This window comes from Pseudarthrobacter sulfonivorans (assembly GCF_024391045.1).
GTDB lineage: Bacteria > Actinomycetota > Actinomycetes > Actinomycetales > Micrococcaceae > Arthrobacter > Arthrobacter sulfonivorans_B.
On record NZ_JANFCZ010000001.1, the window covers coordinates 113,641 to 170,329 of the forward strand.

56 protein-coding genes, 1 tRNA gene and 1 riboswitch (2 of these 58 running past the window's edge) are annotated in these 56,689 nt (G+C 65.2%); of the genes, 39 read left to right on the forward strand and 18 right to left on the reverse strand.

Going from position 1 to position 56,689, the window contains the following annotated elements; translation table 11 throughout:
- The 12 genes from NQJ30_RS00510 to purU all read right to left on the reverse strand — a co-directional run.
- On the reverse strand, window positions 1-385 hold the start of the coding sequence (locus NQJ30_RS00510; protein ID WP_255767776.1) for a hypothetical protein. It extends 545 nt beyond the left edge of the window; the window shows 385 of its 930 coding nt (coding positions 1-385); its start codon is at window positions 383-385; the stop codon falls past the left edge of the window.
- 87 nt (window positions 386-472) lie between these two features.
- Window positions 473-1,387, reverse strand: a complete 915-nt coding sequence (locus NQJ30_RS00515) for a hypothetical protein (protein ID WP_255767777.1) — start codon at window positions 1,385-1,387, stop codon at window positions 473-475.
- A gap of 135 nt (window positions 1,388-1,522) precedes the next feature.
- Window positions 1,523-2,593 carry a Gfo/Idh/MocA family protein gene (locus NQJ30_RS00520; RefSeq protein WP_255767778.1) on the reverse strand — a complete coding sequence of 357 codons (1,071 nt, stop codon included), beginning with the start codon at window positions 2,591-2,593 and terminating at the stop codon, window positions 1,523-1,525.
- A 122-nt stretch (window positions 2,594-2,715) separates the two neighbouring features.
- On the reverse strand, window positions 2,716-3,417 hold the full coding sequence (locus NQJ30_RS00525) for an ABC transporter ATP-binding protein (protein WP_255767779.1): 702 nt from the start codon (window positions 3,415-3,417) through the stop codon (window positions 2,716-2,718).
- A gap of 2 nt (window positions 3,418-3,419) precedes the next feature.
- Window positions 3,420-4,895, reverse strand: coding sequence for an ABC transporter permease (locus NQJ30_RS00530; protein ID WP_255767780.1), 1,476 nt, complete (start codon window positions 4,893-4,895; stop codon window positions 3,420-3,422).
- 270 nt (window positions 4,896-5,165) lie between these two features.
- Window positions 5,166-6,269, reverse strand: coding sequence for a substrate-binding domain-containing protein (locus tag NQJ30_RS00535; protein ID WP_255767781.1), 1,104 nt, complete (start codon window positions 6,267-6,269; stop codon window positions 5,166-5,168).
- A 49-nt stretch (window positions 6,270-6,318) separates the two neighbouring features.
- Window positions 6,319-7,602 carry a multiple monosaccharide ABC transporter permease gene (gene mmsB, locus NQJ30_RS00540; RefSeq protein ID WP_255767782.1) on the reverse strand — a complete coding sequence of 428 codons (1,284 nt, stop codon included), beginning with the start codon at window positions 7,600-7,602 and terminating at the stop codon, window positions 6,319-6,321.
- A gap of 46 nt (window positions 7,603-7,648) precedes the next feature.
- A complete protein-coding gene (mmsA, locus tag NQJ30_RS00545) occupies window positions 7,649-9,205 on the reverse strand; it encodes a multiple monosaccharide ABC transporter ATP-binding protein (RefSeq protein WP_255767783.1) in 1,557 nt (518 codons plus the stop codon).
- A 132-nt stretch (window positions 9,206-9,337) separates the two neighbouring features.
- The gene (locus NQJ30_RS00550) at window positions 9,338-10,528 is read right to left on the reverse strand and encodes an ROK family transcriptional regulator (RefSeq protein ID WP_255767784.1); all 1,191 of its coding nucleotides are present in this window, start codon (window positions 10,526-10,528) and stop codon (window positions 9,338-9,340) included.
- A gap of 61 nt (window positions 10,529-10,589) precedes the next feature.
- Window positions 10,590-11,108 (reverse strand): gamma carbonic anhydrase family protein, encoded by a 519-nt coding sequence (locus NQJ30_RS00555; protein ID WP_255767785.1) that lies wholly within the window; start codon window positions 11,106-11,108, stop codon window positions 10,590-10,592.
- Between the two features lie 83 nt (window positions 11,109-11,191).
- Window positions 11,192-11,647 carry a class I SAM-dependent methyltransferase gene (locus tag NQJ30_RS00560; protein WP_255767786.1) on the reverse strand — a complete coding sequence of 152 codons (456 nt, stop codon included), beginning with the start codon at window positions 11,645-11,647 and terminating at the stop codon, window positions 11,192-11,194.
- 27 nt (window positions 11,648-11,674) lie between these two features.
- Window positions 11,675-12,535 carry a formyltetrahydrofolate deformylase gene (purU, locus tag NQJ30_RS00565; protein WP_255767787.1) on the reverse strand — a complete coding sequence of 287 codons (861 nt, stop codon included), beginning with the start codon at window positions 12,533-12,535 and terminating at the stop codon, window positions 11,675-11,677.
- A 42-nt stretch (window positions 12,536-12,577) separates the two neighbouring features.
- Window positions 12,578-12,664, forward strand: a riboswitch (ZMP/ZTP riboswitch).
- A 156-nt stretch (window positions 12,665-12,820) separates the two neighbouring features.
- Between purU and glyA the strand changes: the two genes are divergently transcribed.
- From glyA to NQJ30_RS00615, 10 genes are all read left to right on the forward strand, one after another.
- Window positions 12,821-14,119: a serine hydroxymethyltransferase gene (glyA, locus tag NQJ30_RS00570; protein WP_255767788.1), complete on the forward strand. Its 1,299-nt coding sequence runs from the start codon at window positions 12,821-12,823 to the stop codon at window positions 14,117-14,119.
- 3 nt (window positions 14,120-14,122) lie between these two features.
- Window positions 14,123-15,022 (forward strand): bifunctional methylenetetrahydrofolate dehydrogenase/methenyltetrahydrofolate cyclohydrolase, encoded by a 900-nt coding sequence (locus NQJ30_RS00575; RefSeq protein WP_255767789.1) that lies wholly within the window; start codon window positions 14,123-14,125, stop codon window positions 15,020-15,022.
- A gap of 111 nt (window positions 15,023-15,133) precedes the next feature.
- Window positions 15,134-16,288, forward strand: a complete 1,155-nt coding sequence (locus NQJ30_RS00580; RefSeq protein ID WP_255767790.1) for a sensor histidine kinase — start codon at window positions 15,134-15,136, stop codon at window positions 16,286-16,288.
- A complete protein-coding gene (locus NQJ30_RS00585; protein ID WP_255767791.1) occupies window positions 16,285-16,950 on the forward strand; it encodes a response regulator in 666 nt (221 codons plus the stop codon). Before NQJ30_RS00580 ends, NQJ30_RS00585 begins: the two co-directional genes overlap by 4 nt.
- A 148-nt stretch (window positions 16,951-17,098) precedes the next feature.
- Complete coding sequence (locus NQJ30_RS00590) at window positions 17,099-17,404, forward strand: SHOCT domain-containing protein (protein WP_255767792.1); 306 nt, start codon at window positions 17,099-17,101, stop codon at window positions 17,402-17,404.
- Between the two features lie 77 nt (window positions 17,405-17,481).
- Window positions 17,482-18,045 carry a hypothetical protein gene (locus tag NQJ30_RS00595; protein ID WP_255767793.1) on the forward strand — a complete coding sequence of 188 codons (564 nt, stop codon included), beginning with the start codon at window positions 17,482-17,484 and terminating at the stop codon, window positions 18,043-18,045.
- 10 nt (window positions 18,046-18,055) lie between these two features.
- A complete protein-coding gene (locus tag NQJ30_RS00600) occupies window positions 18,056-18,889 on the forward strand; it encodes an exodeoxyribonuclease III (RefSeq protein WP_255767794.1) in 834 nt (277 codons plus the stop codon).
- A gap of 18 nt (window positions 18,890-18,907) precedes the next feature.
- Complete coding sequence (gene trpS / locus NQJ30_RS00605) at window positions 18,908-19,948, forward strand: tryptophan--tRNA ligase (RefSeq protein WP_255767795.1); 1,041 nt, start codon at window positions 18,908-18,910, stop codon at window positions 19,946-19,948.
- Between the two features lie 4 nt (window positions 19,949-19,952).
- Complete coding sequence (locus NQJ30_RS00610; protein ID WP_255767796.1) at window positions 19,953-20,558, forward strand: 2'-5' RNA ligase family protein; 606 nt, start codon at window positions 19,953-19,955, stop codon at window positions 20,556-20,558.
- Between the two features lie 37 nt (window positions 20,559-20,595).
- Window positions 20,596-21,636, forward strand: coding sequence for a YihY/virulence factor BrkB family protein (locus tag NQJ30_RS00615; RefSeq protein WP_255767924.1), 1,041 nt, complete (start codon window positions 20,596-20,598; stop codon window positions 21,634-21,636).
- Here the strand turns inward: NQJ30_RS00615 and NQJ30_RS00620 are convergent.
- The 5 genes from NQJ30_RS00620 to sdhC form a co-directional block, all read right to left on the reverse strand.
- Window positions 21,593-22,363: an alpha/beta hydrolase family protein gene (locus NQJ30_RS00620; protein ID WP_255767797.1), complete on the reverse strand. Its 771-nt coding sequence runs from the start codon at window positions 22,361-22,363 to the stop codon at window positions 21,593-21,595. The genes NQJ30_RS00615 and NQJ30_RS00620 overlap by 44 nt on opposite strands.
- Window positions 22,364-22,462: 99 nt before the next feature.
- Window positions 22,463-23,245, reverse strand: a complete 783-nt coding sequence (locus tag NQJ30_RS00625) for a succinate dehydrogenase iron-sulfur subunit (protein ID WP_255767798.1) — start codon at window positions 23,243-23,245, stop codon at window positions 22,463-22,465.
- 1 nt (window position 23,246) lies between these two features.
- Window positions 23,247-25,046, reverse strand: a complete 1,800-nt coding sequence (gene sdhA, locus NQJ30_RS00630; RefSeq protein ID WP_255767799.1) for a succinate dehydrogenase flavoprotein subunit — start codon at window positions 25,044-25,046, stop codon at window positions 23,247-23,249.
- A gap of 104 nt (window positions 25,047-25,150) precedes the next feature.
- Complete coding sequence (locus NQJ30_RS00635; protein WP_255767800.1) at window positions 25,151-25,612, reverse strand: succinate dehydrogenase hydrophobic membrane anchor subunit; 462 nt, start codon at window positions 25,610-25,612, stop codon at window positions 25,151-25,153.
- 3 nt (window positions 25,613-25,615) lie between these two features.
- The gene (gene sdhC, locus NQJ30_RS00640) at window positions 25,616-25,996 is read right to left on the reverse strand and encodes a succinate dehydrogenase, cytochrome b556 subunit (RefSeq protein WP_082576094.1); all 381 of its coding nucleotides are present in this window, start codon (window positions 25,994-25,996) and stop codon (window positions 25,616-25,618) included.
- 257 nt (window positions 25,997-26,253) lie between these two features.
- On the opposite strand from sdhC, the gene NQJ30_RS00645 reads away from it, so the two are divergent.
- The 29 genes from NQJ30_RS00645 (at window position 26,254) to NQJ30_RS00785 (ending at window position 56,289) form a co-directional block, all read left to right on the forward strand.
- On the forward strand, window positions 26,254-27,387 hold the full coding sequence (locus tag NQJ30_RS00645; protein ID WP_255767801.1) for a mannose-1-phosphate guanylyltransferase: 1,134 nt from the start codon (window positions 26,254-26,256) through the stop codon (window positions 27,385-27,387).
- Window positions 27,388-27,437: 50 nt separating this feature from the next.
- Window positions 27,438-28,637: an amidohydrolase gene (locus NQJ30_RS00650; protein WP_255767802.1), complete on the forward strand. Its 1,200-nt coding sequence runs from the start codon at window positions 27,438-27,440 to the stop codon at window positions 28,635-28,637.
- A gap of 144 nt (window positions 28,638-28,781) precedes the next feature.
- The gene (locus tag NQJ30_RS00655; protein ID WP_255767803.1) at window positions 28,782-29,216 is read left to right on the forward strand and encodes a MarR family winged helix-turn-helix transcriptional regulator; all 435 of its coding nucleotides are present in this window, start codon (window positions 28,782-28,784) and stop codon (window positions 29,214-29,216) included.
- A gap of 50 nt (window positions 29,217-29,266) precedes the next feature.
- Window positions 29,267-29,698: an organic hydroperoxide resistance protein gene (locus NQJ30_RS00660; RefSeq protein WP_255767804.1), complete on the forward strand. Its 432-nt coding sequence runs from the start codon at window positions 29,267-29,269 to the stop codon at window positions 29,696-29,698.
- Window positions 29,695-30,717: an NADP-dependent oxidoreductase gene (locus NQJ30_RS00665; protein WP_255767805.1), complete on the forward strand. Its 1,023-nt coding sequence runs from the start codon at window positions 29,695-29,697 to the stop codon at window positions 30,715-30,717. Before NQJ30_RS00660 ends, NQJ30_RS00665 begins: the two co-directional genes overlap by 4 nt.
- A gap of 257 nt (window positions 30,718-30,974) precedes the next feature.
- Complete coding sequence (locus NQJ30_RS00670; RefSeq protein WP_255767925.1) at window positions 30,975-32,045, forward strand: BMP family lipoprotein; 1,071 nt, start codon at window positions 30,975-30,977, stop codon at window positions 32,043-32,045.
- A 176-nt stretch (window positions 32,046-32,221) separates the two neighbouring features.
- The gene (locus tag NQJ30_RS00675; RefSeq protein WP_255767806.1) at window positions 32,222-33,886 is read left to right on the forward strand and encodes an ABC transporter ATP-binding protein; all 1,665 of its coding nucleotides are present in this window, start codon (window positions 32,222-32,224) and stop codon (window positions 33,884-33,886) included.
- Complete coding sequence (locus NQJ30_RS00680; protein ID WP_255767807.1) at window positions 33,879-35,246, forward strand: ABC transporter permease; 1,368 nt, start codon at window positions 33,879-33,881, stop codon at window positions 35,244-35,246. The genes NQJ30_RS00675 and NQJ30_RS00680 overlap by 8 nt, the downstream gene beginning before the upstream one ends.
- Entirely contained in the window at window positions 35,243-36,568 is a 1,326-nt protein-coding gene (locus NQJ30_RS00685; RefSeq protein ID WP_255767808.1) for an ABC transporter permease, read from the forward strand. The genes NQJ30_RS00680 and NQJ30_RS00685 overlap by 4 nt, the downstream gene beginning before the upstream one ends.
- 5 nt (window positions 36,569-36,573) lie before the next feature.
- Window positions 36,574-36,990 carry a cytidine deaminase gene (locus NQJ30_RS00690; protein WP_255767809.1) on the forward strand — a complete coding sequence of 139 codons (417 nt, stop codon included), beginning with the start codon at window positions 36,574-36,576 and terminating at the stop codon, window positions 36,988-36,990.
- Window positions 36,974-38,287 carry a thymidine phosphorylase gene (locus NQJ30_RS00695; protein WP_255767810.1) on the forward strand — a complete coding sequence of 438 codons (1,314 nt, stop codon included), beginning with the start codon at window positions 36,974-36,976 and terminating at the stop codon, window positions 38,285-38,287. Before NQJ30_RS00690 ends, NQJ30_RS00695 begins: the two co-directional genes overlap by 17 nt.
- 5 nt (window positions 38,288-38,292) lie before the next feature.
- The gene (locus tag NQJ30_RS00700; RefSeq protein WP_255767811.1) at window positions 38,293-38,928 is read left to right on the forward strand and encodes a DedA family protein; all 636 of its coding nucleotides are present in this window, start codon (window positions 38,293-38,295) and stop codon (window positions 38,926-38,928) included.
- Between the two features lie 100 nt (window positions 38,929-39,028).
- On the forward strand, window positions 39,029-39,754 hold the full coding sequence (locus NQJ30_RS00705; RefSeq protein ID WP_255767812.1) for a DedA family protein: 726 nt from the start codon (window positions 39,029-39,031) through the stop codon (window positions 39,752-39,754).
- A gap of 39 nt (window positions 39,755-39,793) precedes the next feature.
- Window positions 39,794-40,948: an adenosine deaminase gene (locus tag NQJ30_RS00710; protein WP_255767813.1), complete on the forward strand. Its 1,155-nt coding sequence runs from the start codon at window positions 39,794-39,796 to the stop codon at window positions 40,946-40,948.
- 115 nt (window positions 40,949-41,063) lie between these two features.
- Window positions 41,064-41,657: a MazG nucleotide pyrophosphohydrolase domain-containing protein gene (locus NQJ30_RS00715; RefSeq protein ID WP_255767926.1), complete on the forward strand. Its 594-nt coding sequence runs from the start codon at window positions 41,064-41,066 to the stop codon at window positions 41,655-41,657.
- Between the two features lie 133 nt (window positions 41,658-41,790).
- Window positions 41,791-43,071, forward strand: coding sequence for a phosphopyruvate hydratase (gene eno, locus NQJ30_RS00720; RefSeq protein ID WP_255767814.1), 1,281 nt, complete (start codon window positions 41,791-41,793; stop codon window positions 43,069-43,071).
- 141 nt (window positions 43,072-43,212) lie between these two features.
- Window positions 43,213-43,959 (forward strand): FtsB family cell division protein, encoded by a 747-nt coding sequence (locus NQJ30_RS00725; RefSeq protein WP_255767815.1) that lies wholly within the window; start codon window positions 43,213-43,215, stop codon window positions 43,957-43,959.
- Window positions 43,960-43,974: 15 nt separating this feature from the next.
- On the forward strand, window positions 43,975-44,658 hold the full coding sequence (locus NQJ30_RS00730) for a DUF501 domain-containing protein (protein ID WP_304663687.1): 684 nt from the start codon (window positions 43,975-43,977) through the stop codon (window positions 44,656-44,658).
- Complete coding sequence (locus NQJ30_RS00735; protein ID WP_255767817.1) at window positions 44,655-45,602, forward strand: Ppx/GppA phosphatase family protein; 948 nt, start codon at window positions 44,655-44,657, stop codon at window positions 45,600-45,602. The genes NQJ30_RS00730 and NQJ30_RS00735 overlap by 4 nt, the downstream gene beginning before the upstream one ends.
- Window positions 45,603-45,637: 35 nt before the next feature.
- Complete coding sequence (locus NQJ30_RS00740) at window positions 45,638-47,014, forward strand: S8 family serine peptidase (protein ID WP_255767818.1); 1,377 nt, start codon at window positions 45,638-45,640, stop codon at window positions 47,012-47,014.
- A 34-nt stretch (window positions 47,015-47,048) separates the two neighbouring features.
- Complete coding sequence (locus NQJ30_RS00745; RefSeq protein WP_255767819.1) at window positions 47,049-48,527, forward strand: NAD(P)/FAD-dependent oxidoreductase; 1,479 nt, start codon at window positions 47,049-47,051, stop codon at window positions 48,525-48,527.
- 134 nt (window positions 48,528-48,661) lie between these two features.
- On the forward strand, window positions 48,662-49,603 hold the full coding sequence (locus NQJ30_RS00750) for an N-acetyltransferase (RefSeq protein WP_255767820.1): 942 nt from the start codon (window positions 48,662-48,664) through the stop codon (window positions 49,601-49,603).
- Between the two features lie 23 nt (window positions 49,604-49,626).
- A tRNA-Leu gene (locus NQJ30_RS00755) sits at window positions 49,627-49,700 on the forward strand.
- Between the two features lie 324 nt (window positions 49,701-50,024).
- A complete protein-coding gene (locus tag NQJ30_RS00760; RefSeq protein WP_255767821.1) occupies window positions 50,025-51,257 on the forward strand; it encodes a branched-chain amino acid ABC transporter substrate-binding protein in 1,233 nt (410 codons plus the stop codon).
- Between the two features lie 85 nt (window positions 51,258-51,342).
- Window positions 51,343-52,347: a branched-chain amino acid ABC transporter permease gene (locus tag NQJ30_RS00765; RefSeq protein ID WP_255767822.1), complete on the forward strand. Its 1,005-nt coding sequence runs from the start codon at window positions 51,343-51,345 to the stop codon at window positions 52,345-52,347.
- A complete protein-coding gene (locus tag NQJ30_RS00770; RefSeq protein ID WP_255767823.1) occupies window positions 52,344-53,615 on the forward strand; it encodes a branched-chain amino acid ABC transporter permease in 1,272 nt (423 codons plus the stop codon). The genes NQJ30_RS00765 and NQJ30_RS00770 overlap by 4 nt, the downstream gene beginning before the upstream one ends.
- Before the next feature lie 110 nt (window positions 53,616-53,725).
- Window positions 53,726-54,538 (forward strand): ABC transporter ATP-binding protein, encoded by an 813-nt coding sequence (locus NQJ30_RS00775; protein ID WP_255767927.1) that lies wholly within the window; start codon window positions 53,726-53,728, stop codon window positions 54,536-54,538.
- Window positions 54,525-55,238, forward strand: a complete 714-nt coding sequence (locus tag NQJ30_RS00780; RefSeq protein WP_255767824.1) for an ABC transporter ATP-binding protein — start codon at window positions 54,525-54,527, stop codon at window positions 55,236-55,238. Before NQJ30_RS00775 ends, NQJ30_RS00780 begins: the two co-directional genes overlap by 14 nt.
- A 142-nt stretch (window positions 55,239-55,380) precedes the next feature.
- The gene (locus NQJ30_RS00785) at window positions 55,381-56,289 is read left to right on the forward strand and encodes a Bax inhibitor-1/YccA family protein (protein ID WP_255767825.1); all 909 of its coding nucleotides are present in this window, start codon (window positions 55,381-55,383) and stop codon (window positions 56,287-56,289) included.
- A 126-nt stretch (window positions 56,290-56,415) separates the two neighbouring features.
- Here the strand turns inward: NQJ30_RS00785 and galK are convergent, their stop codons facing one another.
- On the reverse strand, window positions 56,416-56,689 hold the 3' end of the coding sequence (gene galK / locus NQJ30_RS00790; protein WP_255767826.1) for a galactokinase. It continues 947 nt past the right edge of the window; only the last 274 of its 1,221 coding nucleotides appear in the window; the start codon falls outside the window, past its right edge; it ends in the stop codon at window positions 56,416-56,418.

The window sequence follows — 56,689 nt, forward strand, 5'->3', positions numbered from 1 at the left end:
CGACGTCGGCGGTTACTGCAGGTGCCGTTCCTAAGCTTCCGGTGGTGGCGCCGAGCAGGCCGTCGCCGAGGCCCAGGTTGGCTGCGGCGGTGACGTCGGCGGTGGTTCCCCCGTCAGCGGCGCTGGTGGTGCTGCCAACGAGGCCATTGCCGAGGCCAAGATTGACGTCGAGGGCAGCGGCGACATCCGTCGTGTCCGTCTGCGTTGAGCCACCCAGCAGGCCCAACGTCGTCGAGTTTGCGGATGTCGCCGCTGAGACCAGTGCGGAGGCCGTAAGGTCCGGTCCGCTGGTTGTGTCTGCGGCATGGGCCGCGGTGGCGCCGAAGGCTAGGAGGCCGCCGGCGAAGAGGGTGCCAAGCAGCCCTTTGCGAAGATTGGAATGCATGATGAGTGTCTCCTGACAGGTTGATTGGGCCGCAATGCAGCAACCCGATGGCCGTGTTCTGCCATGAAAAAGGCAGAGGGGGCCCAACTAGTCAGGTGAGGAACCGGGATCGAATGACACCGGTGAAGGGGAATGCTCGGATGCTCCGCTGACCGGGTAGGTGCCCGACAGTGGCAGGTCAAGATCGAAGTCATCAAGCCACGCGGCAGCGCCTGAGCTGCCGGCGGGCGAGGCGCCACCTCCTGCAGCAGAACCGGGAGCCGCAGGTGCCGGAACCGGTGCGGGCGCCGGATCTTCGGTCAGCTCTGGTTCAGAGGCTGCCTGATAAGCGGGCGCAGCGGAGGCCGCAGGATGAGCAGATGCGTAAGGGATGCCTGCGGCTGACGTCGGTGCATCGGCGGGCGGGTTTCCTGACGTTGGGGCAGCTACCTCAACCGCCGGTTGCAGCACTGCGGTCTCCGGCCCCAACGACTCGGAGAGGTCGTCTGACGGAACCAAAACACCAGGCAGAACCTCAGGCAACGGCGTTTCGCCCGTTATCAGGTCAGTAACGGGCTGAACAACAGGCTGGAGAACGGGAACTGCCTCAACGAGCGGAGGAACGGCAGCATCGACCAGTCCGGCTCCAACAGCATCGGCTATGGCGGCAACGGGAACGGTCACTGCAGAAACGGTCCCCGAAGGAACAACGGTGTTCACCACGGGGACCGCGGCCATGAGCTCATCAGCGATGTGCGACAGATTGCCGGTCACCGGCCGCAGCATCCCCGCCGATGAAGCAGCGGGGGCTGGGACGGTGGCCTCCACACGTGGAATGGCTACGTCCGTGAGAGGCGCAGCGAGCGACGAAACCGATGATGAGACCCCGCCAAGCAATGAACCGGATTCATTGGGGGAGTCGGCCGAGGCCGCGGACGCGGACAGGGTCAGCCAGGCGGCGGTGACCGCACCTGCGAGGAAGAGTGGGCGGAGCAGATGCCATGGCGAACGAACCTTTGCCACGCGTACCACCCCCAGTACGTATCGTTGAGACCGACGATGTCTACAGAGTAAGACTGTTGCAGGCAGCTCGTCTAGGGAAATCCCCAAATAATCAAGCAAGCTTACTAATCTCTTGGTTGCCCGCCTGGCGATCAGTCAGTGGGAGTCGTTCGGATAGCTGAGGCCCAGCTGCCCGCGAACCCCGTCAAAGAGGCGCATGGTCTTGATGGAATCGTCCAGCGGCATGACGGGACTTTCGGTGACTTCCTGCTGGATGCAGCGCGTCACCTCCCGGAGCTCGTACGTGTAGCCCAGGCCAACCGTGTCGAACGGCTCCGTGCGAAGCTCACCCAGGCCGATGCCGATCACCAGTTCGCGCGGATTATTGATGGAGCCCACGCTCTGCAGGTAGCCGAGGCTTCCGGCCACCGTGGCGGTCCGGGGGCCGAACGCCAGCAGCGACGACGTCAGCTGGGCCTGCGCGCCGTGGTTGTAGCCGAGCGTCAACGCATTCTGGGCGTCCACGCCGTCGTCATTGATGAAGCCGGTGGCGCTGACGGTCTGCGGGAATCCCAGCGTCCCCACGGCCCAGAGCAGCGGGTACACCGAGATGTCCAGGAGGGCCCCGCCACCGTCCTGCCGTGCCCACAGCCGTGAGGTCGGGGAGTAGGGGGCGGGGAAGCCCAGATCGGCGGTCACCCAATGCACCTCACCCAATTCGCCGGACGCGGCAATCTCGAAAGCCCGCTGCATCCCCGGCAGGAACCGGCTCCAGATCGCCTCCATCAGGAAGAGCTTCCGTTCACGCGCCACGGCCACCAGCTCGCTGGCCTCCCGCGCGTTGATGGTGAAGGCCTTCTCACACAGGACGTGCTTGCCGGCATTCAGCGCCGCAAGCACAATCCGGTGGTGCTGCGCGTGCGGCGTGGCCACGTAGACAACGTCCACCGCGTCATCGGCGAGCAAATGCTGGTACCCGGGAACGCCGCCGTCGTCCCAGTAGCTCCGGGTGAAATCGTAGGCGGTAGCGAAGCTTTCCGCCGTGTCCCGGCCGCGGGAACTGACGGCGTACAGCTCCGCGTCCGCGAGGAGCGCCAGGTCCCGCGACACGGACCGGGCAATCCCGCCGGTGGCAATGACGCCCCAGCGCAGCGGCCTTCCCGTGGCGGACCGCGGGTCCTGATCAGGCTGGCTGGACAACCACGGCTTGGCAATTAGCGCGCTCATGCTGCCCATCCTCTCACCCTGGGTGCCGGAGCGCTTCCGTGGGTTTCGGAGGCCTGCGGGAAACATGCAGAAAATGACGGCATCCGGGGCAGGAACTCCCGCCCCGGACGCCGCCCCCAAAATCAGGCCGACGCAGTGGCGTGCGCCCGGACCGTTTCCTCCGTCAACCTCCCTTGCTGGAGCCTGAAGCGGCGGTCCGTCTTATTAGCCAGTGCCCTGTCGTGGGTCACCACCAGGATGGTGGTGTTGTGGTCACGGCTGAGTGCGCTGAGGAGCTCGATGATGTGGTCACCGGTCTGCTCGTCCAGGTTGCCGGTGGGCTCATCCGCGAGGATCAGCTTGGGCTCGTTGGCCAGCGCGCGGGCAATTGCCACCCGCTGCTGCTCGCCGCCCGAGAGCCGGTTGATGCGCCGCTCCTGCTTGTCCGGGTCCAGCTGGACCTGCTCCAGCAGTTCCTTCGCGCGGGCAGACCGCACTGACTTCCGGACGCCGGCGAACTCCATGGGGAGCATCACGTTGTCCACCGCAGAGAGGTTGGGAATGAGGTTGAACTGCTGGAACACAAAACCGATGTCCCGCCGGCGGTACTCCGTCAGCTTGCCGTCGGGCATCGCGGCGAGACTTACGCCGTTCACGACGACGTCTCCGCTGGTGGGTTTGTCGAGCGCACCGAGGAGGGACAACAGGGTGCTCTTGCCGCTGCCGCTCTTGCCCACGATGGATGCCAGCGTGCCCTGCTCCAACACAAAGCTCACATCGTTGACGGGTTTGATGGTGCGGTCGCCGGAGTTGAACGTGCGGACCAGATTCTTGACTTCAATCATGATTACTCTCCTCGCAGGACTTCGATGGGACGGATGCGCGCCGTGAGCAGCGCCGGGACCAGTGCGCCGATGATGGCCACGCCGAACACCGCAGCGATGCCGGCGGCGATGACACCGGGGGAAGCGCTCGCCGTGACCGAGGTCAGCAACTGGGAGGCGCCGCCGAACGGCCCGCCCTGGCCACCCTGGAAACCGCCGGGGAACCCGGCCCCGCCCGGCCCGCCGGCCGCGCGACCGGCGGCGCCTGCCGCCGTCGTACTCGTATTGCTGCTGATCAGCGCGGAAGCGATGCCCCCGCTCGCAAATGATGCGACGGCGGCACCCACCGCGCTGCCCAGGGCCACGAGTACGAGCGCCTCAAGCACAAACTGCAGGCCGATGGTACGGTTCGGTGCACCGATAGCTTTCAGGACGCCGATTTCCCGCCGGCGCTCCCGGACCAGCATCACCATGATCAGCAGGATGATCAGCCCGGCCGTGCCGAGGGCCGCGACGAACGCGATAAACGAGATGTTCTTGACGCTGCCGAGGGAGCTGACCGCTGATTGGAGGTTCTGGCCCTGGGTGACGTCGGCCTTGTCCGTTCCGAGCGCCGACTGCAGCGCTGTTTTGGTCGATTCGACGTTGTCCAGGCTGTTCACCGTGACGATCATGGACGACAGTTCGCCGGGGAGTTCAGCGAGGCTCTGCGCGGTGGGGAGGGTCATGTAGAGAGAGTTGTTGCCGAAGGCCGTTCCGGCATCGAAGAGGCCGGCGACCGTGAAGGTCCGGTCATTGATGGTGAAAGTGGAACCGACCGTGAGGTTATTCTTCGCTGCCAGGGTGGTGCCCAGCAGGGCGTTGGCGGATTCCACCGTGTAGTCGCCGAGGCCGGCGCCCTCGGTGATGGTTAGGGCCTTGCCGGTGCTGTCAACCCCGTCCCCGGTGCCGGTGGCGGTGATGGGAAGCGAGCGGGCCGGCTGCGTTGTGGTTGTGCCGTTGGTGCCGGTGGCACCGTTGGCGGCCTGGTTGCGTCCGCCGAGAGTACCGGCGTCGATGGCGGCGGTGAGGCTGGTGGTGAGGGTTGCGGCGGACGCGCCGCCCGGACCGCCCTGCCCGGCACCGGGGCCGGTTTGGGTGCTGCCCGACGCCTGGGCGGCTGCCTGCGCCGCCACTTGCGCCGCCGCTTCGGTGGCGTTGCGGAGCCGGAGGGAACTGGTTCCGACGACGGAGCTTACGTTGGGGACGGCGGCCGCCGTTGCGGCCTGCCCGGCAGTCAGCGGCTCGCCGCCGCCTTCGAAGCCCTGGCCGCCTGCAGGGTTGACGGTCAGGACAGTTCCCACGGAGTCGTTGAGCTCCTGGACTTTCGCGCCGACAGCCTGGTTTGCCACCAGCATGGCAAGTGCCAGCCCGATTGCGACCGCAAGGACCGCCACCACTGCCGCTGTTCGGACTTTGTTTCTGAAGGCGTTGCCAATACTCCGGGCAAGGACGCTCACTGTACTCCTCGGGACACGGCCCGCCTGGTGCGGGCTTCTGCTCCAACAGTGCTGAGTGCTGCTGTGCACGTGCGGTGGCATTCCTATGCGGAGGCTGTGAATCCCGGCTGCCCCCGTTATTCCGCGGATCCGGTGCGAGAGGGTTGCCCGGAAACGTGCAGTAAGTGAGAGAGCGTCCCGGGTGGGGGCAGCAGAAGGCCCCGGTCCGCCGTTGCCGGCGGGCCGGGGCCCGGTGATGCAGGTTATTCGGTGAGTCTTACTGGGTGAGCGTTACTTGGTGAGCGGGCCGAGTACCGGATCGTCCACGTAGGCCGTCTTCACGTTGGCTGCGGTGACGATGACCGGCGGAAGCAGGTAGGCCGGAACCACCTTCGTGCCGTTGTTGTAGGACTTGTCATCGTTGATTTCAGGGGTCTTGCCGGCCTGCAGGTCCTTCACCATGACGATCGCGTGCTCCACGAGCTTGCGGGTGTCCTTGTTGATGGTGGAGTACTGCTCGCCGGCCAGGATGGACTTGACCGATTCCTCTTCGGAGTCCTGTCCGGTGATGACCGGAATAGGCTTGCCGGCCGCCTTGACGGATGTGATGACGGCGCGGGCGAGGGTGTCGTTGGGGGAGAGGACACCGTCCAGCGAGGCCGTCCCGTAGGAACCGGTCAGGAGGGTATCCATGCGGCGCTGGGCGTTCTCAGCCTTCCAGTCCTGGGTGACGGCCTTTTCAAAGGTGGTCTGACCGGAAAGCACCTTCAGGGTGCCGTCGTCGATTTTCGGCTTGAGGACCGACATGGCGCCGTCGAAGAAGACCTTCGCGTTGGCGTCATCCGGCGAACCGGCCAGCAGCTCGATGTTGTAGGGACCCGCGGCCTTCTTGGCCTTCATGCCGTCCAGCAGGGCCTGGCCCTGGAGTACGCCGACCTTGAAGTTGTCATAAGCCACGTAGTAATCCACGTTGGCGGTGTTCAGCAGGAGACGGTCGTAAGCGATGATGGTGGCGCCTGCGTCCTTGGCCTGCTGGAGCTGGGTCCCCAGCTGGGAGCCGTCGAGGGCGCCCACAATAATCACCTTGGCGCCCTTGGCGATCATGGCGCTGATCTGGTTTTGCTGCTCCGCCACACCGTTATTGGCGAACTGGACGGTCGGCTTGAATCCGGCGCCGTTGAGGCCGTCGTTGAACAGCTTTTCGGCCAGCACCCAGTTTTCGCTGGTCTTCTTGGGAAGTGCGACGCCGATCGCGGAGTCCTGCGGGAAACCGGCGGTTCCGCCGCTGGCACCGCCGCCCGAGTTGCTTGGTTCGGATCGTCCGCAGCCTGTCAGCGCCAACGCTGCGATCGCAGCTACCGCTGCTGCCTTTCCTGCTTTGCCAAACATTCGCATTTCTGTGTCCACTTTCTTTTGGGGGTGTTGGGTCAGGAAGCTGAAATGCTCAGGCTTCCCGGGAAATGGTTTCTCTGGTGGAGGTGACTTCGTCCGGCTGCAGCGGTGTGCCGGGGCCGCCCGACGGGCGGTTGAAGTTCTTCATCATCAGCCCGATGATCGAGGCACGTCCCTGGGACTTGTTGTAGACGTCGATGGCTACGGCCACCAGCAGCACCAGGCCCTTGATCATGGACTGCCAGTCCGCGCCCACGCTGAGCAGCTGCAGGCCGTTGTTCAGGACAGCCATGACCAGGCCTCCGACGATGGAGCCGATGACCGTGCCCACGCCGCCGGTGACTGCCGCGCCGCCAATGAAGACGGCGGCGATCGCGTCAAGTTCCCAGCCGGTGCCGTCCGAAGGACCGGCGGAGGTGGAACGGGCCACGAAGATCATGCCGGCCAGGCCGGCGATGATGGACATGTTCATCATGACCAGGAAGTTGATTTTCTTCGATTTCACGCCGGAGAGTTCGGCCGCGTGGCGGTTGCCGCCGACTGCGTAGACGTGGCGGCCAACCACGGTCTTGGACGAGATGAAGCCGTAGACCAGGACCATGACAGCGAGGATGAGGCCAGGAACGGGGAAGGACGTGCCGGGCCGGCCGGTGGCGAACAGGTACGTTGCGTAGAGGATGGCACCGCAGATCAGGACGAGCCTGAGGACGGTGACCCAGGTTTCCGCCGTCTCCGCCCCGAGCGCTTTGTTGGTGCGCCGGCGCCGAAGAACGCTGAAGACGACGAAGGCAACGGCGGCAATGCCGAGGAGCAGCGTGAGGTTGTTGAATCCGGTGTCCGGACCCACTTCCGGGAGGTAGCCGGCACCGATGTACTGGAATTCCCGCGGGACGGGAATCGAGTTGGACTGGCCAACAAACTGCTGTGCCCCGCGGAAGATCAGCATGCCCGCCAGGGTCACGATGAATGCCGGGATGCCCACGTACGCAGTCCACATGCCTTGCCACGCGCCGATCAGGGCGCCGAGTCCCAGCCCCAGCAGGATGGCAACGAACCATGGCAGGTGCCAGTCCCGCATGCAGATGGCCACCACCATGCCCACGAAGGCGGCCACGGAGCCTACTGAGAGGTCGATGTGCCCGGCGATGATCACCAGCACCATGCCGATGGCCAGGATGAGGATGTAGGAGTTTCCGTTGAAGAGGTTGATGACGTTGCCCGGGGTGAGGGTGATGCCGCCTGTAAGCCACTGGAAGAGAACGATCAGAGCCACCAGGGCAAAGATCATCCCGAACTGGCGGGTGTCGCCTCCGAAGAGTTTCTTGAGCGCGTTCATTGTTTTCGGTCCTCGTATCTGGAAGGTTCTGGAAGGCTCCAGAGGATTAGGCGGCTTTTCGGGCGGAGGTCATGAGCTTCATCAGGCTTTCCTGGCTCGCTTCCTCTTTGGTGAGTACGCCCGTGATGGCGCCCTCAAAAATGGTGTAGATGCGGTCCGAGAGTCCGAGCAGTTCAGGCAGTTCGGAGGAAATCACGATCACGCCCTTCCCCTGGTTGGCCAGCTGCTGGATGATGCCGTAAATCTCATACTTGGCCCCCACATCGATGCCGCGGGTGGGTTCGTCCAGGATCAGCAGTTCCGGGTCCGTGAACATCCACTTGGCCAGCACAACCTTCTGCTGGTTCCCGCCGGACAGCTTTGCCACGCCCTCCTGCACCGAAGGGGCCTTGGTCCGCAGGGACTTCCGGTACTCCTCGGCAACTGCGAATTCCTTGTTGGTGTCCACCACGCTGCGCTTGCTGATCTTCTCCAGGTTGGCTGACACCGTGGTTGTTTTGATGTCATCGAGCAGGTTCAGGCCCAGCGACTTCCGGTCCTCGGTCACGTAGCCGAGGCCGGCGTCGATGGCCTGGTGAACGCTCTTGAGGTTTACTTCCTTGCCGTGCATGTAGACCTGTCCGGAGACAAAGTGGCCGTAGGACCGGCCGAAGACGGACCGTGCCAGTTCGGTGCGGCCGGCGCCCATGAGGCCCGCAAACCCGACGATCTCGCCGCGGCGTACAAAGAAGTTCGAGTTTTTGCAGACCATGCGGTCCTGGATCTGGGGGTGGGCCACGTTCCAGTTCTTGACCTCGAAGAACACCTCTCCGATCTTGGGCGTGTGGTCCGGGAACCGGGATTCCAGGGCGCGGCCCACCATGCCCTTGATGATGCGGTCTTCGTCCACGCCGTCGGCCTTGACGTCGAGCGTCTCGATCGATTTACCGTCCCGGATGATGGTGATGGAATCGGCAATCTGCTCGATCTCGTTGAGCTTGTGGGAAATGATGATCGAGGTGATGCCCTTGCCCTTCAGGCCGAGCATCAGGTCCAACAGGTGCTGGGAATCCGATTCGTTCAACGCCGCCGTGGGCTCGTCGAGGATGAGGATCTTCACGGACTTGTTCAGGGCCTTGGCGATCTCCACCAGCTGCTGCTTGCCGACGCCGATTTCCTTGATGGGGGTGTCCGGGTCTTCCCGCAGGCCCACCCTGGCCAGCAGTTCGGTGGAGCGCAACCTGGCTTCGGACCAGTCGATGACTCCGCGTTTGGTGGGTTCGTTGCCCAGGAAGATGTTCTCCATGATGGACAGTTCGGGGATCAGCGCCAGTTCCTGGTGGATGATCACGATGCCGGCCTGTTCGCTTGCCCGGATGTCGCGGAACTGCTGGACCTCGTTTTGGTACACGATGTCGCCGTCGTAGCTGCCGTACGGGTAAACACCGGAGAGCACCTTCATCAGGGTGGACTTGCCGGCGCCGTTCTCGCCGCAGATGGCGTGGATTTCGCCTGCCTTGACGCGAAGGCTCACTTCCGACAATGCCTTGACGCCGGGAAATTCCTTGGTGATGGAGCGCATCTCCAAAATTACGGGGTCTGTGTGCGTGGGATGGGACGTCATGTGCCCTTACGCCTCCAATGCGTGACTTCTTCGTCCGCCCCGCAAAGCGCAGGGGTCGTCTGATGAAAAAGTAAACTGGATCACACCGGTTGTCGTCAAGTCTTTAACGCAATTGCCGGATAACGAAATGGTCTAGGTGCTGCGGATTCCGGCGTGCCGGAACACGAGCGCCGCTGCTCCCAGGGCTTCGGCGCGGTCTCCGAGCGAGGACATCGTCAGTGTGGTGGTCTCGCCGACCACCGGGACGGCATGGCGGATCAGGCCCCGCCTGATGGGGTCGAGCAGGAGGTCGCCCAGCCCTGCCAGGGGTCCGCCCACCACGATCACCTCGGGGTTGATCAGGTTGGCCACGTTGCCCAGCGCACGCCCCACGGCCTGGCCGGCGTCGTCCACCACGCGCAGGGTGGCGGGGTCGCGGGACTGGGCTTTTCGCACAATGTCCGCAGGGCTGGCGGGCGGGTCTTCACCCCGGCTGAGCAGTTCGATCATGGTGGTGGTGGAGGCGATGGTTTCAAGGCAGCCGCGGTTGCCGCAGCGGCACACCAGGCCGTGCTCGTGGATGGTGGCATGGCCGATTTCCCCGGTGATGCCGACCGTGCCGTAGTAGGGTGCCCCGTTGAGGATCAGGCCCGCGCCGATGCCCGAGCCGATCTTGAGGAACATCAGGTTGCTGACCCCGGTGTGGGGCCCCCAGGTGACCTCCGACCACGCGCCCAGGTTGGCGTCGTTGTCAACGAATACGGGCATTTTGAGGGTTTCCTCGAGGTGCTGCAGGATGTTGATCCCCACCCACTCCGGGAGGATGGCGCCCTGCGCTACGGTGCCGGTGCGCCGGTCGATTGGGCCCGGGATTCCGACGCCGGCGCCCACCACGGTGGCGCGGTCAACGCCGCTTTCCAGCAGGAGCTTGTCAAGGAGCAGGACGGCCGCGTCGATGCCCTCCTCGGACTGGTGGCCGAGTGGGAGCAGTACCGATTCTTCCGCGATGACGTGGTAGCTCAGCGATGCCAGGACGACGCGCAGATGCCGCCTGCCGAAGTCGATGCCGACCGCCACTGCGCCTTTGCTGTTCAGCCGGACGTTCAGGGCCCGGCGCCCTGAACTGGTGATCGGCTCAGTGGACGCCAGGCCGGCGTCCTGCATGATTTTGACGATGTTGGAGACCGTGGCGGTGGATAACCCGGTCTGTCGTGCCAGCTCGGCCTGGGTAGACGGGCCGCTCATCAGGGTTTCGATGATCCGCTGCTGGTTCAGCTGCCTGAGGGCGGACTGGGACCCGGGATTTTTGGGCCTGCTCCTCGTCGAGCGCGGTGTGGGGGACATAGAAAGAAGATTGCCCTACTCTGGCAGTTGCGGTCAAGAAGTTAACGCAAGTCGAGGTGACCTACCCGTGAAGGTCGCGGTGGGCGCGGGCCAGTTCCACATAGCGTGAGGCATTCTGTTTGACGCCCTCGAACTCTTCGTCCGTGAGTTCCCGCCGGACTTTGGCGGGTACGCCTGCGACCAGGGAGCGGGGCGGCACAATGGTGCCTTCCAGGACAACGGCGCCGGCCGCCACCAGGGAGCCGGTACCGATGACTGCGCCGTTCAGAACTGTGGCGCCCATGCCGATCAGACAGTCGTCCTCCACGGTGCAACCGTGCACCACGGCTGCGTGCCCCACGCTGACCCCGGCGCCGACGGTGCAGGGAAAACCCGGATCGGCATGCAGCACCACGTTGTCCTGCAGATTGCTTCCCGGGCCAACCATGATGGCGGCTGTGTCGGCCCGGACGGACACGCCGTAAAAAGCGCTCGAATCCCGGGCCAGGGAGGCGTTGCCGATGACGGACGCGGTGGGGGCGATGAATGCGGTTTCGTGGACGGCCGGAGCATGGCCGGCGAACGTGTGAAGGGGAGCCATACGGCCAAGCCTAGGACATCCGCCCCCTGACCCAACTAAGTCGCACTAGATGTCGTTATGAGCCGTCAAAACGGCATCTACTGCTACCTGGTCGGGAGGGAGGGGGTGCGGAGGAGCAGGAAGCTGTGATGTTGCGTTCCGGCGTGCCCTTCGTCCTCACCTGAAGAAAGCACGACGGCGATGGGCGCCCCCGGTGCCGTCACCCGCACCAGTTCCCGCAGGACGGCGTCGATGTCGGTATCGGCCCTGTGCAGCAGGGTGCCCGTGGTCCAGACGGCCGAGAAAGTTCCGTCCGCGAAGGGCAGGTTCCGGGCGTCGGCCACCGAGACATCGAGTCCCTTGGCGCGCGCCGAATGGACGTTCTGCTCCGAAGGGTCCACTCCCGTGTAGTGGATGCCGGCGCGGACAAACTGCACACCGTCGCTGCCCTGGCCGGCATCGACCTCCAGGACGTTGTGCCGGCCCTCTGCCTTGAGGAGGCTGATGAACCGGCTGCGCTCCGCGTCCCGGTTGGTTGCCGCCGGCTGCTCCATGTCCATGCGCCGCGGTCCGTCAGCTGGAGGCTGCTAGTTAAAGACCACGGTCCGGTTGCCATCCAGGAGCACCCGGTGCTCGGCGTGCCACTGGACCGCCTGGGTCAGGGTCCGGCCCTCGACATCCCGGCCCATTTGCACAAACTGTTCCGGGGTCCGGGCGTGGTCCACGCGGATGACTTCCTGCTCGATGATGGGGCCCTCGTCCAGGGCGGCCGTGACGTAGTGGGCGGTGGCACCGATCAGCTTCACGCCGCGCGCATGGGCCTGGTGGTAGGGCTTGGCGCCCTTGAAGGAGGGCAGGAATGAGTGATGGATGTTGATGGCCTTGCCGTTCAGTTCCGCGCAGAGCTCATCGGAAATGATCTGCATGTAGCGGGCCAGCACAGTGAGTTCAATATCGTGTTCGGCCATGAGGGCACGCAGCTTGTCCTCGGCTTCCGCCTTGGTCTGCGGCGTGACCGGGATGTAGTGGAACGGGATCCCGTAGAACTCCGCAAGCCCGGCAAGGTCCCGGTGGTTCGAGACGATGGCGGGGATGTCGATGGGCAGGGTGCCGGAACGCTGCTGGAAAAGGATGTCGTTGAGGCAGTGGGCTGACGTGCTGGCCATCAGTAGGGTGCGCACCTTTTGGCCGACCGCGTTAAGGCTCCACTGCATGCCGAAGGCCTCGACCACCGGTTCCAGGGCGGCCTGAAGCTCGGCCCGGGAGGCCGTCGTCGTTGCTTCCACGCGCATGAAGAAGTTCCCGGTGGCGGGGCTGCCGTATTGTTGCGAGTCCAAAATATTACAGCCCGCCACCAGCAGGGCGCCGGCCACGGCGTGGACGATCCCGGGCCGGTCAGGGCAGGACAGTGTTAGTACATAGGCTTTATTCAGCTGCTCATCACTCACGCACATCAGCCTACCCGCGTGGCACGGCCGTTTTTGGTAGTCTGGGGAGGTCGCAACTGGCGTTGGGTGGCTTAACCACCAGGGAGCGGCAATCACGAAGACCACGGATCGTACGCCTGGGCCGAGGGTCATGTCTTGCCGGAGAACGCTGCAACCCACACGGGACAGCATCATCCTGCGCGGTTTCCGCCCTGTCTTCATGAGGCACGTCATCATGAGACGGTGGGGTACGCCAGCCGGTAGCCTGACCTTAGCAGTGCCCGTATCCCTCACCAGGAGTTATTCGTGACTACTACCGCCACCACAACAGCCGCCGTCAGCAACCAGCCGCTGGCCGAGCTCGATCCCGAAATCGCTGCAGTCCTCGAACAGGAACTTGGCCGCCAGCGCGGCACTTTGGAAATGATCGCTTCCGAAAACTTCGCCCCGCGCGCCGTGATGGAAGCCCAGGGATCCGTCCTCACGAACAAGTACGCCGAGGGTTACCCGGGCCGCCGGTACTACGGCGGCTGCGAGTACGTTGACGTCGCCGAACAACTGGCCATCGACCGCGTCAAGGCACTGTTCGGTGCCGAGTTCGCGAACGTGCAGCCGCACTCGGGCGCGCAGGCCAACGCTGCGGCACTGTCCGCCATGATCACCCCCGGGGACAAGATCCTGGGCCTGTCCCTGGCGCACGGCGGCCACCTGACCCACGGCATGAAGCTGAACTTCTCCGGGAAGCTGTACAACGTGGCTGCCTACCAGGTGGAAGAGGACACCTTCCGGGTGGACATGGACAAGCTCCGCGAGCAGGCCATCGCCGAAAAGCCCCAGGTCATCATCGCGGGCTGGTCAGCGTATCCGCGGCAGCTGGACTTCGCCGCCTTCCGCTCCATTGCCGATGAGGTGGGCGCATTGCTCTGGACCGACATGGCGCACTTCGCCGGCCTGGTGGCCGCAGGCCTGCACCCCAGCCCGGTGCCGCACTCCGACGTCGTCACCTCCACGGTCCACAAGACTCTGGCCGGTCCGCGCTCCGGTGTGATCCTGGCGAAGCAGGAGTGGGCCAAGAAGATCAACTCCAATGTCTTCCCCGGGCAGCAGGGCGGCCCGCTCATGCACGTCATTGCCGCCAAGGCCGTGGCGTTCAAGATCGCCGGCAGCCAGGAATTCAAGGAACGCCAGGAGCGGGTCCTCGAAGGCGCCAGGATCATCGCCGACCGCCTCAACCAGGCCGACGTCGCCGAAGCGGGCGTCTCCGTCCTCACCGGCGGTACGGACGTCCACCTGGTCCTGGTGGATCTGCGGAACTCGCAGCTGGACGGCCAGCAGGCCGAAGACCTCCTGCACTCCGTGGGCATCACTGTAAACCGCAACGCCGTTCCGTTCGACCCCCGCCCGCCGATGGTAACCTCCGGCCTCCGCATCGGCACCCCGGCCCTGGCCACCCGCGGCTTCGGCGCCGAGGAGTTCACCGAGGTTGCCGAGATCATCGCCACCGCGCTGAAGGCCGGCTCGGCCACGGACGTGGAGGCCCTGCAGTCCCGCGTGGACAAGCTCGCCGCCGACTTCCCGCTGTACCCGCAGCACGAGCAGTGGTGATTTATGACTGAAACCCAAACCGCCAGGATCCTCGACGGTAAGGCGGCCGCGGCCGCCATCAAGTCCGAGCTTGCCGAACGTGTCGCCGCCCTCAAGAACCGTGGAATCACGCCAGGCATAGCTACTGTGCTGGTGGGCGCGGATCCTGCCTCCCAGCTGTACGTGTCCATGAAGCACAAGCAGTCCGTGCAGATCGGGATGAACTCGATCCAGCGCGAGCTGCCCGCGGATGCCACCCAGGCCCAGGTTGAGGACCTCATTGACGAGCTCAATGCGGACCCCGCCTGCCACGGATACATTGTGCAGCTGCCGCTGCCCAAGCATCTGGATACCGACGCGATTCTGGAACGGATCGACCCGGACAAGGACGCCGACGGCCTGCACCCGACCAACCTTGGCCGGCTGGTGCTCAACGTCAGCGGCGAGATCACCTCACCGCTGCCCTGCACGCCACGCGGCGTCATCGATCTGCTGGAGCGCAACGGCTATAGCCTGGCCGGCAAGCACGTCGTGGTGGTCGGGCGCGGTGTCACGGTGGGCCGGACCATCGGCCTGCTGCTCACCCGCCGCTCCGTGAACGCCACCGTCACGCTGACGCACACGGGCACCAAGAACCTGTCGGAGCTCCTGCGGCAGGCGGACGTCATTGTGGGCGCGGCCGGAGTCAAGCACATCGTTAAGGCCGCGGACGTCAAGCCGGGTGCTGCCCTGCTGGACGTTGGTGTCACCCGCCAAACCGATCCTGAAACGGGCAAGAGCCGGATCCACGGCGACATCGAGCCCGCCGCTGCCGAGGTAGCCGGCTGGATTTCGCCGAACCCCGGCGGCGTCGGTCCCATGACCGTGGCCCTGCTGATGACCAATGTGGTGGAAGCCGCGGAACGCGCCGCCAACAACGGCTAGGTCCCGGATACAACCCCTCATAACGGCGTAGTGCGCCTACTCCACGCGGAGTAGGCGCACTACGCCGTTAAGCAGACGACGGACCGGCGGCCGGGGGCTTAGGCTCGGAGCATGCAGCGCCGTTTCCGGGGGCCACCCACCGCCGTCATTGTCACCGCGGTGGCCCTTATCCAGGTGGTGGGTACGGTTTTCGCCGCGGCCCGGCAACCCGACCACCGCCCCCTGGACGTGCTGGCCTTCGGATTACTGCTGCTGGGACCTGCCGCCCTGTCCCTCCGCCGTCGGGCGCCGCTGGTGATGCTCCCGGCCGCCCTGGTGGCCGCGGCAGCATATCTGGCGCGGGGCTATGCGTGGGGACCGTTTGTCCTGTCCCTCGCGGTGGCGCTGATCCTGACGGCGTCGGCCGGCAAGCGGGTCCTCGCCTGGACGGCAGCCGGCCTGGGTGCGTTGGCCCTCGCCGCCGCGGCGGTGGTCAGCGGTGACGAAGCGAGCCTGCTGCGTGCCTTCGGGGGAGCGGCGTGGCTGGCCATCCTGGTCCTCTTCGGCGAAGGGATCCGCCTCCGCAGCGAACGGGTCGCCGAACGGCACCGCCAGCGCGAAGCCGCGGAACAGCAGGCCCGCGACGAATACCGGCTGGCACTGGCCCGGGACATCCATGACGTGGTGGCCCATTCGCTGTCACTCATCAACGTCAGTGCCTCCGTGGCCCTGCACCTCGGGGAGAAGGACCCGGGGCAGTTCAGGCCGGCGCTGGAAACCATCAAGGCCGCGAGCAAGGAATCGTTGGCCGAGGTCCGGCAGTTGCTGGGGGTCCTCCGCGACGATGTCCCGCTCTCCCCGACACGGCCGCCCACCATCGGCCGCATCGCCGACCTCGCGGACAATGCCCGGAACGCGGGCCCCGACGTGGTGCTGGACATCGACCCGGCCGCCGAGACGGCCCCCGCCCCCGTGCAGGAGGCCGCGTACCGAATCGTGCAGGAGGCCCTGACCAACGTGGTGCGGCACTCCGGGGCGGGAACGGCCGCCGTCGTCATCACTGAAGCGGACGGCGAACTTCTGGTGACCGTGGACGACGACGGCGCAGGCGCGGCCGGGGTGCCGGAGGGAAACGGGATCACGGGGATGCGGGAGCGGGTGGCCGCTTTGGGCGGCAGGCTGGAGCTGGGCGCAACCCCGGCCGGAACGGGTTGGCGCGTGCGCGCTGCCTTCCCGCTGCCGGCAGCCCTCCCGCTGGCTGCAAGCCGGAGGGAGGAATCGCAATGATCAGGATCCTCCTGGCAGACGACCAGACCCTCATCCGGGCCGGATTCCGGGCCCTCCTGGAAGCCGAACCGGACATGGTAGTGGTGGCGGAATGCGGCACCGGCCAGGATGCTGTCCGGCTTGCCGGGCACCACCGCCCCGACGTGGTCCTGATGGACATCCGCATGCCCGGCGGCGACGGCCTGGCAGCGACACGGCAGATCCTGTCCAATCCAGGCCTACCGGACACCCGGGTGGTCATCCTCAGCACTTTCGAGCTGGACGAGTACATCGCCGAGGCCGTCCGCTCCGGAGCCGCCGGGTTCCTGGTCAAGGACACCGAACCTGCGGAGCTGCTCCGCGCAGTCCGCGTGGTGTACGACGGCGATGCCCTTCTCTCACCCTCGGTGACGCGACGGATCATGGCCCAGTTGGCCGTGCATTCGCGGGCGGCCGGCCAGCCGGCGGTCCTGGACGGCATCACCGGACGCGAGCGGGAAGTCCTGCAGCTGGTGGGGGAGGGGCTTAACAACGCGGAGATAGCCGGCCGGCTCTTCATCACACCCCTGACGGCCAAGACGCACGTATCGCGGATCATGACCAAGCTGATGGTGCGCGACAGAGTACAGCTGGTGGTGCTGGCCTACGAGTCCGGCCTGGTGCGTCCCGGCTGGGCCGGCTGACGGTCCCGCCGGCGCAGGGGCGGGCCTCCCGCGGGAGTACGCTGCCCGCACCAGGTGACTCCCGCCGTCGGACGCGTCCAGGCCCCGCCGAAGCCAGACTCGATAAGGAGCCGATATCCGGCCCCGAGAGAGAGTCTGGAGAACCGAAATGCTGTCTTCACTTACCAACGCGGTGGCCACCGCCGCTGTCCAGGTCCCCGCCGACACCGTGGTCTACGGCCCCTGGCACGGCGGCTTCGCACCCTGGTTCCTGCTGTTTCCGCTGTTCTGGCTCCTGGTGATCGGACTGTTCATCTTTGTCGGCCGCCGGACCTGGCGGCGGAACCACCAATGGACTGCCAGCCAGGGAGCCGAGGGGGTGCTGAGGGAACGCTATGCACGGGGCGAGGTTGATGAAACCGAGTTCCGGCAGCGCCTGGAGGTCCTGCGCAGCGGCGAGAGCCAGAAACGCTGACCTGGCCAGCGGCCCGGAGCTGTTCGCCGGGGGTGGAAGGTGCCAAAGGGGCCCGCGGGGTTTGAGACAATGGACCTATGCAATCTCTGGGTAACCCACAGTCTTCGTCCGGCCGGTCCAAGGGCGGCTTCTCCATGCTGCGGATCAGCGGTCCGGGGATGATGGTCTTCATCATTGCGTTCCTGGTTGCCGTCATCTTTGCCGCGAACCAGAACGACGTCGTGGGCTGGGTTGTGGCGGTCATCGCCGCCTTCTGGCTGGCACTGGCCTGCTTCGTGGTGTTCAGCATCCAGAAAGCCGCCAAGAAGGCCGGTGCCAAGCTGACCGAAGCACAGAACGCCTTCAACACGGCCGCCGGACGGGCGCCGTCGCCCACGGCCGAGAACCATGGCGGGACCAGGCTGGTGTCCGAGCGCTCCGAAGCGGATGAAGTCCGGGACCTTAAACTGGACCACTCCTTCAAGATCGTCCAGGTGCAGATCCGGGTGGTGGAGGACGAGCGGGCCAAGGGCCAAGCCGCGGACCAGGACACCATCCGCCGCGCGCTGGAGACGATTGAGATCACCGCCACCAACGCCCGGGACATGATCCGCTCCGCCGGCGGGACCGGGGATCCGGTCAGCGGAACCATCATCGACTAGAGTGGTTCGGGTGAGTTCGGCATTGAAGAAGGATCACCTTCGCATCGCATCAGTCAACGTCAACGGCCTCCGGGCTGCCTTCAAGAACGGGATGGCGGCCTGGCTGGAGCCACGCGAAGTGGATATTCTCTGCCTCCAGGAGGTCCGGGCACCGGACGCGATCGTCCGCCAGCTGCTCGGGGACGGCTGGCACATCCTGCACGCCGAAGCCGAGGCCAAGGGCCGCGCCGGCGTCGCGATTGCCTCCCGTGAGGAGCCGCTCGAAACCAGGGACCATATCGGTGACGACTACTTTGCCACGGCCGGTCGCTGGGTGGAGGCCGACTTCCGGGTACCCGATTCCGCCGGCAACCCGGTCCAGCTGACCGTTGCCAGCGCCTACGTGCACTCCGGCGCCGTGGGGACACCCAAACAGGTGGACAAGTACCGGTTCCTGGACGTCATGAGCACCCGGCTGCCGGAACTGACCAAGCACAGTGACCATGCCCTGGTGGTGGGCGACCTCAACGTCGGCCACACGGAACGGGACATCAAGAACTGGAAGGGCAACGTCAAAAAAGCAGGCTTCCTGCCGGAGGAACGCGCCTACTTTGACCGTTTCCTCGGCGAGGAAATCGGGTGGAAGGATGTACACCGGGGCCTCGCGGGCGACGTCGACGGCCCGTACACCTGGTGGTCGCAGCGCGGGCAGGCGTTCGACAACGACACCGGTTGGCGCATCGACTACCACCTGGCCACCCCGGACCTCGCCGCAGCAGCTTTCTCCGCCGTTGTGGACCGGGCGCCGTCGTGGGATACACGCTTCTCTGACCATGCCCCGCTGGTAGTGGACTACCGGCTCTAAGACTTAAGGTTCCAACGAATGACCAGCTCAACCACACACGCCCGCAAGCGGATCCTTTCCGGCGCCAAGCCCACCGCCGATTCCCTCCACCTGGGCAACTACATCGGCGCCGTCCGCAACTGGGTGGACATGCAGTCCGCCTACGACGCCGTGTTCTTCATCCCCGACCTCCACGCCATCACCGTGGACTTCGACCCGGCCGAACTCAGCAACCGCACCCGTGTGGTGGCGGCCCAATACATCGCGGCCGGCATCGACCCGGACAAGTGCATTTTCTTCGTTCAGTCCCACGTTCCGGAACACGCGCAGCTGGCCTGGGCGCTGAACTGCATCACGGGGTTCGGAGAAGCCTCCCGCATGACCCAGTTCAAGGACAAAACCCAAAAGGCCGGCGCCGACGCCGCCACGCTGGGACTGTTCGCGTACCCCACCCTGATGGCCGCCGATATCTTGCTGTACCAGACGGACCTCGTCCCGGTGGGTGAGGACCAGCGCCAGCACCTGGAGCTGACCCGGAACCTGGCCCAGCGGTTCAACACGCGCTTCGGCGAGACCTTCACCGTGCCCGAGGCCACCATCCTCAAGGAAAGCGCGAAGATCTACGACCTCCAGAACCCCACCGCCAAGATGTCGAAAACGGGGGAGTCCCCCAACGGCTCCATCCAGCTTCTGGAAGACCCCAAGGTGGCCGCCAAGCGAATCAAGTCGGCGGTGACCGATACCGGCACGGAGATCCGTTTTGACCTCGAAGAAAAGCCGGGTGTCTCCAACCTGCTGACGATTTATTCCTCCCTCACCGGCAAGTCCGTGGCAGAGCTTGAAGCCGAATACCAGGGCAAGATGTACGGCCACCTGAAGGTGGACCTCGCCGAGGTGATGGTGGACTTCATCACGCCGTTGCGGAACCGCACCAACGAGCTCATGGCGGACCCGGCCGAGCTGGACCGGCTGCTGGCCCAGGGCGCGGAACGTGCCCGCGAGATCGCGTCCGTCACGCTCAGCCAGGTTTACGAGCGGATGGGGTTCCTGCCCTCGCTGCGCCTGGCCGGAGTCCGCTAGAACAATGCCGGCCGCCAGGACTGTCAGCGAAGGAATGAGCGTCGGTGTCATTCTCGGGTTCCCGCCTGCCATTGCGGCGGAACTGCAGCGGTGGCGGGCTTCGTTCGGTGATCCGATGGCCGCGGTGGTGCCCGCCCACATCACGCTGGTGACCACCACGCCCACCGACGACTGGGAGGCCACCCGCGCGCACGTCCACGAGGTGGCGCGCAACCAGGCCCCGTTCATGGTGACCATCTCCGGCACTGGAACCTTCCGGCCGGTCTCCCCGGTGGTCTACATCAAGGTTGAAGAGGGTTTCGACGCCTGCGTGGACCTGCACTCAAAACTCCAGACCGGCCCACTCCAGCGGGACCTGCCGTTCTCATACCACCCCCACGTCACCATTGCCCACGATGTTGCCCCGGAGAGCCTCGACGAGGCCGAAACGGTGCTCGAAAGCTACAAGGCCACCTTCCCTGTGGTTAGCATGGGACTCTACGAGCATGATGCTGACGGCATCTGGCAGCTACGGGAAGAGTTGGATTTTGGAACCGAAACTGACGACGACGGCGGGACCGGTGGCAACAAAACGGGCGCCGACGCAAACGGAGCCACCGCTTCCCACTGAGCAGGCCCGCCTGAAGCTGGCAGTCATCCAGAAGAGGATGGATTGGGGCAAAGCCAGAAGGTCCGACGGCGGCCCGGTGGCCAGTGTGCTGGCCATGGTGCAGTGGCTGCTCGCCCGGCTTAATGCCTTCCGGCCCATGCGCGCGTGGCAGCATTACAACCTCCAGCACGGCCCTCTCATGAGCGCCGGCATCGGCTTCAACATGTTCTTTTCGATCACCGGCCTGCTGGCCACAGGGTTCTCCATTGCCGGCCTGGTGCTGCGGGGCCAGCCTGCGCTGCTGGACAACATCATCAGCAGCGTGGCACAAAGTGCGCCGGGCCTGCTGAAAGTCAACGGCAGTGCGGGGCTGGTAGATCCAAAGGACCTGCTGAACCCGGCCGGCCTGGGCTGGACGGCAGTCATCGCCGCGGTGGTTACGGTGGTCACGTCCCTGGGATGGATCGCCGGGCTCCGCGACGGCCTTCGCGGCGTGGTGGAACTGCCGCCGCTGAAAATCAATATCATCCTGATGAAGCTGCGGGACACCGGAACCCTGCTCCTCCTGGGAGTTGCCTTGGTGATCAGCGCCGGAGCGTCCTTGGTGTTCGGCACTGCTGCCGGCTGGGTCAGTGACTTCCTGCGGCTGGACCCCGTGATCGCCGGTCCGCTGACCACGCTCATCAAGATCGGGGTGCCGCTGGTCCTAAGCTGGGTGACCGCCGTCGTGATGTTCCGCCTCGCGGGCGGCCTCAAGCTGTCGCGGCGTGCACTGCTGGAGGGGACCATCCTGGCGGCGGTGGGCACTACCGTCCTTCAGGTATTCAGTACCGAGCTGCTCGCCGGCGCCGGCCGGAACCCCATCCTCGCCCCGTTCGCCATCATCATCGGACTGCTGATCTGGTTCAACCTGGTGAGCCAGGTCTACCTGGTGTCGGCCGCCTGGTCAGTTGTCCGCGAGGCGGACCTTAAGAGCGTTCCTGCCGGACAGGATAAGACGCTCTGGGGCTCCCGGCACATCCAGCCCGGCAAGACCCCCATGGAGCACAGCGGAGCTAGTGCCCGGCGTCGAGGTATTGGTCGGCCCAGGCAGCAATAATCCGGGCGGCACGGGCGGCCTGGCCCTTGCCGGTCAGCAGGTGGTCGCTGCCTTCCAGGGAGATGAAGTTCCGGGGGTGACGGGCTGTTTGGAAGATGGTGCTCGCGTTCTCGATGCCCACCGTGTTGTCAGTGGGGGAGTGGAGCACCATCAGGGGCTTGTGCAACTGGTGGATGCAGTCGGTGAGGTCGGCCCTTTCCAGATCCTCGACAAAATGCTTCCGGATCTCCACGCGCTTCCCGCCCAGGTCCACTTCGGCGCTGCCCTCGCTGAGGATCTTGTCCAGGGCCGCGTCGAACACGTGCGCCACATGCTTGGGCGAGAACGGGGCACCCACGGTTGCGACGGCGTCGAGCTCGGGGATTTGCCGCGCCGCGGACAGCACTGCCGCGCCGCCGAAGGAGTGGCCCACCAGCAGCGAGATGGCCTTGCCCTCGGCGCGCATGAACTCGGAAGCCTTGACCGTGTCCGCCACCTTGTGGCTGAAGGAGCCCTCGGACCAGTGGCCGGCGGACTCGCCCAGCCCGAGGTTGTCGAAGCGCAGCATGCCAATCCCGGTGTCGGCGAAGGCCTTGCACATCCGTGACGCCGAGGGGCTGTCCTTGCCGAGCGTAAAGCCGTGCGAGAACACACCCCAGCCACGCACGGGGCCCTCGGGGGTATCGATGATGCCGGACAGGATTTCGCCGGTGGAGCCTTCGAAACTGACTTTTTCAGAATGGGACATCGTGTGCTGCTTTCGTGGGTGCGGTCAGATGCTTAAAAGCGCGACGGCGCCGCATCCCCCGGGTGGGGAAGGGCGCCGTCGTCCGGTTGATCCCGGAAACTAGGCCTTGCGGGACAGGATGGCCTGCTTGACCTCGGCAATTGCCTGGGTCACCTGGATGCCACGCGGGCAGGCTTCGGTGCAGTTGAAGGTGGTGCGGCAGCGCCACACGCCTTCCTTGTCGTTCAGGATTTCCAGCCGCATGTCGCCGGCGTCATCACGGGAATCGAAGATGAAGCGGTGTGCGTTGACGATGGCGGCCGGGCCGAAGTACTGGCCGTCGGTCCAGAACACGGGGCAGGAGGACGTGCACGCAGCGCAGAGGATGCACTTGGTGGTGTCGTCGAAGCGCTCACGGTCTTCGACCGACTGCAGGCGTTCCTTGGTGGGCTCGTGACCCTTGTTGATCAGGAAGGGCATGACTTCGCGGAAGGACTGGAAGAACGGCTCCATGTCCACAATCAGGTCCTTCTCCACCGGCAGGCCCTTGATGGGCTCCACCGTGATGGGCTTGGACGTGTCCAGGTCCTTCAGGAGGGTCTTGCAGGCGAGGCGGTTACGGCCGTTGATGCGCATGGCATCTGAACCGCAGACACCGTGGGCGCAGGAACGGCGGAACGAGACGCTGCCGTCGATTTCCCACTTGACCTTGTGCAGGGCATCCAGCACGCGGTCGGTGCCGTACATGGTCACCTTGAACTCATCCCAGGTGGCGTCCTCGGACACCTCGGGGTTGTAGCGGCGCACGCGCAGGGTGACATCGAAGGACGGGATGTCCCCGCCGCCTCCTATGTGTGCGGGCAGTTCGATCTTGGAGGCTGGCTCAGCAAGTTCGGCGGTCATCTTAGTACTTCCTCACCATCGGCTCGTAGCGCGTAAAGACCACCGGTTTGGTGGCAAGTCGGATGCCCGCGATCGACTCAGCGGAACCGTCCGCCGGTGCGTGGTCGTCCTTGTACGCCATGGAGTGCTTCATGAAATTCTCGTCGTCCCGTTCCGGGAAGTCCTCGCGGAAGTGTCCGCCGCGGGATTCCTCACGGTGCAGTGCCGCTACGGTCATAACCTTGGCCAGCTCCAGGAGGAAGCCCAGTTCGACGGCCTCGAGCAGGTCCAGGTTGAAGCGCTTGCCCTTGTCCTGGACGCTGATGTTCTTGTAGCGCGCTTCGAAGGACTCGATGTCGCGCAGAACCTGGTTCAGCGTGTCTGCCGTGCGGAACACCTGCATATTGGCGTCCATGGTGTCCTGGAGGTCCTTGCGGATCAGGGCCACTTTCTCGTCGCCGGTGCCGTTGCGGGCAATGTTCAGCAGATCGATGGTGTACGCCTCCGGGTCCGCGGGGAGGTCCACGAAGTCGGCGGTCTTGGAGTATTCAGCAGCTGCGATGCCGGCCCGCTTGCCGAACACGTTGATGTCCAGCAGCGAGTTGGTGCCCAGGCGGTTGGAGCCGTGGACGGACACGCACGCCACCTCACCGGCGGCGTAAAGGCCCGGGATCACGGTGTCGTTGTCCTGCAGGACTTCGGCGCTGATGTTCGTGGGGATGCCGCCCATGGCGTAGTGCGCCGTGGGGAACACCGGGACGGGCTCCGTGTAGGGCTCCACACCGAGGTAGGTGCGGGCGAACTCGGTGATGTCCGGCAGCTTGGCGTCGATGTGCGCCGGCTCAAGGTGGGTCAGGTCCAGGAGGACATAGTCCTTGTTCGGGCCGCAGCCGCGGCCTTCGCGGACTTCGTTGGCCATGGAGCGGGCAACGATGTCACGCGGAGCGAGGTCCTTGATGGTGGGGGCGTAGCGCTCCATGAAGCGCTCACCCTCGGAGTTACGCAGGATGGCGCCTTCACCGCGGGCTGCCTCGGACAGCAGGATGCCCAGGCCGGCGAGGCCTGTCGGGTGGAACTGGAAGAACTCCATGTCCTCCAGCGGGATGCCGCGGCGGAAGGCGATGCCCATGCCGTCACCGGTGAGGGTGTGGGCGTTGGAGGTGGTCTTGAAGACCTTGCCCGCTCCGCCGGAGGCGAACACCACGGACTTGGCCTGGAAGACATGCAGTTCACCGGAGGCGAGGTCGTAGGACACAACACCGGCAACGCGCTTCTGCTTGTACGGCGTGCCGTCCTCGCGGACAGCGTCTTCCTCGACCGTCAGCAGGTCCAGGACGTAGTACTCGTTGTAGAACTCCACATTGTGCTTGACGCAGTTTTGGTACAGCGTCTGCAGGATCATGTGGCCGGTGCGGTCCGCGGCGTAGCAGGCGCGGCGGACCGGTGCCTTGCCGTGGTCGCGGGTGTGGCCACCGAAGCGGCGCTGGTCAATGCGGCCTTCAGGCGTGCGGTTGAACGGCAGGCCCATCTTCTCAAGGTCCAGCACGGCGTCGATGGCTTCCTTCGCCATGACCTCCGCTGCGTCCTGGTCAACCAGGTAGTCGCCGCCCTTGACGGTGTCGAAGGTGTGCCATTCCCAGTTGTCTTCCTCGACGTTGGCAAGGGCCGCACACATGCCACCCTGCGCCGCACCGGTGTGCGAGCGGGTGGGGTAGAGCTTGGTCAGTACTGCTGTGCGCGCGCGCTGACCGGACTCGATCGCGGCGCGCATGCCAGCGCCACCGGCACCGACGATGACGACGTCGTACTTATGGACCTGCATACTTTGGCGCTCTTTCTCTCAAAATTCGCAATAAAACAACGGGCAGGAGTTACCTGGTCCGCAAAACGCAGGCCGTGGCCCGTGGGGCGACGGCCAGGAGGTGGCTACGCGGGGCAGAAGCCACCGGGCAGGGGAACACCGTTGACTACGGGGCACGGGTTGAAGGTGAAGATCACCAGGGTGCCCAGGACGATGATGACGGTGGTTGCCGCGTACAGGACGATCTTGAGCCAGAGCCGGGTGGAATCCTTCTCGGCGTAGTCGTTGATGATGGTCCGGACGCCGTTGGTGCCGTGCAGCATGGCCAGCCACAGCATGGCAAGGTCCCAGAACTGCCAGAACGGGTCGGCCCACTTGCCGGCGACGAACCCGAAGTCGATGGCGTGGATGCCTTCGCCCACCATGAGGTTCACAAAGAGGTGGCCGAAGATCAGCACCACCAGCACGATGCCGGAGAGGCGCATGAACAGCCACGCCAGCATTTCGAAGTTCCCCTTGGACCCGCCGGTCCGGCGGTACTGTGGGGAAATTTTCCCACTGCGTGGGCTGTCGATAGTTGCAGTCATGGCTTAGTGACCTCCAAGAGCGAGGGAAAGGTGGCGGATGGAGAAGCCGACCATCACAACTACCCACAGGGCCAGGACGGTCCACAGCATCTGGCGCTGGTACTTGGCGCCCTTCTTCCAGAAGTCCACCGCGATGATCCGCAGGCCGTTGAAGGCGTGGAATACGATGGCGGCAACCAGGCCCGTTTCACCCAGGGCCATGAGGGGATTCTTGTATGCACCGATTACTGCGGTGTAGGCCTCAGGGGACACGCGCACCAATGAGGTGTCCAGCACATGGACCAACAAGAAGAAAAAGATCACTACACCGGTAATACGGTGTCCTACCCAGGACCACATGCCTTCACGGCCGCGGTACAAGGTGCCAGCTGGTTTCGTCGGCACTGATAAACCTCCCTGCAACACAGCGGCGCTGGCATGAGATCCACGCGGGGGGAACGCCTGCTGCGAGAGCACTCGTAGCTCAGAGCCTAAATCTAGGCTTCGCTTACAGCTTATTCAATTTGGGAACCACTTGGTGACCCCGCAATGCCGGGGTTTTGGTTTTTATTGAGACAAAGGCCACACGGTATGGCCCGGAGATGGGCCTGTGACACCGCCACAACGGGGACTCCGGGGTGCGTCGGCTAAAGTGGGCCCTGATGAGTACAGACAAAGTGACAAGCCCGGTTTCACCCCTTGACCGTTTTATTGCGGTGATTCCGGCAGGCGGAGTGGGGACCCGCCTCTGGCCCCTGTCACGTGCAGCAGCTCCCAAGTTCCTTCACGATCTCACCGGTTCGGGCAGCACATTGCTGCGTGCAACCTACGACCGGCTGGAGCCCCTCGCGGGCCGGCGGGTCCTGGTGGTCACCGGCACCGCGCACCGTGCTGCCGTGTGCCGCCAGTTGCCCGAGGTGCAGGACTCCGATCTTGTTCTGGAGAGCGAGCCCAAGGATTCCGGCGCTGCGATCGGCCTGGCCGCCGCCATCCTGCACGAGCGCGATCCGGACACCATCATGGGATCGTTTGCCGCAGACCAGGTGATCAGCCCGGACCACCTCTTCCAGGCGGCCGTCCGCGAAGCCATCTACACGGCTGCCGCCGGCAAGATCGTGACCATCGGCATCAAGCCCACCCACCCGTCCACCGGTTTCGGCTACATCCGGGCCGGCGAGGAACTGCGCATTGAGGGTGCACCCAGCGCGCAGGCCGTGGTGGAGTTTGTGGAGAAGCCGGACGAACAGGTCGCCCAGCAGTACGTGGACAGCGGCGAGTATGTCTGGAACGCCGGCATGTTCGTGGCTCCCGTCGCGCTGATGCTCAAGCACCTTGAAGCGAACCAGCCGGAACTGTTCAAGGGCCTGCTGGAGATCGCCCAGGCCTGGGACACCCCGGAACGGGACGCCGTAACGGCCCGCGTCTGGCCCACGCTGCCCAAGATTGCCATTGACTACGCCGTTGCAGAACCCGCGGCGGCCGCCGGCGACGTCGCCGTGGTGCCGGGCACTTTCGGTTGGGACGACGTCGGGGATTTCGCTTCGGTGGGCCGGCTCAACAGTGCGCGTGAAGTGGATGACGTCACGGTCCTCGGTGAGGGTGCGCGCGTCTTCACGGAGAATGCCAGCGGCGTGGTGGTCTCCGACACGAAGCGCGTGATCGCGCTGATTGGCATCAAGGACGTGGTCATTGTGGACACGGGCGATGCCCTCCTGGTCACCACCAAGGAACACGCCCAGCGGGTCAAGGGCGCCGTTGACGCGCTCAAGGCAAGTGGAGACACCGACGTTCTGTAACGCTGCAATCCTGATGACGCTATTCCCCGGACGCTCGCTAGAGTAAATAGGTGCGTAATTACACTACTGAAGCCGAGCCCACCACATTAGTGCGGCCGTGGCTGGAACCGCTCCTGCCGGAACTGATTGATTTCCGCAGGGACCTCCATGCGCACCCCGAGCTTTCGTTCAAGGAATTCCGCACCACCGACAAACTGGTGGAACGCCTCGAAGCGGCCGGCCTCACGCCGCGCCGGCTGGAAGGCACCGGCCTCACCGTGGACATCGGGGAGGGGCCGATCGCCACGGCCCTCCGCGGGGACATTGATGCCCTGCCGATCATTGAGGAAACGGGGCTGCCGTTCGCCTCCAGGAACCACGGTGTCACGCATGCCTGCGGCCACGACGTACACACGGCCACCATGCTGGGTGTGGCCCTGGTCCTGCAGAAGATGCACGAAGAGTCCCCGCTGGGCGGCACTGTCCGCATCATCTTCCAGCCGGCCGAGGAAACGATGCCCGGTGGCGCGCTGTCCTGCATCGAGCAAGGCGTCCTGGACGGTGTGCCGCGCATCTTTGCACTGCACTGCGACCCGAGGATCGACGTCGGACGCATTGGTACGCGCATCGGAGCCATTACCTCCGCGTCAGACACCATCAAGATCGAATTGAGCGGCCGCGGCGGCCACACTTCCCGGCCGCACCTCACCGAGGACCTGGTGTTCGCCCTGGCCCAGATCGCCGTCAACGTTCCCGCCGTCCTGTCGCGCCGGGTGGATGTCCGCAGCGGCGTGTCCGTGGTGTGGGGCCAGATCAACGCAGGATCCGCCCCCAACGCCATTCCCGGAACCGGCTACATGGCCGGCACCATGCGCTGCCTCGACCGTGATGCGTGGCACGACGCCGGCGAGCTCCTGGACGAAGTAGTGCAGCAGGTGGCCGCGCCCTACGGTGTGGACGTGCACCTGGAACACACCAGGGGAGTGCCCCCGGTGGTGAACTCCGAACACGAAACGGCCCTGATTGAGGCGGCAGCCCGCGCCGAACTGGGCGAGAGTGCGGTGACCCTGACGCCGCAGTCCATGGGCGGCGAGGATTTTGCCTGGTTCCTCGCGGAGCTGCCCGGCGCCATGATGCGCCTGGGCACGAAGACTCCCGGCGGTGAGGAATACGACCTGCACCGGGGAGACTACATTCTGGACGAGCGCGCCCTGGGCCTTGGTATCCAGGTCCTGACGGCGGCAGCCCTGAGGACTATCCGCGACCTTTAGGCGTGCCTGCCGGCGCAGCGACCCCCGAACTCGCTGCGCCGGGACAGTCCTCCTTGCACGTTGAGGCCTGCATCCGCCGTGCTGCCGTGCACGGCTCACAGCATTAAGTTGTGCACAATTGAATTGTGCCCTACTGTAGAGAATGTGAATGATGCTCCCCGCCTCGACCATCAGGTCTGCTTTGCCCTCTACTCCGCCTCGCGAGCAGCCACCGCGGTTTACCGGCCGGTCCTGGAGGATCTGGGCCTGACCTACCCGCAGTACCTCGTGATGCTGGTGCTGTGGGAGTCCGAGCCGCGCGGGGTGAAGGAACTGGGGGAGGAGTTGGGGCTTGACTCCGGCACGTTGTCGCCCCTGCTCAAGCGCCTCGAGGCGTTGGGCCTCGTGGAGCGGCGCCGGTCCGGGGAGGACGAGCGCCGGGTGGCCGTCCACCTGACTCCTGCCGGCCGCGAGCTGAGTTCCAAGGCCGGAGCGATTCCGCAGCGGTTGGCGGACGCCGCCGGGCTGTCGCCGGTCGAACTGGACCAGCTCCGCACCACCCTCGAACGCCTCACCGAGGCACTGCACCGCGCCCACTGAGGCGCGGACCACAGATTTCCGCTATCCACAAACAACAGGACGGATTACCCATGAAGACTCTCTATACCGCCGAGGCCCTGGCTTCCGGCGAAGGCCGCGACGGGACCGCACGCACCAACGACGGAAAACTCGAGGTCAACCTGGCCAGCCCCGTGGAGCTGGGCGGTGACGGCAAGGGCACCAACCCCGAACAACTCTTCGCAGCCGGCTATGCCGCGTGCTTCCACTCGGCACTGCGGCTCGTCGGGCGCAAGGAACGGGCAGACCTGACGGACTCAGCCGTGGCGGCCAAGATCCACTTCGGCGCTTTGGCCGACGGTGCGGGCTACGGCCTCGCGGCAGAGCTGGAGATTGCCGTTCCGGCCCTGGACCTGGCAACAGCAGAGGCCCTCGTAGCCAAGGCCCACCAAATCTGCCCCTATTCCAACGCCACGCGCGGAAACATCACCGTTGACATCAAGATCCTGGAGTTCGCCGCATGAACACAACCGCAGCACTGCCCACGTCCACCCGTGAAATTCGGCTCGCCTCGCGTCCGGTAGGGCGCCCGGTTCCGGAGAACTTCCGCCTCGCCGAATCGCCCCTGCCTGAACTGCAGGACGGCCAGGTCCTGGTCCGCAACCTCTATATTTCCGTGGATCCCTACATGCGCGGCCGCATGAATGATGCGAAATCCTACTCGGCGCCGTTTGCGCTGGACGCAGCGCTCGACGGCGGCGCGGTGGGTGAGGTCATCGCGTCCAGGACCGATGCGCGCAAGGTGGGGGACGTCGTCGTCCATCAGTTGGGTTGGCGCGAATACGCCGTTCTGGACGCCGACGCAACGTCGGTTGCCCGCACGGACCTCGCCCCGGCGTCGGCGTTCCTCGGCGCGCTGGGTATGACCGGCCTGACGGCCTACGCAGGGTTGCTCAAGGTGGCCGAGTTCAAGCCCGGAGACGTGGTGTTCGTGTCCGGCGCCGCCGGGGCTGTGGGTTCGCTGGTGGGCCAGATTGCCAAGGCCATGGGCGCCTCACGCGTCATTGGCAGCGCCGGAACGCCCGGGAAGGTGGCACGGCTCCTTGAACTGGGCTTTGACGCCGCCTTCAATTACCGTGACGCACCCGTCCTTGACCAGCTCAAGGCAGCCACAGGCGGCAAGGGGATCGACGTCTACTTCGACAACGTGGGCGGTGAGCACCTGGAAGCGGCGTTGGCCGAGCTCAACGTGGGCGGACACGTGGCCATGTGCGGGGCCATTGCGCAGTACAACTCCACCGAAGCCACGCCCGCGCCCCGGAACCTTGCGCTCGCGATCGGCAAGCAGCTCACGCTCCGCGGATTCCTGGTGGGTGGCCAGCGCCAGCACCGTGAGGAATTCTTCGAGAAAATGTCAGCCTGGCTCACCGACGGCTCAGTCCGGTATGACGAGACCATTGTGGACGGGCTGGAGAACGCGCCGCAGGCCTTCATGGATCTGCTCGAAGGCGCCAATACGGGCAAGATGCTGGTCCGCCTCTGAGGGGTGCGCGGTGTGTTCTACCCGTTGGTAACAAATTCTCAACAATCTTCAGGATCCCGCCCGTGATGTGGTAGCCCCTGTGCTTCAGGCCACTAATGTTGCTTCTATCAGTGCGCCTCGGCGCAGTGCTGCGAAGCCGTCAGTGACAACAGAATTTCAGTGTGGAAACGGACACTCACTGAATTCGAGTCGTAGCGCCACTCTCTCCTGGAGGAAATTTGAATAACACACTGCGCACTAAGTTCAAGCGCGGCTCGATGGCCGGCGTGGCCTCAGTGGGTGCTGCGGCACTCCTGCTGACCGGCTGCGGCGCCGCACCTGACAGCGGAAGCAACGCCACGAACGCCGCATCGGATTACACCGGCTGCATCGTCTCCGACTCCGGCGGATTCGATGACCAGTCCTTCAACCAGTCCTCCTACGAAGGGCTGAAGAAGACTGAAAAGGACCTGGGCATCAAGGTCAAGCAGGTGGAATCGAAAACCAACAACGACTTCGACCCGAACCTGCGTGCCATGGTCACCGCGGGCTGCAACCTCACCATCACCGTGGGCTTCCTCCTCGGCGACGCCACCAAGGCCCAGGCCACCGCCAACCCGAACAGCCACTTCGCGATCATCGACTTTGGCTACGCCACACCCATCAGCAACGTCAAGCCGATCATCTACGACACCGCCCAGGCCGCCTTCCTGGCAGGGTACCTGGCGGCCGGGTCCACCAAGACCGGCACCGTGGCCACTTTCGGCGGCATCAAGATCCCCACCGTCACCATCTTCATGGACGGCTACGCGGACGGCGTGAAGTACTACAACGAGAAAAAGGGCAAGAACGTCAAGGTCCTGGGCTGGGACAAGGCTGCACAGGACGGCAGCTTTACCGGCGACTTCGAAAAGCAGGACGTCGGCAAGCAACTCACCCAGAACTTCCTGGACCAGGGCGCTGACATCGTGATGCCCGTCGCCGGTCCCGTGGGCAAGGGCGCAGGCGCGGCCCTGAACGAAGCGAAGGCTGCCGGCAAGGACGTCAAGCTCATCTGGGTCGACTCCGACGGCTTCCTGACTGCTCCGGACTACAAGGACATCATGCTGTCCTCGGTCATGAAGCAGATGGGCGAAGCCGTGGAGACGGTCGTGAAGGAAGACAAGGACGGCAAGTTCACCAACACCCCGTACGTCGGCACCCTGGCGAACGACGGCGTCCAGCTGGCTCCGTTCCACGGCTTCGATTCACAGGTTCCGGCCGATCTGAAGTCCGAGCTGGACCAGATCAAGAAGGACATCGTGGACGGCAAGCTGAAGGTCGAGTCTGCGGCTAGCCCGAAGGCATAAGCTCCCACGCTAAGCGCCACCTCCCGGATGGTCATCGACTGGCCGGGCGGTGGCGCTTTTCGTTGGAAGCCCCGCCCCAGCGCAACAGCCCACCCAGGGCTGCAGGCACTAGGCTGGTCCTGCAGTCCCATATCCCGTCCGGTACGGTTACGGACGCTTCGAGATTGGTCAGAGTTTTGAAACTTGAACTCAGAGGGATCACCAAACGTTTCGGCACCCTGCTCGCCAACGATCACATCGATGTGGTGGTTGAACCCGGACAGATCCACTGTCTGCTGGGCGAGAACGGGGCCGGCAAATCCACCCTGATGAATGTGCTGTACGGGCTCTACGAGCCCACAGAGGGCGAAATCCTCGTTGATGACAAACCCGTTACGTTCCGCGGCCCGGGGGACGCCATGGCCGCCGGCATCGGCATGGTGCACCAGCACTTCATGCTCGTACCGGTGTTCACCGTCGCGGAAAACGTCGCCCTCGGCGCCGAGAGCACCAAACCCGGCGGATTCCTCAACCTGGACGACACCCGCCGCAAGATCAAGGAAATCTCGGACCGCTACGGGTTCGATGTTGATCCGGATGCGCTGGTGGAGGACCTCCCCGTGGGTGTCCAGCAGCGCGTGGAAATCATCAAGGCCCTGGTCCGGGAGGCCAAGGTCCTGATCCTGGATGAACCCACAGCCGTGCTGACGCCGCAGGAAACCGACGAACTGCTGGACATCATGCGCCAGCTCAAGGCCAACGGCACCTCCATCGTGTTCATCTCGCACAAGCTGCGTGAGGTGAAAGCCGTCTCCGACACCATCACCGTGATCCGGCGCGGCAAAGTTGTGGGCACCGCCAACCCGGGTGACTCCACTACGGCGCTGGCCTCCATGATGGTGGGCCGGGCCGTCAGCCTGACCCTGGACAAGGCACCCGCCAAGCCTATGGAGAAGACCTTCAAGGTCAAGGACCTCACCGTCATCGCCCCGAACGGGCAGCATACCGTTGACGGCATCAGCTTCGACATTGCCCGGGGCGAGATCGTGGCCATCGCCGGAGTCCAGGGCAACGGCCAGACCGAACTCACCGAGGCCATCCTCGGCCTGCAGGAGCGGGTACACGGCTCCATTCGCCTGGACGACGTCGAACTCGTTGGCCGCAGCGTGAAGGACGTCCTCAACGCCGGCGTCGGCTTTGTGCCCGAAGACCGGTCCGTTGACGGCCTGATCGGCACCTTCTCAATTGCCGAGAACCTGGTGCTTGACCGCTACGATCAGCCGCCGTTTGCCAAGGGCATCAGCATGAGCCCGGCGAAGGTCCTGGAGAACGCTAAATCGCGGATCGACGAGTTCGATGTCAGGACCCCCTCAGGCCTCCTGGCCGCCGGCACGCTGTCCGGCGGCAACCAGCAGAAAGTGGTCATGGCGCGGGAACTGTCCCGGCCGCTGCGCCTCTTCATCGCCTCGCAGCCCACCCGCGGCGTGGACGTGGGGTCCATCGAGTTCCTGCACAAGCGGATCGTCGCTGAACGTGACCAGGGCACGCCGGTCATGATCATCTCCACCGAGCTGGACGAGGTCATGGAACTCGCCGATCGGATCGCCGTGCTCTACAAAGGAAAACTCGTGGGCATCGTTCCCGCTGGAACCGGCCGCGACGTCCTCGGACTGATGATGGCCGGCATCCCGCAGGAGGACGCCGCCGGAACAGAGCATGCCGGCACCGATACCGCCGGCACCGCCGGGACCGGCACTGCCGGTACCGCTCACGGGCCTGGTCCGGTCCGCCCTGCCACGACTCACACCGCAGCCACTGAAGGCCGCGCCACCTCCAGCCCCGAAGGAGGCGAACATGCCTGACGAGGATCGCCCCAAACACGCCGACCAGCACACCAAACCACACGAAAAGAGCGCCGCGGCGGAGGAAACTGCCGCGGTAGCGGCGGTGGATACTGCCGGCGGCGCCATCAGCCCGTCCGCCGTGCCGGCCAGCGCCCAAAGCGGAAAACTGCCTGGCGGCCCGGATACCCTGCTCCGGAAGATTTTCACGGGCAACGGTGTCGTCTCGGTCCTGGCAGTCCTGCTGGCACTGATCCTCGGCGGCCTGCTCATTGCTGCCACGGACCAGCGCGTCGCCACCACGGCGGGGTATCTGTTCGCCCGCCCCACGGACTTCCTTTCAGCGGTCTGGAACGCCGCCACCCGGTCCTACATTGCCCTGTTCCAAGGCTCCGTCTTCAACCCGCGGGGTTCGGGCCTGGCCGTGCAGTTCGCTCCGTTGATGGAAACGCTGACCATCGCCACCCCGCTTATCACGGCCGGTCTTGGCGTTGCCCTGGCGTTCCGGGCAGGTCTGTTCAACATCGGCGCCCAGGGCCAGATCATCATGGCAGGCATCCTCGCCGCCTGGGTCGGCTTTGCCCTGCACCTTCCCCTGGGACTGCACCTGCTCCTGGTGCTGGTGGCCGGCATCGTGGGCGGCGCCCTCTGGGGCGGACTGGTGGGCCTGCTGAAAGCCCGGACCGGCGCCCACGAGGTCATCCTGACCATCATGTTCAACTACATCGCCCTTTACTTCCTGCGGTACCTGCTGAATACACCGGCGTTCCAGCGCCCGGGGGAGTCCAACCCGATCTCTCCCATCCTGGATCCCACCGCCGTCTACCCGCAGATCTTCGGCACGCAGTACCGCCTGCACCTGGGCTTCATTCTGGCCATCGCGGCCACAATCCTGGTCTGGTGGCTGCTGAACCGGTCCACTGTCGGGTTTGAGTTCCGGGCCGTCGGGGCCAACCCGAAGGCGGCCTTGACAGCCGGGATCAACGTCTCCCGCTCCACCATCCTCGTAATGGCCATAGCCGGCGCGCTGGCAGGCATGTCCGGCGTCGCCCAGGTGGCGGGCACGGAAAAGGTCCTGACTGACGGTGTCGCGGCAACGTACGGTTTTGACGCCATCACGGTGGCGCTGCTGGGACGGTCGACGCCGTGGGGCACGTTCGCGGCGGGCCTGCTGTTCGGCGCCTTCCGCGCCGGTGCCGTCCAGATGCAGATCCAGACAGGCACCCCCATCGACATTGTCCTGGTGGTTCAGTCCCTGATCGTCCTCTTCATCGCTGCCCCGCCGCTGGTGCGGGCAATCTTCGGGCTCAACCCCCGCCGCAAGAAGCCGGCCACCGCCGGCAAGTCCCAGCACGCAGCAACCACCGGAGGCGCAGCATGAGCGCAACAGCAACATCGCCCGTGCCGGGAGGGGGAACCCGCGGAACCGCGCCCGAGGCCGGCAAAGTCCAGGAAGCGTCCGGGAAGCCGGTGCTCTGGAAGACACCCGTGGTGCTCGCTGCCCTGGGACTTGTCGCCTTCATTTTCTTCGGCCTGATGGGATCCGGACAGACTGCCAAGTTCGGCATTTCCACCAGCGAAGACTTCTTCCAACTGCCCGCCCTCGAAATCCCGGCAATGGGCGGCGGCCTCGTGCTCTCGGTCCTGATGCTGGGACTGGCCGCCTATGCCATCTACCTCAAAACCAAAAACCGGCCCGCCCCGGCTTGGCTGACCGTCACTTTCACTGTGATGTTCGTGGCTGCCTTCCTGATCTGGGTTGTCGGCGGAGCCAAGACGCCCAGCATCTCACTGGCCGGTCTCATCGCCGGTTCCGTGACCCTGGCAGTCCCGTTGGTATTCGGCTCGCTGTCCGGCGTGTTGTGTGAACGCGTCGGCGTGGTCAACATCGCCATCGAAGGCCAGCTCCTGGGCGGTGCGTTCACGGCCGCCATCGTGGCCAGCATCACGCAGAACCCGTTCATCGGCCTGCTGGCGGCCGCCGTGGCCGGCGCGGCCGTCTCCATGGTGCTTGCGGTGTTCAGCATCAAGTACCTTGTCAACCAGATCATCGTGGGCGTGGTGCTCAACGTCCTGGTTTCCGGCGTCACCGGCTTCCTGTTCACCACGCTGATGCAGGCGGACAAAGCCAGGTTCAACTCACCCGCCGGACTGGACATCGTGGAGATACCCGTCCTCTCGAACATCCCGATCCTCGGCCCCATCCTGTTCAAGCAGTCCGTAGTGGGCTACCTCATGTACGTCGCCGTCATCGTGGTCTGGGTGGGGCTGTTCAAAACCAAATGGGGCCTCCGCGTTCGTGCCGTGGGTGAACATCCCCAGGCCGCCGACACCATGGGCATCAAGGTCAACGCCACCCGCTTTTGGAACGTCACCCTGGGAGGTGCCATCGCCGGCATCGGCGGTTCCTTCTTCACGCTCGTGGCCATCGACTCCTTCACCAAGGAAATCTCCGGCGGGCGGGGCTTCATCGCGCTGGCCGCGTTGATCTTCGGCCGGTGGAATCCGATCGGTGCGTTCTTCGCCGCCCTCCTGTTCGGTTTCGCAGACAACCTGCAGAGCATCGTGACCATCATCGGTACGCCGGTGCCCAGCCAGTTCATGGCCATGCTGCCCTACCTGGTGACAGTGCTCGCGGTGGCAGGACTTGTTGGACGGTCCCGGCCGCCGGCGGCCAGCGGCATCCCCTACGTCAAGGGATGACAGCCATGGACGCCGGCATCATCGATTGGGAGTTGCTCAGGGCCGAGGCAACAAACGCCATGAAGAAGGCCTACGCACCGTATTCGAAATATCCGGTGGGGGCGGCCGCCTTCACCGCCGACGGCCGGCTGGTCACTGGCTGCAACGTGGAGAACGCCAGTTACGGGCTGACACTCTGCGCTGAATGCTCCCTCGTGGCCAACCTGCAAATGACCGGCGGCGGCCAATTGCGCGCTTTCTACTGCGTGGACGGTGCCGGCAACGTGCTGATGCCATGCGGCCGCTGTCGGCAATTGCTCTACGAGTTCCATGCCCCGGCCATGGAACTGATGACCGCCCAAGGCATCAAGACGATGGACCAGGTGCTGCCCGACGCATTTGGTCCCCAACATCTGGAGGACTCCGGTGACACAGGCAACTGAAGCGTTCGACGCCGTCGACATCATCCGAATCAAGCGGGACCGGGGCGTCCTCAGCCCCGAGCAGATCGACTGGACCATCGACGCGTACACCCGCGGAGCCATCGCGGACGAGCAGATGGCCGCGCTGAACATGGCCATCCTGCTCAACGGCATGGACCGCGCGGAGATTTCCCGCTGGACTGCCGCCATGATCGCGTCGGGGGAGCGGATGGACTTCAGCGGCCTCCGGCGGCCCGACGGCGGCACGAAGCTGACCACCGACAAACACTCCACCGGGGGAGTGGGGGACAAGATCACCCTCCCGCTGGCGCCGCTGGTGGCGGCGTTCGGAGTGGCGGTCCCGCAGCTGTCCGGCCGCGGGCTCGGCCACACCGGCGGCACCCTGGACAAGCTGGAATCGATCCCTGGCTGGCGGGCGGACCTGAGCAACGACGAAATGATGGCACAGCTCCAGGACGTCGGTGCGGTGATCTGCGCCGCCGGGGCCGGGCTGGCCCCGGCAGACAAGAAGCTTTATGCGCTGCGGGACGTCACCGGCACCGTGGAAGCCATCCCGCTCATTGCCTCCTCGATCATGAGCAAAAAGATTGCCGAAGGCACTGGCTCCCTGGTCCTCGACGTCAAAGTGGGCAGCGGGGCTTTTATGAAGGACGAAGCCCGGGCCCGGGAACTCGCGGAAACCATGGTGGCCCTGGGCAAGGACGCCGGCGTCAATACGGTGGCGCTGCTGACCAACATGAGCACGCCGCTGGGCCTGACGGCGGGCAACGCGATCGAGGTCGAGGAATCACTGGAAGTCCTGGCCGGCGGTGGCCCGGAAGACGTGGTGGAGCTGACCGTCCGCCTGGCCGAAGAGATGCTGGCCGGTGCCGGCATCCGCGATGCCGATCCCGGCGCCGCCTTGAAGGACGGCCGGGCCATGGATGTCTGGAACAGGATGATTGAGGCACAGGGCGGAGACCCGCGGGCCAAACTGCCGGTGGCCAGGGAATCCGAGGTCATCTACGCGCCCGCTGACGGGGTCCTCGTGGAACTCGATGCACTGGCAGTGGGGGTCGCTGCGTGGCGCCTCGGGGCCGGCCGTGCCCGCAAGGAGGATGCAGTGCAGGCAGGAGCAGGAGTCCGCCTGCACGCCAAACCCGGCGCCATGGTGCGGGCCGGCGAACCGCTCATGACCTTGCTCACCGACACCCCGGAGAAGTTCGCGCGCGCCAGGGAATCCCTGGAACACGCGGTCACGATTGCACCGGAAGGATCACGCCCGGCACAGCGGCTCATCATCGACCGAATAGCATAGTGAGCATGCAGGCCATCAACGATTTCATCCTCACTGCCGCCGGGCAGCCGTGGGTGCTGCTCCTCGTCTTGGCCTGCTGCCTTATTGACGGCTTTTTCCCGCCGATCCCCAGCGAATCGGTGGTGGTGGGCCTGTCCGCGGTGGCGGCCACGGCGGACGTCCCCAATCCGTGGCTGCTCATGGCCGTGGCGGCCCTGGGTGCATTCTCGGGCGACAACCTCGCCTACCTGATCGGGCGGCGGGTTGGCACACACCGCTGGAGCTGGCAGCGGGGGCCCCGGATGCAAAGCGCGTTCCGGTGGGCCGGCGCGGAGCTCGGCAAGCGGCCGGCGTCGTTGATCCTCGTGGCACGGTTCATCCCCATCGGACGGGTGGCAGTGAACCTCACGGCCGGCGTGACGCATTATCACCACGCCCGGTTCGTTGGCTTCACCGCCCTGTCCGCCACGCTCTGGGCAGCGTATTCGGTAGGGATCGGCCTGTTTTTCGGGCAGTGGTTCGAGAACAACCATTTCCTCGGCGCGGTCATCGCCATTGTCTGCGCAGTGGGCCTGGGAATCCTTGTGGACCTGGTCATCAACCGCATCCGCGGCAAGGTCCCGGTGGTGGAGCGGCTGAAAGACCCTGAAACGCAGGAATGAGGCCCTGAGGGCGTAGCGGCGGGCGTCCCGGGCATGGGACACTGAAGAGCGATTTACCTCACTTACAGCTGCAGCATTTTCGTCTAGGAGCAACACCCGCGTGGAGTTTATTAATGAGGCCGTGCTCCATGCGGCGGGCCAGTGGTGGATCTACCCCGTCCTGCTTGTGTTTTTCTTCGTCGACGGCTTCGCCATGGTGGTTCCCAGCGAGACCCTGATCGTGGCCCTTGCAGCGTTTTCCCGGCACAGCGGTGAACCCAACCTTTGGATCCTGGGGGCCACAGCACTGGTGGGTGCGATCGCCGGCGACAACATGGCTTTTATGCTGGGCCGCAGGATCGGGCTGGAACGCTGGAAATGGATGCGCCGGCCCAAGATCCAGAAGGCCTTCGGCTGGGCACGGTATGAATTGGATAAGCGCGGCGCTGTCCTGATATTCACCGCCCGCTACATCCCCTGGGGGCGCGTGGCGGTCAACTACGTTGCCGGCAGCACAGGATTCGGGCACCGCCGCTTCTTCCTGCTGGACGCCTTCGCCTGCCTGACCTGGGTGGGCTATTCCATCGGCATCGGCCTGCTGGCCAGCTCCTTCCCCTGGCTCCATCACAACCCGCTGCTGAGCGCCGGCATCGCAGTGGTGTTCGCCATCGTGCTCGGCGTCCTCATCGACCACCTGCTGCGGTGGTGGCATAACCGCCTGGCCAGCAAGGACGCTGAATCTGTGGACGAATGGCTCGACGGCGGTCCGGACGGGTCCCTGCCCACCGGCACCGGAGCGTCACCGCTGCTGGCACCCGCCCCGGCTGAGGCCGAGCACGGAAAGTAGCGGCTGGCATTAGCTGCGTGCCGACCCTAAGGTTGGAACGTGACTGAGCCCATTGTTGACACCGCCCCTGCCATCGATTTCGACCTGAAGAGCCTGCCGAAGGTTTCACTTCACGACCACCTGGACGGTGGTCTCCGTCCCGCCACCATCATCGAACTGGCCCAGGCTGTTGGCCACACGCTCCCGTCCACCGATCCCGTGGCTCTGGGCCAATGGTTCCGTGAATCCGCCGACTCCGGCTCGCTGGTCCGGTACCTGGAGACCTTCGACCACACGGTCGCCGTCATGCAGACGAAGGAAGGCCTGTTCCGGGTGGCCAAGGAATTCGTGGAGGACCTGGCGGACGACGGCGTGGTGTACGGCGAGGTGCGCTGGGCGCCGGAGCAGCACCTGCAGAAGGGCCTCTCCCTCGACGAGGTTGTCGAAGCCGTGCAGGAAGGCCTTGAAGCCGGTGTGGAAGCCGTGGCCGAATCCGGCCGGGAAATCCAGGTGGGCCAGCTGATCACCGCCATGCGCCACGCGGACCGCGGCCAGGAGATCGCCGAACTGGCCGTCCGGCACCGCAACAAGGGCGCCGTGGGCTTCGACATCGCCGGCGCTGAAGACGGCTTCCTGCCCTCCCGTTTCAGGGACGCCTTCACCTACCTCGCCCAGCACAACTTCCCGGCAACCGTGCACGCCGGCGAGGCCGCCGGGCTTGAAAGCATCCAGTCCGCCCTGGTGGACGGCCGGGCCCTGCGCCTGGGCCACGGTGTCCGGATCGCCGAAGACATCCTGGTGGAGTTCGACGACGAAGACGACGCCGACGATGCTGAAGACGCCGAGGACAGCATCGGCCTGGTCACCTTGGGAGACCTGTCCAGCTGGGTCCGGGACCGCGGCATTGCGCTGGAGATCTGCCCTTCGTCCAACCTGCAGACCGGTGCCATTGCCGGCTTCGGCGAGGGTATCGAGAGCCACCCGCTGGACATGCTCTACCAGCTGGGCTTCAACGTCACCATCAACACGGACAACCGGCTGATGAGCGGCGTTACCCTGACCGACGAATTCGAGCTCCTCGTCGAAACCTTCGACTACGACCTCGACGACCTGCTGGAGCTCACGCTGAACGCCGCCGAGGCGTCGTTCCTGCCCCTCGAGGAGAAGGAAGCGCTGGTGGAGTACATCAACGACACCTACGCCAACCTTGGCTGAAACCTCGGTTAACCGGCTGGTCACTGGGCCCACGGCAGCAGGGGTCCCCGAGCGAGCTTGCGAGCTCGGGGAGCTGCTGGGGATCATAGCCGAGCTGCGCGAACACTGCCCGTGGATGGGTGCGCTCACGCATGCCTCGTTGGTGGAGTACCTCCTGGAGGAAGCCTACGAGGTGGCCGAAACCATTGAAACCGGCATCCCGGGAGAGCCGGATTCCGACGCCGAACTCCGCGGCGAGCTGGGAGACGTGCTGCTCCAGGTGGTGCTGCACGCCCGGCTCGCCGAGGAGCGGGGCTCGTTTAAGTTCGACGACGTTGCGCGCGGCCTCAGTGCCAAGATGGTCCGCCGCAACCCGCACGTCTTCCGGCCCGACGGCACCCTGCAGGACAGTTTCCCGGCCACCGTGGAGGAGATCGTCCGGAAATGGGACGCGGTCAAAAGCGCCGAGCGGCCCGAACGGCGGGGCCCGTTCGAAGGAATCCCTGACGCGTTGCCGGCCCTGGCCAAGGCGCAGAAATTCCTTGACCGGGCAGCCCGCGCAGGGTGGGCGGTTCCGGCCGGTGAGCTGGGCGAAACACCCGCGGTCACTTCCGAAGCCGAACTCGGGGAGCTGCTGCTCGCCGTCGTCGGCTCCGCACGGGAACAGGGGTTTGACGCCGAACGTGCCCTGCGCGGCGCGATCCGGCGCCGGTTCGATGGAACATCATGACGTCCGGGTGACGGTGGGGGTTCCGTAACGTCCGCCACTCTCGACTACGCTAGTCCCTGACGATGACGTCCCAGAGTTTCCGCTATTTTTCAGCTGTCAGATCCACCAAAAATCGCCCACAAGGAGCAAATCCATGGCGCTTATCGATGCCATCCACGCCCGCGAGATCCTCGATTCCCGTGGCAACCCGACCGTAGAAGTTGAAGTTCTCCTCTCCGACGGCCAGATCGGCCGCGCGGCAGTTCCCTCCGGTGCTTCCACCGGCGAACACGAGGCCGTTGAACTGCGTGACGGAGACAAGGGCCGTTACCTCGGCAAGGGTGTCCAGAAGGCAGTCGACGCTGTCATCGACCAGATCGCTCCGGCCCTGATCGGCTTCGACGCCACGGACCAGCGCAGCATCGACCAGGCCATGCTGGACCTGGACGGCACCCCCAACAAGGGCAAGCTGGGCGCCAACGCCATCCTGGGCGTCTCCCTGGCCGTGGCCAACGCTGCCGCCGCCTCCGCGGACCTGCCGCTGTACAAGTACCTGGGCGGCCCCAACGCCCACGTCCTCCCCGTGCCGCTGATGAACATCCTCAACGGTGGCTCGCACGCGGATTCCGACGTCGACATCCAGGAATTCATGATCGTCCCGATCGGCGCGGAAACCTTCTCCGAGGGCCTGCGCTGGGGCGTTGAGGTCTACCACAACCTCAAGTCCGTCCTGCAGGCCAAGGGCCTCTCCACCGGCCTGGGCGACGAAGGCGGCTTCGCGCCGAACCTGCCCTCCAACCGCGCCGCGCTGGACCTGATCCAGGAAGCCATCAAGAACGCCGGCTACACCCCGGGCAAGGACATCGCCCTGGCCCTGGACGTGGCCTCCTCCGAGTTCTTCAAGGACGGCGCCTACCAGTTCGAGGGCAAGGCCCTGTCCGCCACCGAGATGAGCGCCTACTACGCCGAGCTCGTTGCCGACTACCCGCTGGTTTCCATCGAAGACCCGCTGGACGAGAATGACTGGGACGGTTGGAAGACCCTCACCGACTCCATCGGGGACAAGGTCCAGCTCGTGGGCGATGACCTCTTCGTCACCAACCCCTCCATCCTGCAGCGCGGCATCGACACCAAGACCGCCAACTCGCTGCTGGTCAAGGTCAACCAGATCGGCTCGCTGACCGAAACGCTGGACGCCGTCTCCCTGGCCCAGCGCGCCGGCTACACCACCATCACCTCGCACCGCTCCGGCGAAACCGAGGACACCACCATCGCCGACATCTCCGTTGCCACCAACGCGGGACAGATCAAGACCGGCGCCCCGGCACGCTCCGAGCGGGTCGCCAAGTACAACCAGCTGCTGCGCATCGAAGAGGAACTCGACGACGCCGCACGCTACGCCGGCCGCAGCGCGTTCCCGCGTTTCAAGGGCTAATATCCGCGTAAACCACTGACCGGTGGCTATGGTTGAAAGACCATAGCCACCGGTTTTTGTTTCGGCCTGCTGCTGGATCGGCAGGGCATTTGTACCAGCGCAGAGTGCGGGCCGACGCAGGCCGCACGTTTCAGGAGTGTCATGGCTACCCGCCGTCCCAAAGTTCCCAAGGCCGCAGCAACCCACCGCGGTGCAGCGGACCGCCCCCAGGAAGCCGACACCGCCGACGTCATCCGCGCGCATTTTGGCGGGACCAAGGACGGCTCAGGCCAGGGCAAGCACAACCCGTCGGAGGGCACCCCCGCGAAGCCTGCCCGCGCCCAGTCCGGCACCGGCGCACAGTCCGGCGCCGGTGCGCGGGCAAAAGCCGGGTCGTCGGGAGGCGGTACGTCCAAGGGCGGGCCATCGCGGGGCGCAGCCAAGAACCCGGCCGCCGCGGCGTCGCGGGGAAGTTCCGCGGGTGACGGATCCAAGGATGACGGGCACGACGACACCCAGCCGGTGCCCGCCAAGGCCTTCTCCGGACGCATGCTGGCACTCGCCGTGGTGATGATTGCCATCACTATTATGCTCGCGCCAACGGTCAAGATTTTCTTCGACAAACGTGCCGAACTGACCGCCCTGAGCGACGATATCGCCGCCCGGCAGGCCGAGGGGGACAGGCTGCGCCAGCAGATCTCGCGCTGGCAGGATCCCAACTACGTGAAACAGCAGGCCCGCGACCGCATTAACATGGTTATGCCGGGCGAAACCGGCTACTGGGTCTTTGGCAGTGATTTGCCTGCAGGATCGAGCAGTAGCCAGAACGCCGCAGCAGCGCAAGACCCCGCCGATCTGCCGTGGGTGGATTCCCTGTGGGAGTCCGTCAGGCGCGCGGCCACAGACTGAACCACCAGAGGAAGGATGGCCGCGCCAGTGGAAGCACACACGGCATCTGAGCCGGAGAAATCCCGCCAGCCATCAGCACATGATCTTGAAGTACTCAGCAGGCAACTGGGACGGCCGGTGCGCGACGTCGTCGAAATCCCGGCCCGCTGTGTCTGCGGCAATCCCCTGGTGGCGGCCACGGCGCCGCGCCTGGGGAACGGCACACCTTTCCCCACCACCTACTACCTGACGCACCCCGTCATCACCTCGGCAGTCTCCCGGCTTGAAGCTGCCGGCCTGATGAACGAGATGAACGAGCGGCTCACCGCAGACGAGCCCCTTGCGGCCGCCTACCGTGCCGCCCACGAGGACTACCTCGCGGCCAGGGCCGGCATCGGCGAACGGGCGGGCATCGGCGCCGTCCCGGAAATTGACGGCATCTCCGCCGGCGGCATGCCCACCCGGGTCAAATGCCTCCATGTGCTGGTGGGGCATTCGCTGGCCGCCGGACCCGGCGTGAATCCGCTGGGTGACGAAGCCATCGCCGGCATCCGCGAATGGTGGACCGCTGACCGTTGCTACTGCGACGGCGCCTGGGACACTGCCGGGGAAGCCCCGTCCCGTGACCTGAGCCGCCATGGCCCGCAGGGCTTGCCGGAGATCGTTGGCCGGCCCGCCCCCGTCCGAAAGGCCGCCGGCAGTCCGGAGGCCACTCCGTGACCCGCGTCGCCGCCATCGACTGCGGAACAAACTCCATCCGCCTGCTGATCGCGGATGTGGACCGCAGCAACGGCGCCGCCAGGCTCACGGACGTGGTCCGGGAAATGCGCGTGGTCCGCCTCGGCCAGGGTGTGGATGCCACCGGCGAGCTGGCTCCCGACGCGCTGGAACGCACCTTTGCAGCCACCGCGGACTATGCCGCCCTGATCCGTGAGCACGGCGCGGAGTCGGTGCGGTTTGTTGCCACGTCAGCGAGCCGGGACGCACGCAACCGGCACGTCTTTGTGGACGGCGTCCGGGAACTGCTGGGTGTGGAGCCCGAGGTCATTTCCGGGGACGAGGAGGCTGCCCTGTCCTTCGCCGGCGCGAGCAGTGTCCTGCCCATCCACGACGGCGACCAGGTCCTGGTGGTCGACCTCGGCGGCGGCAGCACTGAATTCGTCCTCGGCACGGCCGCGGGTGTCATTGCCGCCAAATCCGTGGACATCGGCTGCGTCCGGCTCACCGAGCGGCATCTGCGCGATGATCCGCCCACGCCGGAACAGATCGCCGCCGCGGAAGCCGACGTCGACGCAGCCATCACCCGCGCGGGCCTGGACGTTCCGCTGGAACGCGCCACCGCCGTCGTCGGCGTGGCAGGTTCCATTACGACTATTACGGCCCATGCACTGCGCCTGACGGAATACTCGCCCGCGGCGATCCACGGAGCCGAACTGCCCCTCGGCACCATTACCGGGGCCGCCGCGGACCTCCTGGCGATGACCAGGGCTGCACGTGCGGAACTGCCCTACATGCACCCCGGCCGGGTGGACGTCATGGGCGCCGGCGGCCTGGTGTGGGCCCGGATCCTGGAGCGGCTGCATGACCTCAGCGGCGGCCGGATCGTCACGGCCACAGCCAGCGAGCACGATATTCTTGATGGAATTGCCCTGAGCCTCAACTGACGCCGGGCATCATCGCACCAAGCAGGGGAACCCACATGACCAGAGCAACAGCCCGGTTCCGCCGGACCGCCGCCGCGCTCCTGGCGATGACCCTCGCAGGCGTCAGTCTCGCAGCCGGCCTGGCACTGGCTCCGGCTGCGCAGGCGGATGACGTCCGGGACAAACAGTATTGGCTTGGCGAGTCCGGGATCACCAAGGCTTGGGACGTCTCGAAGGGGGCTGGCGTCAAAGTCGCCGTGATAGACAGCGGCGTGGACGCGGGCCACCCTGACCTGAAAGGCGCAGTCACCGGAGGGTATGACGCCTCGGGGGCAGGCACGTCCAACGGACAGAAGACCCTCGGCGTCAAGCCCGAACACGGCACCCTGGTGGCCACGATGCTGGCAGGCCGCGGCCATCAGGCCGCCACAGCCTCGCCGTCACCGAGTGCCTCCCCGTCGCCTGTGGGCCCGGACGGAATAGTGGGGGTGGCGCCGGAGGCGGAGATCCTGTCTGTATCCACCTGGCTGGGATCGGCAAATCCCGCAGGCAAAAGCGATCAGGACCAGATCCCCGAGGCCGTCCGATGGGCCGTGGACAACGGCGCCCGCGTCATCAACATTTCGCTGGGCAGCACCACCCCGCAGTGGCCCCAGAGCTGGGACGCCGCCTTCCTGTATGCAGAGCAAAAAGACGTGGTGATCGTTGCCGCGGCCGGAAACCGGGTGGGCGGCAACCTCCAGGTGGGGGCTCCAGCCACCATCCCCGGCGTCCTGACCGTTGCCGGGCTGGACCGCAAAGGGGTTGCTAGCGTCGACTCGTCCTCGCAGGGGATCAGCATCGGAGTGGCGGCGCCGGCGGAAAACCTCGTCGGCGGACTGCCCGGCGGCGGGTATGCCGAATGGGCCGGCACCTCAGGCGCGGCTCCGATCGTTTCCGGTGTGGCCGCCCTGATCAGGTCCAAGTGGCCGGACATGAGCGCGAAACAGGTCATCAACCGGATTGTCAGTACCGCCAAGGATGCCGGTCCGGCCGGCAAGGACCCGTTGTACGGCTATGGCGTGCTGAACGCTGAGGGGGCCTTGAAGGATTCGGTGCCGGAAGCCGCGGCGAACCCCCTGGGCTCCATTTCCGACTGGATCCGGGTGCACCGCCGCGGGAACCTGGCCACCCCGGCCCAGGTCCCCAGCGCCGAGGTGGCCAGCGCCGCTCCCACCCTGCCTGATCCGACGGTGCCCGCCGTGAAGGCGCCGTCACAGCGTGACAGTGCCGTAGGCGCCGCCGTCGTCATCGGTTCGGCGTTGCTTTTCGTGGTGATTATCGGCGTGGCCGGCTTCCAGCTGCGCAGAGCCGCCCGGGACCCCGGCCTGGCGGGCGACGACCCGGATACCGGCGTCTTTGATACCGCGGAGTCCGGGGGCAAACACAGCTAGTGAAGATTTTCACAAAGTGCTGTATTCTTTACCTATGGCAACCACCCAAGAGCTCCAGGACCGTCCCCGGGTACTCGTCGTCGGCGGCGGGTACGTCGGCCTGTACGTAGCACTCAAACTGCAGAAGAAGATCGCGAATGCCGGTGGCATCGTCACCCTCGTGGATCCACTGCCCTACATGACTTACCAGCCCTTCCTCCCCGAGGTCGCCGGCGGCAACATCGAGGCCCGCCACGCGGTGGTCTCCCACCGCCAGCACCTCAAGCAGACCGAACTGATCCAGGGCAGCGTCACCTCGATCGACCATGCCAACCGCACCGCCGTTGTGGCGCCCGCGGACGGCGGAGCGCACTTCGAGGTTCCCTACTTCGACATCGTCGTTTCCGCCGGTGCCATCACCCGCACCTTCCCCATCAAGGGGCTCGCGGACAAGGGCATCGGTCTGAAGACCATCGAAGAGGCCGTGGCGCTGCGCAACAAGGTGCTGGAGCGCCTTGAAGCTGCCTCCACCATCACGGACCCGGCGGCCCGCGCCAAGGCCCTGACCTTCGTGGTGGTCGGCGGCGGGTTTGCCGGCATCGAATGCATCACCGAAATGGAAGACCTGGCCCGCGCCGCGGTGAAGAACAACCCGCGCATCAAGCAGGAGGAAGTCCGCTTCGTCCTGGTTGAGGCCATGGGCCGCATCATGCCCGAGGTCACCGCACCCCAGGCTGAATGGGTGGTGGAGCACCTCCGCAGCCGCGGCATCGAGGTCCTGCTGAACACCTCGCTGGACAGCGCCGAAGGCGCCCTGAAGCTGATCAACCTCCCGGACAAGACCCTCGCCCAGGAATTCGAGGCCGACACCCTGGTGTGGACTGCCGGCGTGCAGGCCAACCCGATGATCCGTTCCTCCGACTTCCCGCTGGAGCCCCGCGGCCGCGTCCGCGTCCTGCCGGACCTCCGCATCGCCGGTGACGAAGGCATCGTTGAGAACGCCTGGGCCGCCGGCGACATCGCCGCCGTTCCCGACCTCACCGGCAGCGGCCTGCCGGACGGCACCTGCGTGCCCAACGCGCAGCACGCCCTGCGCCAGGCCAAGCGCCTGGCGAAGAACCTGTGGGCTTCCCGCTGGGACAAGCCGCTGAAGGATTACAAGCACAAGAACCTGGGTGCTGTTGCCGGCTTCGGTGAGTGGAAGGGTGTTGCCAACATCAACCTCGTCGGCCGCATCGGACTCAAGGGACCGCTGGCCTGGCTCGCCCACCGCGGCTACCACGGCATGGCCATGCCCACCGTGGAGCGCAAGATCCGCGTGATCATGGGCTGGATCCTGGCCTTCTTCATGGGCCGCGATACCACGCAGCTGATCGACCTGGACAACCCGCGCGGCGCATTCGTTGCCGCCGCCACGCCTGCGCCCAAGCCCGCCGCGGCGGCGCCCGAGGCTTCAGCTGCCGCGGCAAAGCCCGGTTCGGCCGCCGCCACCAGCGTGGACCCCAAGCAGCCGGTCACCGCGGACGCCAAGTAGCGCGTCCCGCACCGCAGTCCGGTACTGCACTGAAGTAACGCCCGACGGCGGCTGTCCCCTTTAGGGGGCGGCCGCCGTTTGCATGTCCGGGTAGGTTCTCCTCTGCGGGCCTGCCTTCCTTTTAGACTGGCAGGATGACTGGCGAAACGAACCTCCAGGCCCTGCTCGCAACGCTGCACCCGGTGCTCCGCGACGGCGAATACGTCTACGTCCTGTGGCCGCACGGCAGGCCACTGGAAACGGGAATCCAGGCTGCGGTGCGCGAAGCCGAGGGGCTCACGGTGGTCCTGCCGCGCGAGGTTGCAGACAGCCAGGGCCTGCCGTACGACTTTGTGGCAGCCTGGATCACGCTGGAGGTGCACTCCGAAATGGAGGCTGTCGGCCTGACTGCCGCCGTCGGGAAAGCCTTGACGGATGCCAGGATCAGCTGCAACGTGCTGGCGGGCTTCCACCATGATCATCTGCTGGTCCCGGTGGCGGACGCGCCGCGCGCGCTCGAAGTCCTCCATGAACTGTCGGCTGCAAGCCCGGACCACCCGCGGCCCGAGCTGATCCTCCGGAACGAGACGGCCGCGGACAGGGCCGGCATTCTTGCACTGGCGGCCGAAGCGTTCGCCATCTCGCCCGTAACGGGCCTGGCAGTCGAAGGCGAGCCGGCTGAAGTCGAGGTGCTGCGCCGGCTGTTCGAATGCGAGGAGTACCTGCCTGACTTCAGCGTGGTGGCGGAACTGGCCGGCGAAGTGGTGGGCCACGTGATCAGTACCCGGGCCTGGGTGGGGGACTACGGGTTGCTGGGGTTGGGACCGATCGGCGTCACGCCCAGGCTGCAGCGGCACGGGATCGGCGCCGCCCTGATGAAGGATACGATCGCCAGGGCCAACGCGGCGGGGGAGGGCGGCATCGCCCTGTTGGGCAGCACCGAGTACTACCCCCGGTTCGGTTTTGTTCCGGCGGCATCTTTTGGCGTGTTGCCGCCGCACGAGGCCTGGGGCGAGCATTTCCAGCTCCTTCCGCTGGCGCTGTGGCCCGGCGGGGTCCACGGCACGTTCCGGTATGCCGCACCACTGGCAGGCTGATCACGGGATACCATTGACCGGGCGCCCCAGTAGCCCAATTGGCAGAGGCAGCGGACTTAAAATCCGCGTGTTGTGGGTTCGAGTCCCACCTGGGGTACACCTTCTCCTTTTGCTGCGCCTACCGACGGCCCCTGGCCGCAGTCCGGTCCGGCCGCCCCCTGGCGCGGGTTTGATTCCGCATATGCAACGACTGTTATAAGGATGTGACCTCAGTCACTTATATCCGCAGTGTATATGCACTAATTTGAACCTAAATCAGGAGCCCCTGATCCACGCAGTCATCTGGTTTTGGCCACGCCCTAAGTGAAGTGTGTTCCACAACACACTTAGGGGGTAGTCTCAGGAAACAATTTCGGAAGTAAGCGTAAGCTGCCTCGGTCATCCGCAGCAGTCGAGATAATCCGGCTCGGAAGGTAAATAAATGTACCGAAAGAAAGTCATCACGGCGTGGGCCGCAGCGGCCACCCTTACCCTGGCCCTCTCAGGTTGCGCCAATCAGGCCGGCCCCGCCCCCAGCGACACCTCCGGAGCCGCAGGCAAGGTGAACATTCCGGCGATTTCCAAGGTGGATGTGCCTTCGGGCGCTGTCCTGCCAAAGGGTGACGGCAAGGCTACCTGCGCAGCAACGACGACGTTGGCGTACGCGGGCGCCCAGACGGGAGCGAACGCCCAGCTCGGTGTCAACATCTTCAACGGCATCCAGCTGGCCATCAATCAGCACAATGCCGCCAATCCCGGCTGCCAGGTCCAGTTCAAGAAGTTTGACACGGAAGGCGACCCCAACAAGGCCACCGGCCCCGTCACCCAGCTCGTCAGCGAACCTGACATTGTCGGCGTCATTGGACTGCCGTTCTCGGGCGAGTCCAAGGCCACGGGCAATATTTTCGAGCAAAAGGGCCTGGTTCACATCACGCCTTCGGCCACCAACCCCAGCCTGACGGAGAACGGCTGGACAACCTTCTTCCGCGGCCTGGGTAACGACGCCGTGCAGGGCCCGGCTGCAGCCAAGTTCCTGACCGGCAAACTGGGTGCGAAGAAGGTCTACCTGGTGCAGGACGATTCCGATTACGGCATCGGACTTGGCACCTCGACCTCCGCCGGACTCGGCAGCGCACTGGTCGGTACGGAAAAGGTCACCACCGGCCAGAAGGACTTCTCGGCAGTGATCTCCAAGATCATGAACGCCAAGGCCGACGCTGTGTTCTACTCCGGCTACTACGCCGAGGGTGCACCGTTCGACCAGCAGCTCTCCGGCAAGGGATTCACCGGCACGTTCGTGGCTCCTGACGGCGTCAAGGACGATCAGTTCATCAAGCAGGCAGGCGACGCGTCCAACAACGCGTACTTCACCTGCCCGTGTATCCCGGGCGAACTGATTCCCGATTTTGCCACCGCCTATAAGGACGTATCGAAGGGCACCGAGCCCGGAACGTACTCCATCGAGGGTTACGACGCAGCTACCGTGCTCCTGTCCGGCATCGATGCAGGCAAACAGTCCCGCGCGGACCTGCTGTCCTGGGTCAAGACCTACGACAAAGACGGCCTGAGCAAGCACTACAAGTGGGACGCCAAGGGCGAACTGCAGGCGCCAACCGTTTACGGTTACAAAGTTGAGAACGGCAAGATCGTTCCGATTGGGCCGATCGGCGAGTAATCGCCACCTTAGAGTGACCGGCTGTGGGGCCAGCTTCTGCCGGCCCCACAGCCTTTTCCTGACCCACGCCTGACAGGAAGTCCCGATGCTCCCACTCCTCGTCCACCTGCCGTTGGAAAATGACTGGATTTCCTTCGATGTCCCGTCGCTCATGGAAAATTTCTGGAGCGCCACGTTTGACGGCCTGACCTTCGGCGCCATCTACGCGCTGGTCGCGCTCGGCTACACCCTTGTCTACGGCGTCCTGAACCTCATCAACTTTGCCCACTCCGAAGTATTCATCGTGGGCTGTTACGCAGTCTTCTTCACCCTGAGCGGCCTGGGTTTCGGCCCCTCAGCCCCGCGGCTGGACATCTGGGCCATCATCCTGAACCTGCTCCTGGCACTGGTGGTGGCCATGATTGCCTCCGCCCTGACCGCGTTCGTGCTGGAGCGGGTGGCCTACAAACCGCTCCGGAAGCGAAATGCTCCCCGCCTCGTCTTCCTGATCACCGCCATCGGTGCGTCATTCACCATCCAGTACCTGATCTACCTGTGGCGCGGTCCCAGCCCGGAGCTGGCACTGACCATGTTCCGGCCCACCCCCATCTTTGACGTGTTCGGAACCATCATCGATTCGCAGCAGTTGGTCATCATTATCGCCGCCGTGATCATGATGGTCGCCACGGAGCGCTTCATCCGGAAGTCGCGGACCGGGCGTGGCATCCGTGCCGTGGCCCAGGACCCGGACACGGCAACCTTGATGGGCGTAAACAAAGAACGCATCATCATCACCACCTTCGTCATCGGGGGCCTGCTGGCCGGAGCGGCAGCGTTGTTCTACGTCATGAAAATACCCTCCGGGGTTCAATACAGCGGCGGCTTTGTGCTCGGCATCAAAGCGTTTGCGGCTGCGGTGCTGGGCGGCATCGGCAACGTCCGGGGTGCGCTCCTGGGCGGCCTGCTGCTGGGGCTGATCGGCAACTACGGCCAGATTCTGCTCGGAAATTCGCAGTGGACCGACGTTGTTGCCTTCGTGGTCCTGGTCCTGGTCCTCCTGTTGCGGCCGCAGGGAATTCTCGGCACGGCCTTGGGAAGGAGCAAAGCATGAGCATGACAGATGGACCCACCCCGCTTCCGGAGGCGGCATCTGCCCAGGCTGCGGCGGACCGCGAGGCAGAAAAAACCGGTCCGGGAAGCAGCGTAACCCCGGAAAAGCAGGCCCGCGGCGGGATCTTCGGGGCATGGAGTGAGCGGTGGAACGCACTCTCCCGGCAGCAACAGTGGGCCTTTCTGATTGTGGTGGTGATCCTGGCCTACATGCTGCCGCTGATCAACCCGCCCATCATCACCACCGAGCCGGGCAACAATTTTGCCCTCGCCTGCTTCGACATGGCACGGTTCGCGCTCATCGCAGTCGGGCTGAACGTGGTGGTGGGCTACGCGGGCCTGCTGGACCTCGGCTATGTGGCCTTCTTCGCCGTCGGCTCCTACTGCGCCGCGATGCTGACGAGCCCGGACTCACCCTTCCTGCACATCCCGTACCTGTGGACCATCCCCGTGGCCATGGCTGTGACCATGTTCTTCGGCGTGGTGCTGGGTGTTCCCACCCTCCGCCTCCGGGGCGACTACCTGGCCATCGTCACCCTCGGATTCGGCGAGATCGTGCGTATTCTGGCCACCATCATTCCGGCCATGAAAGGCCAGGTGGGATTTCAGAATGTGGGCCATCCGCCCGGAACCGAGGCCGATGGCACGCCCATCTTCTCGAATTCCAACGGCGTGCCCTGGTACTGGCTGACCCTGACCATCATCATCATCATCACGCTGCTGGTGGGCAACCTTGAGCGGAGCCGTGTGGGCCGGGCCTGGATTGCCATCCGCGAGGACGAGGATGCCGCAGAAATCATGGGCGTACCCACCTTCAAGTACAAAGTGTGGGCGTTCGCCATCGGTGCCGCCATCGGCGGCCTCTCCGGTGCCTTGTTTGCCGGTCAGGTGGGCTTCGTGAACAACCAGAAATTCGATGTCACCACCTCCATCCTCTTCCTTGCAGCCGTGGTGCTGGGCGGCGCCGGAAACAAGGTGGGAGCCATCCTGGGCGGCGCCCTGGTGAGCTACATTCCGCTGCGTTTTACCGCAATTGCGGAGTACAAGTACCTCATCTTCGGCATCGCCCTGGTGCTGATCATGATCTTCCGGTCCCAGGGCCTGCTGCCTGCGCGCCAGCGGCTGCTCGCCTACGGGCGGACGGCCTACAACAGGGTGGCCAAGAAGGGCGGCTCCGGTCCGTCATCTGCAGGACCGTCATCGGCCGGTCCGCCACCGGCGTCCGGTCTGCGGCCGGGGACAAACAGCGAGAAAGGAGCCCAGGCATGAGCCAGGACAATGTGCCGGCCGGGCCGGACCAGACGAGGGACGTGGAGGCGGAGGCAGGACCGGACGTGGCTGCGCTGGCCGAAGCCGGGGTGGAGCCGGAGCTGGCCGAAATGGTGGCGCCGGACCGGGAAATCGCCGCCGCGGTTGGCGAAAGCATCGTGGAGGTAAAGAACCTGACCATCAAGTTCGGTGGTCTGATCGCGTTGGACAACATCAGCTTCGACATCAAACGTGGTGAGATCCTGGGGCTGATCGGGCCCAACGGAGCCGGGAAAACCACGTGCTTCAACGCCATGACGGGCGTGTACAAACCCACCAGCGGGGAGGTGGTCCTCGAAGGCCAGGTCATCAACGGCCTCAAGCAGCACAAGATCACCAGGCTGGGGCTTTCGCGCACTTTCCAGAACATCCGGCTCTTCGGCGAGATGACGGCCCTCGAAAATGTTGTGGTGGGCCTGGATGCACGCCACCGCACCAGCGTTGGCGGAGCCTTGCTGAGGCTGCCCACCCACATCCGGGAGGAAAAGTCCGCTATTGAGCGGGGCATGGCCTTGCTGGATTTTGTGGGAATCGCCGACCACGCACATTTTCTGTCCCGTCACCTTCCCTACGGCTATCAGCGGCGCCTGGAGATTGCCCGGGCCCTGGCCACCGACCCGAAGGTGCTGTGCCTGGATGAGCCGGCCGCAGGTTTCAACCCGGCGGAGAAGGAGGATCTGATGGCCCTGATCCGCACCATCCGGGACGAGGGCTATACGGTGCTGCTCATTGAGCACGATATGAAGCTGGTCATGGGCGTAACAGACCGCATCGTTGTCCTGGAATTCGGCAAGAAGATCGCCGACGGCCTGCCACGGGCCATTCGTGAAGATCCGCGGGTTATTGCGGCCTACCTGGGGGAGCCCGAAGATGACGTTGCTTGAGGTTGCAGGGATTTCCGTTCACTACGGGCGCATCCGGGCCATCCGCGACATGTCCTTCACGGTCAACGAGGGGGAGGTCGTTTCCCTCATCGGTGCCAACGGGGCCGGTAAGACAACCACCATGAAGACGATCTCCGGAATCCTGAACCCCTCGGGCGGGAAGATCACTTTTGCCGGCGAGGACATCACCAGGATGAAGGCCCATATCCGGGTTGTCCGCGGTATTTCGCAGGCGCCGGAAGGGCGGGGGATCTTCCCCGGCATGACGGTCATGGAAAACCTGGACATGGGAACCTTCGGACGGAAGGACAGGACAGGTGTTCCCCAGGACCTGGAGCGGGTGTTTGACCTGTTTCCGCGGCTGAAGGAACGGACCAAGCAATACGGCGGCACCATGTCCGGCGGGGAACAGCAGATGCTGGCCATCGGCCGGGCCCTCATGTCCGACCCCAAACTGCTGCTCCTCGATGAGCCGTCCATGGGTCTGGCCCCGCAGTTCATCCGCCAGATCTTCAAGATCATCAAGGAGATCAACAACCAGGGAACCACGGTGCTGATGGTCGAGCAGAACGCCAACCAGGCATTGGCCGGAGCCCACCGGGCCTTTGTCCTCGAGACCGGGGAGATCACCCACAGCGGGACGGGCAAGGAGTTGCTGGCGAATCCGGCGATCAAAGAGGCGTACCTCGGAGTGGGCTAGAAACACCTTCCTGTATCACGGTTGGGTCTCGAGGTCAGGGGAGGGGGAACTTATCGCACCGCGGGCACGTGGGAATTGGTAGCGTGGAATTTAGTTCACGGCTCAACCTGCTACTCAACCCATACCTTGGAGGACACCAGCAATGGCACTTGGCGGAAACCCGATCTTCAACGGAAAGAACTTCCGTGGAGCAACGCAGGCACCGCGTGTCCCGCAGGCGCCCTACGGACAGGCCCAGTACGGCCAGCAGCCGTACGGGCAGCAGTCCTACGGCCGCGCCCCCGGCCAGGTCATGGACGGCCAGGCCGGTTATGCCCAGCAGGGAATGACCAGCGAGCAGCTCCAGCAGATGTACAACCAGCCGGCGGCGGGTCCCGCCGACACCGGCCGGATGACGTTCGACGACGTCATCATGAAGACCGCAGCCTGCCTCGGAGTCCTGCTGGTGGGCGCCGCCATCACGCTCACGGTGGCTCTGCAGCTGGCCTCCATGCTGATGATTGTTGGCGCGCTGGGCGGCTTCGTCCTGGCCATGGTGAACACCTTCAAGAAGCAGCCCTCACCGGCGCTGATCCTCGCGTATGCCGGCCTTGAAGGCCTGTTCCTCGGCGGCCTCACCCGCGTGCTGGACCTCGCCTACCCGGGCGTCGGCCTGCAGGCGGTGGTTGGTACGTTGTCCGTCTTCGCCGTCACCCTGCTGCTGTTCAAGTCCGGCAAGGTGCGCGCCACCCCCAAGGCCATGAAGTTCTTTATGATCGCCATGGTGGGCTACGCGCTGTTCTCCGTGGTCAACCTCATCATGATGCTGACCGGACTGACCACCGAGCCCTTCGGCCTGCGCAGCGGCATCATCGGTGTGGCCATCGGCGTCCTGGCCATCGGCCTGGCAGCTTTCTCCCTGGTGATGGACTTCACCAGCATTGAGGCAGGGGTCAGGAGCGGCGCACCCCAGCGCTTTTCCTGGACCGCGGCGTTTGGCCTGACCGTCACCCTCGTATGGCTCTACGTGGAGATCATCCGCCTCCTCGCCATCCTCCGCGGCGACGACTAGCACCCGGGTGCGGCGGCCGCCGTCGTACTTCCGCTAAACCCAAGGGGCTCCCGCCCGTGCAGCGCGCACAGGCGGGAGCCCCAGTTTGTTGCCTCCGCTGTTGTTGCCTGCTCCGTGTTGCGGGCACTAGGACACCCGTGTTGCTCCCGCCGCGGGGGTCACGGTGAAGATATCCGGAGCTGTGTAGCCGGCCTCCGCAAAGGCGCGGACGACGGCGGCGCGCACCTGTTGTTCCGCAGGCGCGGGTGTGAGGGCGATGGCGGAGCCGCCGAAACCGCCGCCGCTCATCCGGGCGCCGATGGCCCCGTTGGCCCGCGCAGCCGCCACCGCCAGATCCAGTTCCGGGCACGAGATCTCGAAGTCGTCCCGCATGGAGGTGTGGCTCGCGTCCAGGAGGTCC

Excerpts from the sequence above, each read along its gene's own strand:
- NQJ30_RS00520 (WP_255767778.1), bottom strand. The coding sequence starts at position 2,593 with ATGAGCGCGCTAATTGCCAAGCCGTGGTTGTCCAGCCAGCCTGATCAG.
- sdhA (WP_255767799.1), bottom strand. The coding sequence starts at position 25,046 with ATGCAGGTCCATAAGTACGACGTCGTCATCGTCGGTGCCGGTGGCGCT.
- NQJ30_RS00690 (WP_255767809.1), top strand. The coding sequence starts at position 36,574 with ATGGACGCCGGCATCATCGATTGGGAGTTGCTCAGGGCCGAGGCAACA.
- NQJ30_RS00580 (WP_255767790.1), top strand. The coding sequence starts at position 15,134 with ATGCAGCGCCGTTTCCGGGGGCCACCCACCGCCGTCATTGTCACCGCG.
- NQJ30_RS00775 (WP_255767927.1), top strand. The coding sequence starts at position 53,726 with ATGGTGGCGCCGGACCGGGAAATCGCCGCCGCGGTTGGCGAAAGCATC.
- NQJ30_RS00765 (WP_255767822.1), top strand. The coding sequence starts at position 51,343 with ATGCTCCCACTCCTCGTCCACCTGCCGTTGGAAAATGACTGGATTTCC.
- NQJ30_RS00660 (WP_255767804.1), top strand. The coding sequence starts at position 29,267 with ATGAAGACTCTCTATACCGCCGAGGCCCTGGCTTCCGGCGAAGGCCGC.
- NQJ30_RS00525 (WP_255767779.1), bottom strand. The coding sequence starts at position 3,417 with ATGATTGAAGTCAAGAATCTGGTCCGCACGTTCAACTCCGGCGACCGC.
- NQJ30_RS00595 (WP_255767793.1), top strand. The coding sequence starts at position 17,482 with ATGCAATCTCTGGGTAACCCACAGTCTTCGTCCGGCCGGTCCAAGGGC.
- NQJ30_RS00680 (WP_255767807.1), top strand. The coding sequence starts at position 33,879 with ATGCCTGACGAGGATCGCCCCAAACACGCCGACCAGCACACCAAACCA.
- NQJ30_RS00625 (WP_255767798.1), bottom strand. The coding sequence starts at position 23,245 with ATGACCGCCGAACTTGCTGAGCCAGCCTCCAAGATCGAACTGCCCGCA.
- NQJ30_RS00685 (WP_255767808.1), top strand. The coding sequence starts at position 35,243 with ATGAGCGCAACAGCAACATCGCCCGTGCCGGGAGGGGGAACCCGCGGA.
- NQJ30_RS00610 (WP_255767796.1), top strand. The coding sequence starts at position 19,953 with ATGCCGGCCGCCAGGACTGTCAGCGAAGGAATGAGCGTCGGTGTCATT.
- NQJ30_RS00715 (WP_255767926.1), top strand. The coding sequence starts at position 41,064 with ATGGGTGCGCTCACGCATGCCTCGTTGGTGGAGTACCTCCTGGAGGAA.
- trpS (WP_255767795.1), top strand. The coding sequence starts at position 18,908 with ATGACCAGCTCAACCACACACGCCCGCAAGCGGATCCTTTCCGGCGCC.
- NQJ30_RS00560 (WP_255767786.1), bottom strand. The coding sequence starts at position 11,647 with ATGGACATGGAGCAGCCGGCGGCAACCAACCGGGACGCGGAGCGCAGC.
- NQJ30_RS00750 (WP_255767820.1), top strand. The coding sequence starts at position 48,662 with ATGACTGGCGAAACGAACCTCCAGGCCCTGCTCGCAACGCTGCACCCG.
- NQJ30_RS00785 (WP_255767825.1), top strand. The coding sequence starts at position 55,381 with ATGGCACTTGGCGGAAACCCGATCTTCAACGGAAAGAACTTCCGTGGA.
- NQJ30_RS00745 (WP_255767819.1), top strand. The coding sequence starts at position 47,049 with ATGGCAACCACCCAAGAGCTCCAGGACCGTCCCCGGGTACTCGTCGTC.
- NQJ30_RS00575 (WP_255767789.1), top strand. The coding sequence starts at position 14,123 with ATGACTGAAACCCAAACCGCCAGGATCCTCGACGGTAAGGCGGCCGCG.
- NQJ30_RS00730 (WP_304663687.1), top strand. The coding sequence starts at position 43,975 with ATGGCCGCGCCAGTGGAAGCACACACGGCATCTGAGCCGGAGAAATCC.
- NQJ30_RS00725 (WP_255767815.1), top strand. The coding sequence starts at position 43,213 with ATGGCTACCCGCCGTCCCAAAGTTCCCAAGGCCGCAGCAACCCACCGC.
- NQJ30_RS00555 (WP_255767785.1), bottom strand. The coding sequence starts at position 11,108 with ATGGCTCCCCTTCACACGTTCGCCGGCCATGCTCCGGCCGTCCACGAA.
- NQJ30_RS00770 (WP_255767823.1), top strand. The coding sequence starts at position 52,344 with ATGAGCATGACAGATGGACCCACCCCGCTTCCGGAGGCGGCATCTGCC.
- NQJ30_RS00670 (WP_255767925.1), top strand. The coding sequence starts at position 30,975 with ATGGCCGGCGTGGCCTCAGTGGGTGCTGCGGCACTCCTGCTGACCGGC.
- NQJ30_RS00740 (WP_255767818.1), top strand. The coding sequence starts at position 45,638 with ATGACCAGAGCAACAGCCCGGTTCCGCCGGACCGCCGCCGCGCTCCTG.
- mmsA (WP_255767783.1), bottom strand. The coding sequence starts at position 9,205 with ATGACGTCCCATCCCACGCACACAGACCCCGTAATTTTGGAGATGCGC.
- NQJ30_RS00760 (WP_255767821.1), top strand. The coding sequence starts at position 50,025 with ATGTACCGAAAGAAAGTCATCACGGCGTGGGCCGCAGCGGCCACCCTT.
- NQJ30_RS00550 (WP_255767784.1), bottom strand. The coding sequence starts at position 10,528 with ATGTCCCCCACACCGCGCTCGACGAGGAGCAGGCCCAAAAATCCCGGG.
- NQJ30_RS00585 (WP_255767791.1), top strand. The coding sequence starts at position 16,285 with ATGATCAGGATCCTCCTGGCAGACGACCAGACCCTCATCCGGGCCGGA.
- NQJ30_RS00635 (WP_255767800.1), bottom strand. The coding sequence starts at position 25,612 with ATGACTGCAACTATCGACAGCCCACGCAGTGGGAAAATTTCCCCACAG.
- NQJ30_RS00620 (WP_255767797.1), bottom strand. The coding sequence starts at position 22,363 with ATGTCCCATTCTGAAAAAGTCAGTTTCGAAGGCTCCACCGGCGAAATC.
- NQJ30_RS00780 (WP_255767824.1), top strand. The coding sequence starts at position 54,525 with ATGACGTTGCTTGAGGTTGCAGGGATTTCCGTTCACTACGGGCGCATC.
- NQJ30_RS00535 (WP_255767781.1), bottom strand. The coding sequence starts at position 6,269 with ATGCGAATGTTTGGCAAAGCAGGAAAGGCAGCAGCGGTAGCTGCGATC.
- NQJ30_RS00590 (WP_255767792.1), top strand. The coding sequence starts at position 17,099 with ATGCTGTCTTCACTTACCAACGCGGTGGCCACCGCCGCTGTCCAGGTC.
- NQJ30_RS00645 (WP_255767801.1), top strand. The coding sequence starts at position 26,254 with ATGAGTACAGACAAAGTGACAAGCCCGGTTTCACCCCTTGACCGTTTT.
- eno (WP_255767814.1), top strand. The coding sequence starts at position 41,791 with ATGGCGCTTATCGATGCCATCCACGCCCGCGAGATCCTCGATTCCCGT.
- NQJ30_RS00615 (WP_255767924.1), top strand. The coding sequence starts at position 20,596 with ATGGATTGGGGCAAAGCCAGAAGGTCCGACGGCGGCCCGGTGGCCAGT.
- NQJ30_RS00700 (WP_255767811.1), top strand. The coding sequence starts at position 38,293 with ATGCAGGCCATCAACGATTTCATCCTCACTGCCGCCGGGCAGCCGTGG.
- mmsB (WP_255767782.1), bottom strand. The coding sequence starts at position 7,602 with ATGAACGCGCTCAAGAAACTCTTCGGAGGCGACACCCGCCAGTTCGGG.
- NQJ30_RS00665 (WP_255767805.1), top strand. The coding sequence starts at position 29,695 with ATGAACACAACCGCAGCACTGCCCACGTCCACCCGTGAAATTCGGCTC.